The sequence below is a fragment of the Roseovarius aestuariivivens genome (genome assembly GCF_004761875.1).
In the GTDB taxonomy this organism is placed as follows: domain Bacteria; phylum Pseudomonadota; class Alphaproteobacteria; order Rhodobacterales; family Rhodobacteraceae; genus Roseovarius; species Roseovarius aestuariivivens.
On sequence record NZ_SJEY01000016.1, the window covers coordinates 1 to 41,161 of the forward strand.

At 60.7% G+C, this 41,161-nt stretch carries 30 protein-coding genes and 1 pseudogene; 12 read left to right on the plus strand and 19 right to left on the minus strand.

Features of this window, described 5'->3' with window-relative positions:
* Positions 1 to 14: 14 nt before the first annotated feature.
* The gene (locus EZV60_RS18240; RefSeq protein ID WP_135507378.1) at positions 15 to 1,364 is read right to left on the minus strand and encodes a DEAD/DEAH box helicase family protein; all 1,350 of its coding nucleotides are present in this window, start codon (positions 1,362 to 1,364) and stop codon (positions 15 to 17) included.
* A gap of 601 nt (positions 1,365 to 1,965) precedes the next feature.
* Here EZV60_RS18240 and EZV60_RS18245 point away from each other — a divergent pair.
* Entirely contained in the window at positions 1,966 to 2,610 is a 645-nt protein-coding gene (locus EZV60_RS18245; RefSeq protein WP_135507380.1) for a hypothetical protein, read from the plus strand.
* Between the two features lie 100 nt (positions 2,611 to 2,710).
* On the opposite strand, the gene EZV60_RS18250 is transcribed toward EZV60_RS18245, so the two are convergent.
* Complete coding sequence (locus EZV60_RS18250) at positions 2,711 to 3,517, minus strand: tyrosine-type recombinase/integrase (protein WP_135507382.1); 807 nt, start codon at positions 3,515 to 3,517, stop codon at positions 2,711 to 2,713.
* A 512-nt stretch (positions 3,518 to 4,029) separates the two neighbouring features.
* Here EZV60_RS18250 and EZV60_RS18255 point away from each other — a divergent pair.
* Positions 4,030 to 6,429, plus strand: a complete 2,400-nt coding sequence (locus tag EZV60_RS18255; RefSeq protein ID WP_135507384.1) for an Ig-like domain-containing protein — start codon at positions 4,030 to 4,032, stop codon at positions 6,427 to 6,429.
* Positions 6,430 to 6,462: 33 nt separating this feature from the next.
* On the opposite strand, the gene EZV60_RS19385 is transcribed toward EZV60_RS18255, so the two are convergent.
* Entirely contained in the window at positions 6,463 to 6,699 is a 237-nt protein-coding gene (locus EZV60_RS19385; RefSeq protein ID WP_245306361.1) for a hypothetical protein, read from the minus strand.
* Here EZV60_RS19385 and EZV60_RS18260 point away from each other — a divergent pair.
* On the plus strand, positions 6,622 to 7,263 hold the full coding sequence (locus EZV60_RS18260; protein ID WP_425353576.1) for an IS6 family transposase: 642 nt from the start codon (positions 6,622 to 6,624) through the stop codon (positions 7,261 to 7,263). The genes EZV60_RS19385 and EZV60_RS18260 overlap by 78 nt on opposite strands.
* Positions 7,264 to 8,121: 858 nt before the next feature.
* Positions 8,122 to 8,721: a DUF2306 domain-containing protein gene (locus EZV60_RS18265; RefSeq protein ID WP_245306359.1), complete on the plus strand. Its 600-nt coding sequence runs from the start codon at positions 8,122 to 8,124 to the stop codon at positions 8,719 to 8,721.
* Between the two features lie 10 nt (positions 8,722 to 8,731).
* Here the strand turns inward: EZV60_RS18265 and EZV60_RS18270 are convergent, their stop codons facing one another.
* Positions 8,732 to 9,700 (minus strand): pirin family protein, encoded by a 969-nt coding sequence (locus EZV60_RS18270; protein ID WP_135507388.1) that lies wholly within the window; start codon positions 9,698 to 9,700, stop codon positions 8,732 to 8,734.
* 64 nt (positions 9,701 to 9,764) lie between these two features.
* Positions 9,765 to 10,697, minus strand: a complete 933-nt coding sequence (locus EZV60_RS18275; RefSeq protein ID WP_135507390.1) for a VOC family protein — start codon at positions 10,695 to 10,697, stop codon at positions 9,765 to 9,767.
* Positions 10,698 to 10,814: 117 nt separating this feature from the next.
* Here EZV60_RS18275 and EZV60_RS18280 point away from each other — a divergent pair, with 117 nt between their 5' ends.
* Complete coding sequence (locus EZV60_RS18280; protein ID WP_135507392.1) at positions 10,815 to 11,741, plus strand: LysR family transcriptional regulator; 927 nt, start codon at positions 10,815 to 10,817, stop codon at positions 11,739 to 11,741.
* Between the two features lie 68 nt (positions 11,742 to 11,809).
* Here the strand turns inward: EZV60_RS18280 and EZV60_RS18285 are convergent, their stop codons facing one another.
* The 10 genes from EZV60_RS18285 to EZV60_RS18330 form a co-directional block, all read right to left on the minus strand.
* Positions 11,810 to 12,181: a hypothetical protein gene (locus tag EZV60_RS18285; protein ID WP_135507394.1), complete on the minus strand. Its 372-nt coding sequence runs from the start codon at positions 12,179 to 12,181 to the stop codon at positions 11,810 to 11,812.
* A 415-nt stretch (positions 12,182 to 12,596) separates the two neighbouring features.
* Positions 12,597 to 14,141, minus strand: coding sequence for an alanine/glycine:cation symporter family protein (locus EZV60_RS18290; protein ID WP_135507396.1), 1,545 nt, complete (start codon positions 14,139 to 14,141; stop codon positions 12,597 to 12,599).
* Between the two features lie 25 nt (positions 14,142 to 14,166).
* On the minus strand, positions 14,167 to 14,601 hold the full coding sequence (locus EZV60_RS18295) for a universal stress protein (protein ID WP_135507398.1): 435 nt from the start codon (positions 14,599 to 14,601) through the stop codon (positions 14,167 to 14,169).
* A 163-nt stretch (positions 14,602 to 14,764) separates the two neighbouring features.
* The gene (locus EZV60_RS18300; protein WP_135507400.1) at positions 14,765 to 16,162 is read right to left on the minus strand and encodes a TRAP transporter large permease; all 1,398 of its coding nucleotides are present in this window, start codon (positions 16,160 to 16,162) and stop codon (positions 14,765 to 14,767) included.
* Entirely contained in the window at positions 16,162 to 16,791 is a 630-nt protein-coding gene (locus EZV60_RS18305; protein WP_135507402.1) for a TRAP transporter small permease subunit, read from the minus strand. The genes EZV60_RS18300 and EZV60_RS18305 overlap by 1 nt, the downstream gene beginning before the upstream one ends.
* 63 nt (positions 16,792 to 16,854) lie before the next feature.
* Positions 16,855 to 17,871: a C4-dicarboxylate TRAP transporter substrate-binding protein gene (locus tag EZV60_RS18310; protein WP_135507403.1), complete on the minus strand. Its 1,017-nt coding sequence runs from the start codon at positions 17,869 to 17,871 to the stop codon at positions 16,855 to 16,857.
* A gap of 217 nt (positions 17,872 to 18,088) precedes the next feature.
* Positions 18,089 to 18,595 (minus strand): peptide-methionine (S)-S-oxide reductase MsrA, encoded by a 507-nt coding sequence (gene msrA / locus EZV60_RS18315; protein WP_135507405.1) that lies wholly within the window; start codon positions 18,593 to 18,595, stop codon positions 18,089 to 18,091.
* The gene (gene msrB / locus EZV60_RS18320; RefSeq protein WP_135507407.1) at positions 18,592 to 19,035 is read right to left on the minus strand and encodes a peptide-methionine (R)-S-oxide reductase MsrB; all 444 of its coding nucleotides are present in this window, start codon (positions 19,033 to 19,035) and stop codon (positions 18,592 to 18,594) included. Before msrB ends, msrA begins: the two co-directional genes overlap by 4 nt.
* A gap of 112 nt (positions 19,036 to 19,147) precedes the next feature.
* Positions 19,148 to 19,852, minus strand: a complete 705-nt coding sequence (locus tag EZV60_RS18325) for a winged helix-turn-helix domain-containing protein (RefSeq protein ID WP_135507409.1) — start codon at positions 19,850 to 19,852, stop codon at positions 19,148 to 19,150.
* Positions 19,853 to 19,868: 16 nt separating this feature from the next.
* Positions 19,869 to 20,111, minus strand: a complete 243-nt coding sequence (locus EZV60_RS18330) for a hypothetical protein (protein WP_135507410.1) — start codon at positions 20,109 to 20,111, stop codon at positions 19,869 to 19,871.
* 94 nt (positions 20,112 to 20,205) lie between these two features.
* Here EZV60_RS18330 and EZV60_RS18335 point away from each other — a divergent pair, with 94 nt between their 5' ends.
* From EZV60_RS18335 to EZV60_RS18345, 3 genes are all read left to right on the plus strand, one after another.
* Positions 20,206 to 20,856, plus strand: a complete 651-nt coding sequence (locus EZV60_RS18335; RefSeq protein WP_135507412.1) for a hypothetical protein — start codon at positions 20,206 to 20,208, stop codon at positions 20,854 to 20,856.
* A gap of 126 nt (positions 20,857 to 20,982) precedes the next feature.
* Positions 20,983 to 21,615, plus strand: coding sequence for a ribonuclease HII (locus tag EZV60_RS18340; protein WP_135507432.1), 633 nt, complete (start codon positions 20,983 to 20,985; stop codon positions 21,613 to 21,615).
* Positions 21,616 to 21,706: 91 nt separating this feature from the next.
* A complete protein-coding gene (locus EZV60_RS18345; RefSeq protein ID WP_135507414.1) occupies positions 21,707 to 22,822 on the plus strand; it encodes a site-specific DNA-methyltransferase in 1,116 nt (371 codons plus the stop codon).
* 123 nt (positions 22,823 to 22,945) lie between these two features.
* On the opposite strand, the gene EZV60_RS18350 is transcribed toward EZV60_RS18345, so the two are convergent.
* Together EZV60_RS18350 and EZV60_RS18355 are read right to left on the minus strand one after the other, a co-directional pair.
* Positions 22,946 to 26,863: a glycosyltransferase family protein gene (locus EZV60_RS18350; RefSeq protein WP_135507416.1), complete on the minus strand. Its 3,918-nt coding sequence runs from the start codon at positions 26,861 to 26,863 to the stop codon at positions 22,946 to 22,948.
* 243 nt (positions 26,864 to 27,106) lie between these two features.
* Complete coding sequence (locus EZV60_RS18355) at positions 27,107 to 29,617, minus strand: glycosyltransferase (protein ID WP_135507418.1); 2,511 nt, start codon at positions 29,615 to 29,617, stop codon at positions 27,107 to 27,109.
* Between the two features lie 318 nt (positions 29,618 to 29,935).
* Here EZV60_RS18355 and EZV60_RS18360 point away from each other — a divergent pair, with 318 nt between their 5' ends.
* The 4 genes and pseudogenes from EZV60_RS18360 to EZV60_RS18375 all read left to right on the plus strand — a co-directional run bounded on the left by EZV60_RS18360 (position 29,936) and on the right by EZV60_RS18375 (position 35,138).
* Positions 29,936 to 31,087 (plus strand): KpsE/RkpR family capsule polysaccharide export protein, encoded by a 1,152-nt coding sequence (locus EZV60_RS18360; protein ID WP_135507420.1) that lies wholly within the window; start codon positions 29,936 to 29,938, stop codon positions 31,085 to 31,087.
* Positions 31,088 to 31,099: 12 nt separating this feature from the next.
* Positions 31,100 to 31,735 (plus strand): annotated as a pseudogene (locus EZV60_RS19390) (ABC transporter ATP-binding protein); the annotation flags it as partial.
* Positions 31,736 to 32,815: 1,080 nt separating this feature from the next.
* Positions 32,816 to 33,610 (plus strand): ABC transporter permease, encoded by a 795-nt coding sequence (locus EZV60_RS18370; protein WP_135507424.1) that lies wholly within the window; start codon positions 32,816 to 32,818, stop codon positions 33,608 to 33,610.
* A gap of 82 nt (positions 33,611 to 33,692) precedes the next feature.
* On the plus strand, positions 33,693 to 35,138 hold the full coding sequence (locus EZV60_RS18375; protein ID WP_135507434.1) for a mannose-1-phosphate guanylyltransferase/mannose-6-phosphate isomerase: 1,446 nt from the start codon (positions 33,693 to 33,695) through the stop codon (positions 35,136 to 35,138).
* A gap of 37 nt (positions 35,139 to 35,175) precedes the next feature.
* On the opposite strand, the gene EZV60_RS18380 is transcribed toward EZV60_RS18375, so the two are convergent.
* Together EZV60_RS18380 and EZV60_RS18385 are read right to left on the minus strand one after the other, a co-directional pair.
* Positions 35,176 to 38,631 (minus strand): calcium-binding protein, encoded by a 3,456-nt coding sequence (locus EZV60_RS18380; protein WP_135507426.1) that lies wholly within the window; start codon positions 38,629 to 38,631, stop codon positions 35,176 to 35,178.
* 147 nt (positions 38,632 to 38,778) lie between these two features.
* On the minus strand, positions 38,779 to 40,626 hold the full coding sequence (locus EZV60_RS18385) for a CAP domain-containing protein (RefSeq protein ID WP_135507428.1): 1,848 nt from the start codon (positions 40,624 to 40,626) through the stop codon (positions 38,779 to 38,781).
* Positions 40,627 to 41,161: the final 535 nt, after the last annotated feature.

The window sequence follows — 41,161 nt, forward strand, 5'->3', positions numbered from 1 at the left end:
CTCGTTCGCGCACTTCAGGGGAATACTTGTTCGTTGTCTTGCTCATGATGCTCCATCCTACTCAGGAGTTGGAGCCTCCGGCAAACCCGGCGCGGTTCATACACCTCTACCAACCTGCCGGATTCTGAGGCGAGATATTCTTTGAGCTTGGCAACCGTCTGCGTTGTCTTGCCCAAGCCCATCGTGAGACGTAGTGCTAGCCTCGGATTCTCACCGTCTCGCAGTCGTTGGAAATAACCTGAAAGCGCGTCTTCTAATTGGTTCTTGGCTTCCTCAGGGGTGACAGTTTCTCTCGCAAAATCCGGCTTCGGGGCAGGTCGCAGGCTCGTTTTCTCATTTCTGGATCGGAAAGAATATTGACCAGTTTCCGCCTCTTGGTGCCTTGCTCGGGCTTTGTCTTCAGCATCTGATCTCGTCCACGGTCTGCTGTTCACATGGCTAATGTCAGCCTCTTCCTGAAACCGTCGCCACAGTTCATCTGTTATCTCTTCGACGCTTGGCCTTGTTTCAGCACCTCGACACAGCTCAAACATCACCTCGTTGCTCAAGTCGAACATCAGCTGTTCTCGTCCGTCAATGGCCAGCCCGGTGTCTTGGTCTCTTACGATCTCTTGAGGCTCAACAGCACCAGTATCGCGGCGATGTCGTGGCTGTGCGGAATTAAATATAATTCGATCAGCTAGATCACTGGGAACCTCAACCGTGTCTGAAGCTCCCATTGGCGCATACAGTCCGAAACGCTCAGGGTAGGGATCGTCGCCACCAATGAACTCTGGTGTTGACGTCAAATGCAACTGCGTGGGATTGAACAAAGATCGATCTACTGGGCAATCATCCAACCAAACCTTCTTTTCCCTGTCTGAGACGAACTGATCCAGCCAGTACCATAGGTGGACACGGATACCCGGCTTGATGCCCATTGAAGACGACAGGTGATACCAGCATTTCGCGCTCTGAAATTCTTCTGGGAGATGCGTGACAGCCTCGGCCACCAATTCTTCGTTCGAAGGCTCTGATGGATTGCCACCAGATTCAGGTCCGACACCGTCAATATCCAGCATGATCCAACGGTGTGGCTGGGAGTCAAAGTTTTCCTTGGTGCGCCTGACCGAACTCGGATCGATGCCCGGTGTAAGCTTTCCTGAAACAACCGCTTTCCTTGGAATGTCAGCCAGAGGTTTGATCACCTCTCCCAGTTGCTCGAAGCTTTCCACCTCGATCTCTTCAACGCTGAAGAGGTTCGGGAATTGCTGCGACTGTTTGTTCCATTCTCGATCTTCAAACTTGAAGCTCTTTCGCAGCAGCAGGCTTAAGCTGGTGAGGATCGTGATAGTATCGCTGACCATAATATCTGAGCGAAACATGCGGACCGCAATCGATCAAGGCTTTCCTATTTGGCTGCCTTCCATCGTCACTGACGCTATAGGAATCTATCGCAATGACCCGCTTGGCCCGAATTACAAACAACCCAGCCTGACGTGACCAAAGCGTTTGAATTGTGGTGTCTTGAGAACGGACGAAAGGATGGGCGATTGATAGAAACTGAATGTAAAGCGTTGGTGTGGAGGCGGTGCAGCTTCATCGATCGCATGCATAGACGCAAGCCCCTCAGCCTGAAAAACCCGTTGCCCCGATAACAAACGGACCCCCACGAGGATTTGTTACCAAAGTCGCTGTTGTTGATTGATAGCCTAAATGGAAACAGTCCGTCGGTTCTTGGAAACAATCCAGTCCTGAACGAATTACCCCCGCCAGACGTGAATCCAGCGAGGGCTGGAAAATCTACATGGTATTAGTTTTCAAGCGATTATTGCAGCACAATAGCGAAGGCCTCACTAAGACTTCCGGCCACAATCACGTCACGCATTCATGGTAGTCGATGGGTTTGACCCGAGAAGGCAATGCTTTAAAGTCAACGTACTGGTATCTGAAAACATACCTATACTGCCGGGGGGGGGCAAGATTATGAAAAATCGTGTATTGGGCATCGTGACTTGTGCAGTACTTGGGGTGTCAGTTTTAGGAGCCCACGCGGCAACGATTCAAATTGCCGGGCTAGATAATTTCCGGATTTCTGATCCAGATGGGGCAAGAGCGGGCATTTCAGTAGATGGCGTGAACCAAACGCTTGAATTGGCACCCGGCGAAAGTCTCACCTCTAACGTCAGTACACACTTTTTGAGTGGCGAAATTACTGACCCTTTCGGCTACCCTGAAAGCTACGTACCGGTGAATAGAAGTATTGACTTGAACTTCTCCATCAATGGATTTGTCAAAACGGTGGCCCACACGCTCCGCCTAGTGTATCAATCGAATTGCGGATCTGCTTTCTGCTTTGACACCTCTACCGCCAACCCTACATACAGCCTTTTTCTGACGCCGGATACGCCAACCTTTTCCGTACCAACACCGCAGGGTGCGTTAGAAATTTCTTTAGTTGGCCCTCGCATTCGTTTGACACGTGTCGATGGACAGACTTGGGGGTACAATGAATCTTACCGGATTGGTGTGGCGGCTGCACCGATCCCTATTCCAGCAGGACTGCCGCTGCTTGTGGGGAGCCTAGGTTTGTTGGGCTGGATAGCACGAAGGAAGCGTCAGAAGGCGTAAGCATCATGGAAATTAAATCGGATTGGCCCTACGCCTTAGGCCGGTGGGGGAGTTCCGAGCGCTCCATCAGAGTTGGATCAAGGTGTAGAATGAATCGTCATTAACTGCTTTTCTGGCGGCTCTCGCAGTCCGTCTCCTGATCCTTCACTGGCAGGGCTTTATCCAGCTTCTTTTTCATCTTTTTGGCTCGTTTTTTCACCCTCTTTCTGCCTGAAGCCGTCTTCACTTCCTCCGCCTCAGCCTGATCTACCAGCTCTTGATGCTCCCAATCTGGATCGTAATACCTATGATAACCATCTGCCACTGCATCGAAGACAGGTCGCAGGGTATCGATCTGCGTGATGATGTAGCCCTCTGTCACACTGCGTGACTTGTGGTTCAGTGCTCTGCGTATGAGATCGAAGGCAACGCCATTGGCTTCAGCGTGTGTGGCAAAGGTACGCCTCAGGTCATGGAAACCAAACTGGATGCCAGTGAACTCGGTTATCTTTTTTAGCTGTGACTTCGGCTCTGTCATGTGGCCTTCCCCTCTGGCAGCAGGGAACACCCAAGGCGAGTCCTCTTTACCGATCCTCTCCAGATAGTCTTTCTGCCTCTTGAGCGTGCCCGTAATCAGCCTTGAGAGCGGTATGTAGTGGTCTGTCTTATTCTTAGTGTCGTGGACAACAAGGTGCTCTCGCGTCCAGTCAATGTGGTCCCAACGCAGGCGCAAACCTTCAGCTCTTCTCAGTCCAGAGTAGAGAAGCAACATGACGAAATTCATGCCTTGATCTGTCACGCCATGCTCAGGCGTCTCCGGCCAGTCCTTTACGGTGAGATCGAAGTGAATCAGCTTGGCAATCTCTTCATCACTTAAGAACCGGGACCGTGGCTTGACCGTACGCTTATATCCCTTCTGCTTGATCACATCGGTTGTTCACCCGGGCCCTGTCAACACCTGGCGGTCACGCGACAGTTCGTAACAATATGTGGTGTTTGATGGTCGCTCTCACGGCTTTAGCCTCTTTTATGAACTGTACCAATCTTTCAAGCCTCCACAAGCGAGGCAACCGCTTTAATGATGCCGATGCAAAAGCGACTTCCCGAAAGCGGACCTTCAAGCTCAGTGCAGCGAACGCCGGGTAAGAGCCCGAAGCTGCCGGATCCAGATCGCCTCCTCACGAAGTGCAGCGATCTGGAGTTCCCCGAGGTCGATCTGACGCCCGCCATTTTCCGTTCGCGTAACCCGGCTCTCTCCCTCGCGCAAATATTCTCGATAAAAAAGCTAACTTTTGGGTTTGTATTACGCTATAAGAGACGGATTGTGTGTGCCAAGCTTCCCTTTTTCGGGCCATAAACAAGGGCACGTTTGTATCAGCCTTAAGCTTTTGAGCAGAAGCATATTCAGTAAGGCGTCATAAGCGCCGCATGGAGGATATTATGATCTGCGAAAGAAGCATTACATTTATAATTCCCGGTATCGAGGGAGCGCCGGATGTCGAAGTTAAAGTAGTTGAAAACGAAGGAGCGCTCGAATTTACCGTAACGGTGCTTGAAACCGACGGGGTCGTCGCAGACTTGCGCGGCCTCTTTTTCAACGTCAATGACGATTTGAAGCTAGCCGGACTTCTCGCCACCGGCGACGACGTGACAGATCAGGATACCGGCGATGTAATCGATCTTGGCAAGGGTGCAAATATGCGTGGGGTGGCCGCACCCTTTGCGTCCGGCATAGAATTTGGTGGGCCTGGAATCGGCAAGAACAAGGGTGATATTCAGCAGACGTCTTTCACGCTTACGAATGATGCAGGTGACTTGACCCTGGACGACATCGCCAATGTCGAATTTGGCGCGCGGTTGACGAGTGTCGGCGAACTGGATGGACCCCGTAATGGCTCTGCCAAACTGACGATTATCGCTCCCGCCGCACCGGACGCGGTGGACGACAGCTATAATATATTTGAAGACAGCGCGGCGGGTCTCGACGATCCACGTGATACGAGCTCGGGCACGGTCTTTCAGGTGCTCGCGAACGACACCGATGCCGATGGCGACACGCTTACTATCACCCATGTGTTCGGGGCCGAACACGGCACGGTGGAGATCGTCGACGGCGACGATGCCGATCTGCTGCCGGGCGACGCAATTCTCTACACGCCGACGACCGACTATGCCGGCACGGACGCGTTCACCTACTGCATCTCCGACAACAATGGCGGCACTGACTTCGCCATGGTTGCGGTCGCGATCGAAGCAGTTGCGGACATTCCCGATGTTTCAATTGAAGCGGCTGCCACTGGGAACGTCAATGAGATCCTGCTGACCGTGACAGCCACGCAGACCGATGACGACAATTCGGAGTTCATAGACAGGATCCTGTCGAGCGCCCTGCCCGCCGGGGTGACGCTGACCCCGTCCGGCCCGGTCGACCCGGCGCCCCAACCTGCAGGGATCGTCCAGCAATACCTGCTGACCCTTCCGCTCGACACCGACCAGGATTTTGAACTGACCTTCACGGCGGTGTCCAAGGAAGTATCTAACGGCGACACCGAAACCGGCTCGGCCAGCATCGACATTGTCTATGAATACAACGAGATCGCCAGTGCGATGCAGTTCGAGGCCAATGATCAAAGCATCTGGTCGCAGGGCGACGAGTTCGTGTTCGACAACACGACCTTCCTTGGGCTGGACACCGGCCCGTTCAACGAAACCCTTAACGCCGGTCCCTTCGAAGCCGGCATTTCCGGTGACATCCGGATCGGCCTGGAATCCACGCTGCATTTCGAGGGCGGTGATATCGACGCGACAGCCGAATACGATGTAACCGTTGAAACGAACTACAACAAAACCGTCGATGAGTTGCTGATCCAGACGTCCTCGATCCTGACCGATACCTTCTTCACGACGATGGGTCCGTCGGGCTTCTACCAACTCGACTTCGTCTGGGACATCCTGATCGACGCCTTCGCGGGCGTGGATATCGATCTCGGTGGCATCGACCTGGACCCGGCGGGAATCATACCCGGCGATCAAACCATCGACTTCGGTAGTATCGACGAGACGATCAATTTCCCGTCGATCGATATCGGCCCGGGCTCGTTCAACATCCTAGACCTCCAGAGTAGCGACGCGGGCGGTACGATCCCCTTCCCGGCGCCGGCCGACTTCCTGTCGGTCGATTGGGCTTGGCCGAATATCTCGACGACCAGCAATCCCGCCCCGCTCAACCCGGCCGTGTCCGAAGGGGCCAGCAACAACTTCCTGCAACTCAACGTCGATCTCGACGAGCTGGTCACAACTGTGGCCGGGTTGCCGATTAACCCGTTCAACCCGAGGCTGGAGGCGGGACCGTTCTTCGCCGAGCTCGACGTCCTCAACGTTTTTGTCAATGCCGGACTGAACTTCCTGCAGGAATTCGAGATGGCCATGGGCGATCTGGTGGGCCTGCTATCCTTCGAAGACGGCACCTTCACCAGCTTCACGATCGGGGAGAGCCTGCAGATCAGCGACGCATCATTTATCGACCTGGGCGGGGACGGAGACGGTCTGGTCGAGTTCGATTTCAACGTGATCCCGGAATCCGAGCTAAGCAACCTGACCTCGCTTGGCTTCAATGTAGGAGGCGGGGTCGACCTGCTGTCGGCCGAGGCCGGCTACGATCTGACCATCAACAACCCGTTCTCAGCGGTGGTCGGACCCGACGAGTTCGGCTTCTCCGACAGTGTAGGCTTCGGGCCGCTGGCAGGGTTCGAACTCAGCTTCCCAGTGGCCGATATAGAGGTGTTCAAAGATACCTTCGACTTGGCATTTGAACAGGAGCAGTTCACGGCCTTCGCCTGATCCAAAACTCCTGCTGCGACCGGCCCCGATCGTTCACGGGCCGGTCAACTGAACCAGCCAATTGAGCCCAACGGTCTTGTCAGAGCAACTTGGCTTGAGCCGGGATACAGCCCGCCTTACCCTGCCGGCATGACAAAACGTGATCCGTTCAAGTATTTCAAAACCAGCCGAGAGATCATCCGCCTGGCGGTTATGATGTATGTCCGGTTCCCGCTCTCGCTGCGGAATGTCGAGGATCTGCTGCATGAGCGCGGCATCGATGTCAGCCATGAAGCGGTGCGGTACTGGTGGCATCGGTTCGGTCCGCTCTTCGCATCTGAGATAAAGAAACGCCGCGTGGCGGGAATGAAATCCAGCCGCTGGCGCTGGCACCTGGACGAGATGTTCGTCAAGATTTATGGCGAGAGGCATTACCTCTGGCGGGCCGTGGATCATGAAGGCGAAGTCCTGGAAAGCTTCGTGACCAAAACACGCGACAAGAAGGCGGCCTTGAAATTCCTCAAGAAAGCAATGCGAAAGCACGGTCGACCCGAGGTTATTGTGACGGACCAGCTTCGGTCATATGGCGCGGCGCTGAAACAAATCGGCGCAAGCGACCGCCAGGAAACTGGCCTCTGGTTGAACAACCGAGCGGAAAATTCACACCTGCCCTTCCGACGACGAGAGAGGGCAATGCTGCGGTTCCGGCGGACGCGAAGTTTGCAGAAATTCGCTGCCATTCACGCCTCGATTTACAACCTGTTCAACTCGGAAAGAAGCCTCAGCTCGCGACACATATTCAAACGAAACCGTACCGTTGCTCTTGCCGAGTGGCGCGGTCTCGGCGAGGCGTAAGGGACAGCGTCTCTGTCCAAGTGGAGACCGGTTCGAATTGGTCTGACACCACCCGACAAAGGCATGCTTTTGCTCTGATGGCGTAGATTTCAGCTTGTCGAGGATCCTCACCAACTCGTGACGGTCGATTTCCTCAAGCGGACCGGTCAAAGGAAAGTGCTTGTGCAAAAGACGGGTGTATTCCTCGACTGTGCGCGGTTTGTTACGTTTCTCACTATCTGCCAGGAACATGCTTCGGGCGTCTTCGAACTTCAGGGGCGGCCGTGCAACCTTATGCGGGCTCTCGAGTGCGAATTCAGCCTGGATACCCTTCGCACGGGCGCGGGCTTCGGCCAGTGACATATTTGGTTACCGCCCGATCGAATGGCGTTTCCGTTTCGGACCGCATAGGGCGATGAATGTCTTGGTTCCACCCTGCGAAATCCGCACGCCGAACCCTGGCAGAGCATCGTCAAAATACGTCTTCTGCCCCTTCTCCGGGGCCTTCAGACGTTTTATCTGTGCGTCCGTTAGGCTCATCTTAGGCTCATAATTCTCGCGCGATTAAGGGGTTTTCAATGGTTAGCTATGTTCAGGTTTCACGCCTTAAATTGCTGAAAAATAACATTAGATTTTCAACTTTGACAAGCTATGGCAACTATTTTCCTACAACTTTTAATCAGTGGGTCGCAGGTTCGAATCCGGCACGGCTCACCACTGCTTCCGACGTATGAGAAATCAATCGGGCCTGTTTCAGGATACCGATTGAGCGGATTTACAAGCCTTTTTCGCCAGCCATTCTGCGTTAGATACTGCGTCATGCGGCGATACTTTTCCTCGATACTTCTGATTCTTGTCGCGCTCAACACGGGCTGGTTCGTGATCTATTCCGGAAGCGTTGGCCTGCGCGGGCTTGTTTCGGAGGCGCCACGCGACGTATCGCGAGTGTTCGTCAACGGCTACCCCGCGATCAATGCGGGCATCGCGCTGCACATGATCGCCGGCGCGCTGTTAACCGTTGGCGCGCCGCTGCAAGCGCTGCCGATCGTGCGACGCCGGTGGCCCGGGCTGCACCGCCGCTTTGGGTACACCCTATTCGGGGCGGCGATGGTGACCGGATTGGGCGGATTGCTTTATATCGGTCTCAACGGAACGGTTGGCGGCTGGTGGATGAGCCTATGGTTTGCTATCTACGGTCTCGCCATCATCTGCTGCGCCGCGAACGTCGTTTATTTCGCGATGGACAAGGATATGGTCAGGCACTTCAGATGGGCTGTCCGGTTGATCGTGCTTGCCGTCGGCTCCTGGATCTACCGGATGCATTACGCGATCTGGTATGCCGCGACGGGCGGCATTGCTTCGAACCGGGACTTTACCGGACTGTTCGATCAGGTGCAGGTGGTCGCCTTTTTCGTGCCCTACCTCCTTGTGGCTGAGCTACTTCTCCGGTGGCGCACGATGAAGGCGCGGCCGGCGTGACCGAATTCCCCTAATCACCCGGTCCTCTTGGCCGCGTCCGGTCAAGCTCCGGAGAGATCGGAATGAATTCGGACGTGTCCCCCGGCGGCAGGCGGAACGGACCGCTTTCCCAATCCGCCGCCTTCCACGCTTCCTTGGCTTCTTCGATCCGATCCTTAGAAGAAGATACGAAATTCCACCAGATATAGCGCGGCTCGGTTAACGTCGCGCCGCCCAGCACCATGAGCCGCGCCCCCTGCGGCCCGGCCGTCAGGGAAATCGAAACGCCGGGTCGAAAGACCATCATTCGTCCTGCCTCAAAGCTCTCCCCGGCGATCTCGATACTGCCTTGGGTTACGTAAATGCCCCGGTCTTCATGGTTTTCCGGCAACGGAAACGCAGTACCGGGCTCCAACATAACATCGAGATAGAAGGTCTCGGAATGCATGGTGACCGGGCTTTGTTCGCCATAGGCTGCCCCCAGGATAAGCCGCGCTTTGACACCGGTATCCTGCAAGAGCGGTAACGTGGCTTCCTTGTGGTGCTCGAAATCGGGAGCCATATCCTCGCGGTCTTCGGGCAATGCAATCCAGGTCTGGATTCCGAAAAGGCTGTGCCGCCCGGCACGTGTTTCCGGACTTGTGCGCTCGGAGTGGGTGACGCCGCGGCCTGCCACCATCCAGTTTACCTCGCCGGGATAGATCATCTGATGCGTTCCAAGACTGTCGCGATGCTCGAACTCGCCCTGATAAAGATAGGTCACGGTGCCTAGTCCGATATGCGGATGCGGCCGTACGTCTATCCCGCCATCGGTTATGAATTCCGCCGGTCCCATCTGGTCGAAAAAGATGAACGGTCCGATCATCTGCCTTTTGGGAGACGGCAGGGCGCGGCGCACCTCAAAACCGCCCAGATCGCGCGCACGTGGGATAATCAGCGTTTCGACAGCGTCCAGAGAGGAATGGGGGCAATCGGGTTTGTGGATCGGGTTCCAACTCATTTGACGTGTCCTTTTCGAATTGGCCGTTCAACGGCGTTGGCGGTTTGGCTTCAAGGCCGAGCGCTCAGGACTGGATCGGCGGCAGTATCGCCTCGATCTTGTCACGAAAGGGCTCGTAGCGCTCGGGCAGTTTGAGTGTCTCGCCCAGTTGGGCGACATCCTCGTCGCGATCGAATCCCGGCTCGTTCGTTGCGATTTCGAACAGGATACCGCCGGGAGCGCGAAAATAAATCGCCCAGAAGTAATCCCGATCAATCACCGGCGTCACCTGGTAACCTGTATCGAGTAAGGCCTCGCGGGCACTCTGCTGCGCTGCGCGACCTTCCACCGCGAAGGCGATGTGATGGACCGAGCCTGCCCCTTGCCCTGCGGACGGTGCGTCCCCCACGACCTGAAGGTCGATGCGGTCGGCGGCGTTGCCATTCTCGATCGCGTAACGGGTGATATCTCCGTCAGTTCCGATCTTCCCATATCCCATGAACCGTAACAGCTCTGCCGTCGCGGCCCCGTCGCGCAGGACAAAGCGGGCGCCATTGAACCCAAGAATGCCTGCATCCTGGGGTATCCCCTGACCGGTCCATGGCGCACGGCCGCGCGGCGGGCTTTCGACAAGCGCGAATGCGTCGCCGTCCGGACCATCGAATTTCAAACGCCTCTCGCCGAAAGCCGATTCAACGCCCAAGCCCGTCACGCCACTTTGGTCAAGACGGTCTTGCCAGAATGACAGACTGCCCTCGGGCACCGCGAACTCGGTCACACCGACCTCACCTGCGCCGCGTGTACCACGGGGCATACGGCCGAACGGAAAGTACGTCATGACGGACCCCGGCGTACCAACCTCGTCTCCGTAGTAGAGGTGGTAGACCTCCGGCGCGTCGAAATTGACGGTCTTCTTCACCCGGCGCAGACCAAGTGTGCCGGTGAAGAACGCGTTGTTCTCGACGGCATCGGTGGCCATCGACGTCACGTGATGCAAACCCTTAATGTCCGTGATCATGCGTCGGCTCTTCCTCCTTGACTATCGGTCTTGCGCTTAAGGTAGGCGGTCATTTTATGATATTTAATTGAAATTATAATCTATAATCTATTTTGATTTTTAGAATAATACTTGGTCATGGAAGATCTCAAACCGATCCGCGTGTTCCTCGAGGTGGCCGCAAATCTCAGCTTTGCCAAGGCCGCGCAAAGCTTGCGCCTGACCCCTGCGTCCGTCACCCGTATCATTGCGCAGCTTGAAGTTGATCTTGGCCAACAACTGCTGGTGCGCACAACACGCCGGGTATCTCTGACCAGCGCAGGAGCGGTGGTGCAAGCGCGCTTCCGGCCTATTGTCGCGGCGTTCGACGAAGCCGCGCAAGACATTTTGCGCGACAGTCGCCCGGACGCGGGCCGGCTTCGGATCAATGCTGCGCTTTCACTCGGTGTGCGTCTGATGCCCCGAATGATCGAAGGCTTCCGGCTTGCCTATCCGAGGATCGAACTGGACGTCCACCTGACGGATGCCTTTGTCGATATCATGGAGGAAACCTGCGATCTGGCGATACGCATTTCGGGCCCACCATCCGATACATCCACAATTTGGCGAAAGATTTGCCGGGTGCCACGGCGCGTCGTCGCAGCGCCGGTGCTATTCAAAAAAACCGCCCAACCGCGCGAACCTTCCGATCTCGACCCGGACATACTCCTGTCCTACACACCGGACGGCGACCGGGAGGTTTGGGACTTCCAACGCGGTAGTCAAAAGCGGAGCGTGCGGGCCGGGCGGCGGGTCACCTCGAACAACGGTGATCTACTTTACGGTATCGCGCGTTCCGGGGGCGGGGTCTGCGCGTTGCCCGACTTCATTGTCCGGGACGGTTTGGATCGCGGAGATGTCGTTGAACTTCTGCCCGACTGGCAGATCCGTCCGCTTTGGCTGACGCTGTATTATCCACCGTACGAAAAGCTGCCGCCACTCGTCGCGACATTTACGGACTTTTTCGTAACCTACATGGAGGAGCGCGAAGGGCTTGTCTTCGAAGACGAAGCCATCCGACCTTAGGCCATTGGGCCCGGCAGACTAAACGGCGCCCCAGATGGGACGCCGTTTCCAAAAACATGTGCTCGCCTTTAGCTAACGGCCCACGGATGCGGGTTGTTCACGCCAGCTGCATCACCGGGATCGATTTCTGCTGTAAGCCACGGACGCTGGTTGTCGACGCCGGGGACTTGGCCAGGGTCACGCTCGGCGGTCAGCCACGGCTGCTGATTGTCGACGCCAGGCACTTGGCCGGGGTCACGCTCGGCGGTCAGCCAGGGCTGCTGATTGTCGACACCGGGCACTTGGCCAGGGTCACGCTCGGCGGTCAGCCAGGGCTGCTGGTTGTCAACGCCGGGCACTTGGCCGGGGTCACGTTCGGCCAGAAGCTGGGCACTGCCGAAAGACATGAGCGCCGCAAGCGAGGTGGCGGCAGTGAGGGTCAGAATTCCAAAAGTACGCATCGTGTTGTCTCCTTCTCTGTGTTCGTTCGCTTCATTCTGTGGCGGGCTGTGCCCGCTTCGGTGAAACAAAGATGGGACAATGGGCGGCTCTCGGGAACCGGCATCCGACCGATGTGAGAAAGGCTTCACACGAATGCACAGCGCCGTGATGGAACCTTTGAAAACACCTCACGCACCCGGCACATAAGCCGGGTGATTAATGTTTTTATTGATTTAACTCAGGTGCTTATATTGAAATCTATTTTCGTGCGTTTTCGCACCAAAACTGTTCCGAAATGCCGCGGAACTCTGTAATCGTAACAATTGACGGATTGTTTCAGACCCGGCTCTGCCTCCGCTGGTCCGGCCGGATCGCCGGACCACGAAAAAGGCCGGCGCAAATGGCGCCGGCCCTCGTGTTTTCCGGACGACTCGATCAGTGGAACTTGCGGATCTCGCCCGATTTCAGACGCGCGCTGTAGCTTTGCAGCTCTCGCTTGACGATGGGCATCAGGAAGTAAAGGCCAAAGACGTTGACCACAGCCATCGCAAAGATCGCCGCATCCGAGAAATCGATCACCGGGCCGAGATTGGCGGCGGCGCCGATGATCACAAAGATGCAGAAGATGACCTTGAAGACGATCTCCTTGTTCTTGCCTTCACCGAAAAGGTAGGTCCACGCCTTGAGCCCGTAGTAGGACCAGCTGATCATCGTGGAGAAGGCAAAGAGCACAACCGCCAGCGCTAGGACATAGGGGAACCAGCTAAAGGCCGAGGCGAAGGCTGCTGAAGTCAGGCTGACACCCGATGAGCCATCGGCGGTCTGGATCATGCCACTTTCGCCTACGATGTAGAGCCCAGTTTCGGGATCGGTGACAAGCTGACCGGAAATGATGATCACAAGCGCCGTCATGGTGCAGATCACCACCGTATCAATGAACGGCTCCAACAAAGAGACGAAGCCTTCGGTGATCGGCTCTTTGGTCCGAACCGCCGAGTGGGCAATGGCGGCCGAGCCGACGCCGGCCTCGTTGGAAAACGCCGCCCGCTTGAAGCCCTGGATTAGGGCACCCACCATACCGCCGGCGACACCAAGACCGGTAAAGGCCCCTTCGAAGATCTGACCGAAGGCCCAGCCGATCTGATCGGCATTCATGATAATGATCACCAGTGCCGCGAGCACATAGGTAACACCCATGAAGGGCACGACCTTTTCGGTGACGCGTGCAATGGACTTAAGACCACCTACGATCACGGCAAAGACCACGGCAGCGAAGATCACGCCGGTGATCCAGCCCGGGTATTCGCCGACGATACCCGAAATCTGCTGATGCGCCTGGTTGGCCTGGAACATGTTGCCGCCGCCGAGCGCACCAAGGATACAGAAGATCGAGAAGAGCACCGCGAGGATCTTACCGCCCGGCAAGCCGCGCTCGGCAAAGCCCTTGGTCAGGTAATACATCGGGCCACCCGAAACGGTGCCGTCAGGGTATTCGTTTCGGTATTTCACACCCAGCGTACATTCTGTGAACTTCGACGCCATGCCCATAAGGCCGGCCAAGATCATCCAGAACGTCGCCCCCGGCCCACCGATGCCCACGGCCACGGCAACGCCCGCGATATTCCCGAGACCGACGGTGCCAGAGAGCGCAGTGGCGAGCGCTTGAAAGTGGCTGACCTCACCTGCATCGTTGGGATCGGAATAGTCGCCTTTGACCAGCGAGATGGCGTGGCCAAAATTACGGAACTGCACGAACGCGAAGTAGAGCGTGAAGACCGACGCCGCGACGACGAGCCACGCTACGATCCACGGAAAACTGGTGCCGGGAAAGGGGCTGAAGATGAAGCTGACGAACCAGCCGGTTGAGTCAGCGAAAAGCTGATTGACCTTTTCATCGATGGATTGCGCCATCACGGGCGCCGTACCAGCGAACGTGAGGGATGCGGCACCTAAGGCCGCACGGGAAAATATCTGCTGCATATGTCTATCCTTGATCAAAGCGTCGTCATGGCACGATCGTGCACGGCACGGGCGCGATCTGAACAAGTGCGCTTGCGACCGATCCGAAGACTCGGGCGCTCAGCGCGGAATGCCCGTCCCGGCCGATGATAATCTGAGTTGCTTTCTGGTCAGTCGCGATTTCGCAGATCACGTCGGCGGTTTTGCCGTAGCGAAGTTCGCTTGTGACCTCGACACCCTGGTCGGAAATCTCGGTGATCACAGGCTCGAGGATGTGGTGCTTGGCCCGATCCATCTCTTCTCGGCGGCGTTTGTGACGCTCTTCAAGTTCCTGCGGTGTCAGGAAGGAATAAGGCGACCATTCCAGAACATGCACCAGCAAGATGGTGCCGCCCTGAGCCTTGGCGCGCGACAGCGCAAAGTCGAGCGCGCGGCGCGCGGTAACGCTGCCGTCGTAGCCGACGACGAATTTTTCGGACATTGTGAACTCCCTCGTTGTATCACCCGCTTTCATTTCACTTTGAAGCGGAATACCCGAGCGTAGCACGCGCACGGCCTATTGGTCGCCTTTTTCCGGCATCCGCACGTAAAAAGCGGCCTGAAAGCGCGCAGGAACAACTCACCAGGGATGACGGCATAGGGCGTCAGGCGAGCCCCGGCAGCCACAGAACGATGATCGGAAACGAGACCAGAAGGGCGATTGTCACCGCATCGGCGATAAAGAAAGGCATCACACCTTTGAATACATCTTGCACCGAGAGGTCCGGACGCACCCCCGCCACCACAAAGCAGTTCAGTCCGATGGGTGGCGTGATCAGACAAAACTCGGCCATCTTGACCACCAGAATGCCGAACCAGATTGCACACATTTCTCCAGACATGCCAAAGGCGCTATCCTCAGCAGAAACAAACTCGCCCCCGTTGAGCGCCATTACAGCGGGATAAACGACCGGCAGTGTCAAAAGCAGCATGCCGATCGCGTCCATGAACATCCCCAGCACCGCGTAGGCTAGCAGGATGCAGACGAGGATCAGCATGGGCGAGACTGTCAGAGAGGTGATCCAGTCGGCAAAGGCACCGGGCAGATCGGCAAAGCCGAGAAAGCGCACGTAGATAAGCACCCCCCAGATGATGGTGAAGATCATCACCGTGAGCTTGGCCGTCTCAAGAAGCGCAGATTTCAGTTCAGTCAGGCGCATGCCCCGGTAAAGCGCCATCAGGAAGACGATAAACGCGCCTACCGCGCCGCCCTCTGTCGGGGTGCCCCACGCATCCCCGAACGGGTTGTAGACAAAGAAGATGATGATCACGACCACCGCCACGATGGGCAGCGCCGGCAAGAGTGAGACCATCCGCTCGGCCCAGGTAAAGCCGCGCACCGGTGGGCCGATATTCTTGAACACCACGGCGAGTCCGATGATGAGCAACGCATAGACAAAGGCCGAAAAGGCCCCCGGAATGAATCCCGCCAGCAAAAGCTTTCCCACATCCTGTTCCACGATGATCGCGTAGATCACCAGGATCGCCGAGGGCGGAATGAGAGAGGCCAGCGTGCCGCCTGCCGCCACGACCCCTGCGGCGAACTTCTTGTTGTAGCCGATCTTGAGCATTTCCGGGATGGCAATTCGGGCAAAGACCGCCGCCGTGGCCACCGAGGCGCCCGAGACGGCAGCAAACCCCGCGGTCGCAAACACGGTCGATACCGCCAGCCCGCCGGGAACCCACGCGATCCAGCGCTTGGCCGCCTCGAAAAGCGCGCGGGTGAGACCGGCGTAATAGGCCAGATAGCCGATCAGGATGAATGTCGGAATGAGCGATAGCGCATTGGCTGAAACCTTGGAATGAGGCACCTGCCCCGCGATCTTGACGCTGATCTCGATAGATTTCCAAAGACGCGCAGGATCATAGTCAAATCCGTTCCAGCGAAGCCAGACAAGCCCGAGAAACCCGGCCAGACCGGCGGCGAAGGCCACGCGCATGCCGATGAACACCATGGCCAGCATGAAGCCGGTGGTCCAAAGCCCGATGGTAATGGGATCCATCAGTCGCGCCCTTCCAGTTGTTCGGCCTCTAGGGCCGCCTGTTCGGCCACCGACAAGGTCAGCGGCACTGCGACGGGTCGATCAAGCCCCAGCACGAAGGCCCGGGCGTATCCCACGGCCTGCAAAACGAGGCGAAGGGTCAGCACCGCGAATGCCATAGGCACTATGAGTTTGGACGGCCAGACCGGCAGGCCGATATCGATCGTGCTGTCGCGCGAACACAAGGGTCGCGCGCAGTCAAAGGATCGGTCGAAATGCGCCCAGCTTCCCCAGACAAGCGCGAACATCAGGACCAGAACCAGCAGGATCGTGATCAATTCAAGCAACCACAAAACCCTGCCGCTGAGATTGCCGATGAGAATGTCCATGCGGATATGCCCGCCTTCGCGCTGCACATAGGACACACCCATGATTGCGATCAGCGGCATCAGCAATTCGATGTAATCAACATAGCCCGCCATGGGCGAGCCGAAGAACTTGCGGCCCGAAACGGAATAGGCCGCCAAGAACATGAGGGAAAACGCGCCAAGCCCGCTCAGAAGCGCGAAAAACCGCTCGAGCGGTAAAAGCGCCCGGTCTAGACGGCTCAGCAGACTGCTGTCGCTGAGTACGGTCGATGCACCGGCCATCCGTGTCCCCTCCCCAAGAAACGGACCGCCCGGCACAAGGCCGGGCGGCGTCTGTGTCGCGGCTTAGTTCGACGCGCGGAACTCTTCGAGCGTGGTCACCACGAGATCGTAAAGTTCCTGACCGGGAAGGCCCTGAGCCTCCATATCGGAGATCCAGGCTTCGCGGGCGGGCTCGGCGGCCTTGGCGCGGAATTCTTCTTTCACGCTGTCGTCAATCATGACCTTCTGTACGCCCTTCTCCTCAAGGACGCTGTCCCAACGCTGCAGCAGTTCCGCGTAATTGGCCAAGTAGTGATCGAGCGCCTCGGGTACCGAGCTGTCAAGCGCCGCGCGGTGTTCGTCAGAGAGCGACTCGTAGGCGTCGATATTCACCACAACCGGGCAATTCACCGTGCCGGGGTTAAGGTTCGCGGTCCACCAATCCGCCTGGTTGATCGTACCAAAGCTCAGATGCGCATGCTGCGCGAAGGCTACGGTATCGACCACGCCGGATTCCATCGCCTGGTAGGCTTCAGTCGCCGTCACGGACGTGGGTACAGCGCCTACGGCCTCGAACGCGGCGCCAAGCCCTCCCGTGGCGCGCACGCGCATTCCTTCGAATTCGGCGAGATCATCACGCGGCTCGCCGGTCCCGACGAGGTTGTATTGCGGCATAGGCGACGTCATCAAAAGCTTAGCATTCCACTGCGCCATCTCCTCGGCCGCGGCCGGGTGGTTGTAGACGGCGGTCGAGACCGCAAGCTCTTCTTCGAGGTTACTCACGCCGAGGAAAGGCAGTTCCAACACGGTGACGACACGGTTCTTGTCCGGGTGATATCCCGCGCAGAACTGCGCCATCTCAAACGCGCCGATGGAAATCCCGTCGAGGTTCTCGCGGTTTTTCGACAGGCCGCCATAGCTGATATTCATGGTGAATTCGCCGTTGGTCTTTTCGGACACAAGCTCGGCGAGTTTCTCGACATGTTCGGTGAAGGCGCGGCGTTTGCCCCAGAGGGACACGTTCCATTCGGTCGCAAGGGCCTCACCGGCGAAGGCAAAAGACAGCGCGGCGGTGACGCCGGCTCCGATCAGTTTCTGCATTGTTCTCTCTCCCTGAATTATCCGGGTGATATTAGGCAGGCAGGCGCGAGGTGCAACCGTGGATTTGCCGCGACGGTGAGGTCCGCGTCTGACGAGGACGTGCGGCATTTCCTTCATCTGGCCAGAAATACCTTAGCCGGTTCAGAGTATGGCACCCCCAGCCAAGCGACAGGCATGGCGCCGCCACGCCTGTGGATCACGCTTTATTATTAAAGGCTTACTCTGCCGCCTCCCGGCGCGGAAGCACCCAGTCCGGGCGCGGGAAATGACAGGTATAGCCGTTCGGAAACTTCTCCAGGTAATCCTGGTGTTCGGGTTCGGCCTCCCAGAAATCGCCCACCGGCTCGACCTCGGTCACGACCTTTCCGGGCCAAATACCCGAGGCATTCACGTCGGCGATGGTGTCCTCGGCCACGGTCTTTTGCTCGTCATTCACGTAGTAAATGGCGGAACGGTAGGACATACCCACGTCGTTGCCTTGACGGTTCTTCGTGGTGGGATCGTGGATCTGAAAAAAGAATTCCAGCAGTTTGCGATAGCTGATCTTCTCAGGATCATAAATGATTTCAATGCCTTCAGCGTGGGTGCCGTGATTGCGGTAGGTGGCGTTGGGGACATCTCCGCCGGTATAGCCCACCCGCGTTTTTTCGACGCCGGGCATTTTGCGGATCAGGTCCTGCATGCCCCAGAAGCAGCCTCCGGCCAGAACAGCGCGTTCGCTCATTGGATTTCCTCCACTTGATTCAAGTACTTACCGTAACCCTCGGCTTCCATGTCGTCGCGATGGATGAACCGTAAGGATGCGGAGTTGATGCAATAGCGCAGCCCGCCGCGGTCTCGGGGGCCGTCGGGAAAGACGTGGCCCAGATGGCTGTCGCCATGCGAACTGCGCACCTCGGTGCGGACCATGCCAAGAGAATCGTCGCGTAATTCCGAAACGTTAGCGGGCTCTATCGGCTTGGTGAAGCTGGGCCAGCCGCAGCCGGATTCGAACTTGTCGGAGGACGCGAAGAGCGGTTCACCCGATACGATGTCGACGTAAATCCCCGGTTCCTTGTGGTCGTTGTACTGGCCGGCGAAGGGCCGCTCGGTGCCGTTTTCCTGGGTGACCCGATATTCCTCGGGGCTGAGCTTTGCGATGGCCTCGTCGCTCTTTTTGTACATTTCGTACATCCTCCAAACAGGCATTTATCCAATTTGTACAAAATGTGGAGGCCCCGATCCATGTTGCAAGGGGCGGATCACCAACATGTCACCGCCCGGCAGGGACAGCCGGTCAGATGACCTTGATCACGTCCTTGTCGATGGCGAGCATATAGCCGCGCCGGGCGATGTTCTTGACGAGTAGTTCCGAGATCATCTGGTTGCCGAGCGTGTCGCGCAGACGCTTGATGCGGGTCGCGCCCGCGGCCTCTTCGCAATCTTCCGTACTGCGGCCCGAGATGACCGCCTCGATCTGCGCGCCGGTCAGCACGTCATCGTCCATCCGTGCCTCGGCCAGAACGGCGAGGGTTTCCATCGCGGCGTCAGTCAGCTTGAAGCCCATGTTGTTGAGATAGACGGTGCGTTCCTCGCGGCTGATGAGCAGCGAGCTGACCTGAATGCCCGAGCGCTCTATCTGCGCCATGCGGCGGTTGAGCGCGATCAGCATCACGAGAAAGACCAGCGCGGCGATCAGGAGAGCGGTGGCGAAGACCAGAAGCACGAAGATCACCATGCGGTAGCTGGCCAGCGTTTCGGAGAAGGCGGTGCCAGACAAGGCCAGAATCTCCAGGAGCTTGATTTCGGCATCCGAGGTCAGCAGGTCGTTCTCAACGAAGATCCGCTCGACCTTGGCGTTGAAGGCGTTGGCATCGGGCAGGGTGAGGAACAGGAACACCGCCGCGAGAGCGAGAATGGTCACGATGGCGATGACGCCGAAGAGAACGACCCGGTTGCCCGACTTGCGGGCATCGGCGGCGGAACTGAGGATCTCCTGCACGCGCGGTCCTTTCGCGTTACTTCTTTCTGACCGACAGCACCTTGAGCAGGGTCAGCCCGTCGCGCTGCAGCCGCTTTTGCAGCCGTGCCGTGGCATCGGCCACGGTACAGTCGCCGCCGACCTGCGCCACCTCGTAGAACAGCTCCAGCGGATTGTCGCGCTTGGCCTTGTATTCGACAACACAGGCCGCCTGCGCCGCGACGGCGGAGGCGAAGATCAGCCCGAGGGCCAGCGAGGAGAGGCGTGTCATGCGTTTCATGGCTCAACCATGCGCCAAGCGCCCCCGCTATACAATAACCGTGCGATGCCGAGGACTTGGCGGAGCCTTGCTATCCGATAACAGGGCGGCGTTATTGCCTGTCTTCCGCGATCTGGACGAGGCTGAGGACATCGCCTTTCGCAGTCGCCCGACGACCGCCGCAGAGGCAGACGCGAAACGCCTGAAAGGACATGACATGACGCATCGCACCTTTATCTCGATCATCCTCGCCGCCGCGCTGGCCGTGACGGGCATGAGTGCCGCGCCGGCCCGCGCCGACAACAAAGACGTGGCCAAGTGGATCGCGGGGGCCGTTGCGCTTGGGGTCATTGGCGCGGCCATCGCCGAGGACCGCAAACGCGACCGCCGCCGCAACGAGGCTGTCGCCCGGCAGCGCACGCAATGGCCCTATTACAATCAGTACGGCACCCCGACACGGCGCTATGACGACGACCGGCGCCACCACGGGCACCACAAGAACAAGGGCCGCCACGGACACGACCGGCATGACGGATACCGGCGCGACGCGCGCCTTTTCCTGCCGGATGCCTGCCGGGTTCAGATCCCGACGCGCAATGGCACCGTGCGCGGCTATGGGCGGCGCTGCCTGATCAACTCTTACCCCCATTTCAATGCGCTGCCGCATCAATGCGCCCGGCGTGTGCATGGCGACCGTGGCCGCGTGGTTTATGGCGGGCGATGCCTGCGGCAGAACGGCTATCGCACGGCTTTCGACCACAAGTGATCCCGGCGGGGATCGAGCAGGCGGAAGGGAGGGGTTTCGGCCCCTCCCTTTTGTCTTTGGCGAGCAGCGGTGGGCCCGGTCTGCCGCGGCTTTTGCATTTCCGGGCAGGCCGTGCTTTTTGGGGGCATGGAGGCACCGCATTTCCAGTTTGAAACGGACGCGCAGGCCCGGGGGTACGGGCGGATCGCGGGGGTCGACGAGGTCGGGCGTGGCCCGCTAGCCGGGCCGGTCACGGCGGCGGCGGTGATCCTTGACCCCGCGCGCATCCCCGCGGGCCTGAACGATTCCAAGAAGCTGACGGCGCGGCGGCGTGCGGCGCTGCACGACGAGATATGCGCGGTGGCGGAGGTAAGCGTGGCGCATGCCAGCGTCGAGGAGATCGACGCCATCAACATCCTGCGCGCCGCCCATCTGGCGATGGAGCGCGCGGTGGCCGGACTGTCGCGGCCCGCCGATTTGGCGCTGATCGACGGCAACATGATCCCCCGCGCGCTGAGCTGTCCCGGACAGGCGATCGTGAAGGGAGACGCGGTCAGCCTGTCGATTTCGGCGGCCTCAATTGTGGCCAAAACAAGGCGTGATCGCATCATGTGGGATTTGGCGCAACACTACCCCGGCTATGGCTGGGAGACGAATGCGGGATATGGCTCCAAAAGCCACATGGCGGCGCTTCAAAATCTCGGTGTGACCCCACACCATAGACGTAGTTTCAAACCGGTCCACAATATCTTGTATCAAGAAAAATCTATAAACACCTGATTCAAAAAAGAAATTGACGGCGAATCAGCTTTGACTCATCTTCGAGACCAACAACCAGAGCGCACAAAGAGGCGCCGGGACAGAGGCAGACATGACGAAGATGACCAAGCTGAAGAGCGCGGATGCGCTCCCTTTGAACACGATTCTGGACGGCGATTGCATCGAGGTGATGAATGGATTGCCGGCGGCCTCTGTCGATCTGATTTTCGCGGATCCGCCCTATAACCTGCAGCTGCGCGGCGATCTGCATCGCCCGGACAACAGCCAGGTGGACGCGGTCGATGATGCGTGGGACCAGTTCGCCAGTTTCGAGGCCTATGACCGGTTCACGCGCGAGTGGCTTGCGGCCGCGCGGCGGCTTTTGAAGCCCAACGGCGCGATCTGGGTGATCGGGTCTTATCACAACATCTTTCGCGTCGGTGCCGCACTTCAGGATGCGGGGTTCTGGGTTCTCAATGATGTGGTGTGGCGCAAGTCGAACCCGATGCCGAATTTCCGGGGCAAGCGGCTGACCAACGCGCATGAGACGCTGATCTGGGCCAGCCGGGACGAGGGCGCGAAATACACGTTTAACTACGAGGCGCTGAAGGCGTTGAACGAGGGCATCCAGATGCGCAGCGACTGGGTGCTGCCGATCTGCACCGGGCATGAGCGGCTGAAGGATGAGAACGGCGACAAGGCCCATCCGACGCAGAAGCCCGAGAGCCTGCTGCACCGGGTTCTGCTGGGCACGACCAATCCGGGCGACGTGGTGCTGGACCCGTTCTTTGGCACGGGCACGACGGGGGCCGTAGCCAAGATGCTGGGCCGCGATTTCATCGGGATCGAGCGGGAAGAATCGTATCGCCTCGTGGCCGAAAAGCGGCTGCGGAATGTGCGGCGCTTTGACAAGGCGGCGCTGGAGGTTTCGGCCAGCAAGCGCGCCGAGCCGCGCATCCCCTTCGGGCAGCTGATCGAGCGGGGCATGCTGCGCCCGGGTGAGGAACTGCACAGCCTGAACGGCCGGCACAAGGCCAAGCTACGCGCGGATGGCACGCTGGTGGGCGACGACGTGAAAGGGTCGATCCATCAGGTCGGCGCGGCGCTGGAAGGCGCGCCCAGCTGCAACGGCTGGACCTATTGGTGCATCCGCCGCGAGGGCAAGCAGGTGCCCATCGATGTGTTCCGCCAGCAGATCCGCGCGGAAATGGCGAAGCGGCCCAACTGAGACAACAACCAAGAACACCGCCGGTGCCTGTGGCCTGACGCATGGCACTTACCTCGACTGCCCCCGTCCTTCGTGGCGGGGGTTTTTTTCATGCTGTCCTGTTGGTGCGTGCCCTGCGGAAAATTATTCCGCGGCGGTCGCGAGCGGGTGCATCGCGCGGTCCATGGCCTTGGTCACATAGGCGCCCAGAACCTCGGCGCGGGCGTCGAAGGAATGATTTTCGCGCACCCAAGCCACGCGTTTCATCCGCTCGCGGCGCGAGGGCACCTTGAGCGACTTGAGGATCTTGCCCAGTTCATCGCGGGTGCGGAACACCTTGTAGCCGCCCGGCAGGATATCCTCGATCCCGGTCACGTCGTCCACGATCAGCTGCCCGCCGCAGGCCAGCACGTCGAAGGCGCGGTTCGAAAGAAACCCTTCGCGCTTCATGTCGTCCCAGTGATCGCACAGGACGGCGGTGCTGCGCTCGTAATAGCTGGACAGCACCTCGTTGGGGATGTGCGTGCCGCGCAGGCGCTGGTCGGTCAGGAACTGTTCCCACCCGCCGCCGTAGACGTCGATATCCGCTTCGAGCTCCACGCTCCATTTGACCACGGTGCGGAAGATGCCGCGCGAGTTGCCGACGAAGAGCGGCTTGCCGGCCTCTCCGGCCACCTCGGTGTCATCGGTCGGCTGGAACCGGTCGATATCGGTGCATTGCAGCAGCACCTCGACCGGGACGTCGAGGCTTTCGCGCAGGCGCTCGGCATAGGGAATCGAGGCGACATAGATCTGGTCGTAGGGTTCGAGTTCGGACAGCGGGATATCGCGCGGATGGCTGATGAGCCAGAGGATGTTGATCTGGTTCGGTTGCGGTTTGTAGCCCGAAAGGCCGCGCAGGACGATCACCACATCATCGGCCTCGGCAGTGCCGCGGTTCCAGCCTTCGAGACAGTCGACGGTGACGATGAATCCCTGCTTGCGCAGGCTCTTGGCCAGCGATTCCGCGAAATGGTAATCGCCCCAGTTCATCCGTTCGTTGAAGCGGGCCGAAATCTTGATGGCGATCCGGATCGGCAGATCCTGTGTGGTCAGCGCCGCGTGCACGGTTTCGGCGCGGTTGTCATAGGTGTGCTTTGTGCGCACGATCTCGCGCAGTTCGGCGACGCGGGCCTCGCGTTCTTCTTCGTGCGACAGCCAGTATTGCAGTGTCCGGGTGAGAGAGGGCGCATCGGAAAAGGTTGGCACAAGGTCACCGAAGAGTTCCTGCACGCCGAGATCGCCATTGGTCACCAGAAGGCAGCCCGCCGCCATGGCATCGAACACGCGGCTGTTGCAGCTGCCCCAGTCGCGGGTGGCGACATTGGCGTCGTCGATGGCGATCTTGGTCGAGGCGTAGACATTGACGATGTCGCTATAGGCGACGGGGCCGCGCGAAATGCTGGCCAGCGACGTGTCTTCCCAGTTGGCGCCGTAGATCGCGCCGGTACCGTCGATGGCCTCGGGCACGAGGAATTGCTCGATCGCGCGGGGCGTTCCGACCCAGTTGCCGGTCAGGCAGTAATCGCAGGCCAGTGCCTCTGTCCATTCGCCCTTGGTCGCGAACTCGTCGTAATTGGTGGCGATGGGAAGAACGGCCACGTCGCGCCCGGTCTTGCCGGCAAGGTAATCCGCCGCCCGCTGCGAGGACGCGAAGAGCAGATCGTAGGACATCAGGCTGGGGTCTTCGCCCCAGCGGTCGAACCATTGCCGCATCCAGTTGATGGTGACGAGGAACGGGCTTGCCTTGCGCACCTTGGAGAGGTGGAAGCCGTAGACCATGACGACGAGGATATCGACGCCCGACAGATCGTACCAATCGTCCTTGGTCAGAAAGCGCAGATGCACCGGCACGATTTTTTGCAGGGCGCGGCCCAGTTCGAGCGCGGTGAAATACTCGCCCGCGGTCGTCGTGTCGCCGGCATCGGCCACGATGAAGGCCACGACCGGGCGCGCGCCGGTCCAGTAGCTGCGCCGCGTGACCGCGTCCCGGCGGACCTGCCGGCGCAGGAGCGGGCCCCATGTTTTGTTGAACTGGCGGTTGTTGTTGCGCTGGCGAACCGCGACGTTCTTTTCCTTGCCGCGGCTGAAGCCGCGGTGGTGCACGATATCGAGACCGTTGTCACAGATCACCGACCGGCCCAGGCCATGCCAGACCTTGCAGCACAGGTCGATATCTTCGAGCCCGTAGATATAGCTTTCATCGAAGCCGCCCAGCGCGTCGAAATCGGCCTTACGCATGGCCATGAACGCACCGGTGACGGCCGGCAGGTCCACCAGCGTCCCGGGCTGGTCCGCCGTTTCATCGCAAAGCCGCGCCTCATAGGGGCGAAACCAGCGCTGCGGCGGGGTGGTGGGGTTGAAATAGACACCAAGATGCTGCAGCGGCGCGGCGTTCGCGTCGGCCAGGTCGGGGTCGAAATAGTCATAAAGGCTTGACCCGACGAGACCGTTCTGGGGATTGGCCAGGTGCTGTTGCAGGCGGCGGCGGAACGGGGCGCGAAAGATCAGGTCGTTATTGGCGAAGATCAGGGTGTCGTGGCTGGCCTCGCGCGCGCCGTAATTGTTGGAGTCGCTGAAGCTGAAATTGCCGTTGCGCCACAGGAAGCGGATCCGGTGGCCCTGTTCTGCCATGTACTCGCAGACCGCGCGCGAGTCGTCCGTCGAGTTGTGGTCGACGATCAGCCACTCGATGAGCGACAGGTCCTCGACCGTCGCGGCAGAGGTGAACATGTCTTCGAGCAGCGACGCGCAGTTCCTATTGAGCACGATCACCGACACCGGCGCGTCGGTCTTGGGCTCGGGGCCTGTATCGGCCGGACGGGGCACGATGGTCTGGCTGGGCACCACCACCTTGCCGATGGGCGCGATCTGCTGGGATGACAGGCGGATGCGGTTCTTGCCCACAAGCGGGGCCACGGACACCGTCACCCCGTCGCTGACCGCAAGGTTAGCGGGCAACTCAAAACGGAAGCCGGCGAAACCCGCACCGCCGTGCAGCTCTGCCACGTCTTGGCGCGGCAGGCTGGTGACGGTATGGCAAAGCGGTTCGCCATCAACCGAGAGCACCAGGTTGACCGGGGCGTCGGGTTCTTCGGCGCAGATCGCCCAGCCCACCGCCTCGGTCGGCATGACGCGTTCAAGCTTGCCCAGAACGGTGGAGTCGGGCAGCACGGACGGCAGAGGCGACGCGGCGCCGGTCTCTTCCTCCTCCGCCGGGTCCTGATCCATGGGCACGGCAAGGGCGGTGCCGGTTTCGACAAGGACAAGGCGCAAGTCGGGCGGCGACACCGTCAAAGGGACGAAGCAGCTTAGTTCGAACTTGTATGCGCCCTCGGGAACCGCCTCTTGGAGGTCTTCGGGAATGGGGCGGCGGGCCAGCACCGAATCCATCACCTTGCCGTCCATCTCGAGCGCGACCCGCGTGGGCAGGCTTCGGGTGGCTTCGTCGAGGGCCCAACCCTGCACCTGCAGGCTGCGGTTCTCGAACCGGATGTCGAGCAGGCCGAGGAATTCGGGACGCTGCCAGGAGAGTGTCGGGCAGACGATCTCTACCGGCGCATCGGGACAGTGCATTTGGATGCCGAGGAAAAGCTCGGCCTCCATCGGCATTTTCTTGACGTCGATGGTGACAGAGATCGTCTCGCCGGGCTTGTAGCCGGCGAGCGCCTCTTCGTTGAGGATGGTCTGGAACAGACGATACCGCGCGCCCTTGCGCGAGAGCAGGGAGATCCATTCCACCCGCGCGCCATTGGGCGCGAACATCGGCATCTCGAAGGTGACCGCCTGACGTGACTTGAAGTCGAGATAGCGCAGATCGCCCGCCAGTACGGCGCAATCCCACAGCACCCGGCAATAGCCGTCATGCTCGTACGGCTCGACCGTCACGGTCGGGGTATCGGACCCGGTCGTGGCAGTGGCTTCGATCTCGCGCCCGCGGAAGGCGAGAAAGGCGGTATCCAACAGCACCGGCGTTACAGGGATCATGGACTCGCCGGACTCGGAAAAAGAGGTGTCATCCATGCGTTCAAACCAATCGCAATATCGATTTTAGCTTTTGATCGCGCTTATTCCATATGCCCGGTATCAAAGCAAGCAACGGTGTTTTTGGAGATATCCAGTTGTTTTAAATTAATATTATTCGTTGTCTGCAAAGAATTTGGTCAAAGAAAAAACGCGGCGCCGCGCCTTTGGCGGCTTCGCGCGGGGCGCAAAAGGTCGCAGGTGCCGACAGGGCGGAAACAGATCTTTCGTTGTTCTGGCCGTTTAGCCCCTAGGTTGCACCGCCTTCACGGCGAACGCCGATAGAATGTGCGCGGCGAGGGCGGGTTCATCGGCGTCGGGCGTGTAGGGCAGGCATACTCCGTTCTTCGCGGCCCGCACCGCGTCGCCCTGCGCACCGAGCCCGAACGCCATCACCGGCAACCCGGTTTGCAGCGCCTCATGGGTGGTGAAGGAAAAAGTTTCGGGCCAGAGCGAGGGGATCAGCCAATGCGTGATCCCGTAGTGCCGTATCAGCGCGGGGATGTCCGCAGGTTCATAGCGCCCGTGCACGCGGCAGCTCTTTGGCAGGGCGAAGGCCGGGTCGATATCACCGATGAGGACCATGGCGCCGCCCCGTTCGGCCTCGGTCATCTCTGCGAGGACCTGAACCAGCCGCGCGCCTTTGTGGGGTGCGATATTGCCAAGGATTGCCAGAACAGGCGGGCGCGTGTCCGCTGGCGGGGCCACCGCGCCGTAGGACACGGCGGGCCGGTGCGGTGTCACCTCGATCCGGTCGGCGAGGTCGGGCCAGACCTTGGCCACGATGCCGGCGCTGGAGGCGCTGAAGACCCGGATCGCGGCGGCGTCGCGCAAGAGCGCGCCCCAGCGATCCTGCCACGTCGCCAGATCGATCCTTTGCCCGTCGGGCCGCAGCGTCGCGAAGGCGTCGGCGGTTCCGGGCGGCAGGGCGGCCAGCCTGTCGGGGGTGATCGGCCCGTGATAGCGCCCTTGTCCGTCGAGCAGCGTCATTGAAGGCGCCAGCGGCAGGAAATCGTGGAAAAGCACCTCGATCCGGTCTTCCGGGCCGCGTGCGAGGCCGCGCAGGACGTCCGGCAGGGTGACCGGATCGGAGTCGCCCACCCCGCAGGAATAGACAATTCGGCGCTGCCCGATCGGGTCAAGCAGCGCCTCGACAAGGTCAAGATCGTCGGTCCATCCGGCGGTGACGCCGCCCGCACTCCAGACTTCGAGCTGCCACCGCGCGGGGCCGCCGACCCGCAGCACGACGGAGGGCCGGTCGCCAGCCGCCAGATCCTCGGCGATACGCGCGCGAAGCCAGTGTTCGGCCCCACCCCCGAGAGCATGGGCGAGATAGATGGGCACCTGCGCGCCGGGCCGCACGCTGCCCGCCCAGGCCAGCGCCAGCGCAACGCGTGGCCCGCGCATCGGGTCGACGGTCAGGAAATCCTGCACCTCGGCATCGTAGCCCGGATAGCGCCGCGACACGATCTCGCCGTTGCGCGCCAGCAGTGCCGCCTTCTTGTCCGTGCCGAAGCTTGCGCCGCCGCGATGTTCGACGAAAAGCGCCGCCGAGCCGAGATGCCGCCCGCCCATCGCGCGTACCTTCTGGCACCAGTCGACCTCTTCGCCGTAGCCCTGTCCGAACGCCGTGTCGAACCAGGGCACCCGCGCGAGAAACGCCGCCGAGAGCGCCATGCAGAACCCCACCCCGGTCGGGGCCGGCACGAGAGCGGTCGCCGGGTCGAGCCGTGCGGCGGTCCGGTCGATCGCATCGGCCTGCTTCGGGCGCAAATCCTGCCGTGCGCAGATTGACGGCACCGTGAAGATCTCGGCGTCATTCGACATGGGCGTGACGCTGGCCACGTCCGGATCGGCAAGCAGCGGCGCGACCAGCCGGCTGGCCCAACCCGGCGGCACCAGCGCATCGGTATTGAGCAGGATGACCGGGCGGTCGCGGAGCGCGGGATCGGCGCGCAAGGTGTCGAAGGCGGCGTTCACGCTGACAATGAAGCCTTGATTGGTGTCGTGTTCGATCACCGTGACCTGCCCCGCCGGGCGCGTGGCGGCCCAGTTGCGCAGCATCGGTCTGACACCCGGGTCGGTCGAGCCGTCCTCGACGGCGATGAGACGCCAGTCGAGATCGGTATGCCGGGCGATCCGGTCGAGACACTCGCGCGTCAACTCTGCTGCGTTGTAGACCGGCAGCACCAGCACGACCGGCGACGGCGCGGCGGCCTGTTTCGTCGGCGTCGGGGGTGCGGCGAACAACGTGGCCGGGATCGGCCCGGCAGGCACCTCTCCGGCGGTGAGCCGAAGCCGGGTCTTGATCCGCGCCTTGCTGTCGGGATCCCGCCGGATCAGCCAGCGGCAGAGAAGCGGCAGGAGCAGAACCACACGCCAGCAGAACTCGGCGGTGTAGTAGGCGCGCTGCCAGCGCAGCCCGGACAGGCGAAGCGGAACCTCCGGGCCGTCCTCGTAGCGCAGGACCGGGGCCGGCCCCGCCGCGAGGTCGGAAGCGGGCCAGGGTGTTTCGAAGTGAAAGGCGGTTTCGGCGGCGGGCAAATGCCGCTTCAGCGCGATGCGCCCGGCCTGCAGATGCAGCCGGCCCGGCCCGGCATGGCCCGACACCGTCAGCCTTTGCCCGGCCCAGGCGATCGCGTCGATCCGCCCGACAGTCCGGCCTTCGGCATCCCGGATCAGACCCGGCTGCCCGGTCAGGTGCAGAGCCTGATTGAGATACCTTTGACGCAGGCCCAGAAACCGGCGCAGCATCAGGTCCGATCCTGTCGCGGGTCAGCGGCGGTGACTGTCATGAATATTCTTTCGGCAGTGGTCTTCGTCTGACCCGGTGTACAGCCGACCGGCCCGCGCCGCCAGACGCCGCAAGGCATGGTATGCCGCGTAATGCCCAAAAGGCACCGCCGGCGCGCCGGGCCGTTGAGCGTGCCCTTCAGAATTGCTACATGCGGGTGCAAAGGCCTGTATATCCTTGTTTTCGGGCCACGATTAGACCAGCTTATCGGCAGCAGGGCCATCACCTGCCGTATTTTGGACGCCACATCCCTCGACCTGAAAGGTGCACAACGCCCCATGACCGAAATCAATGCAGGTCTCGCGACCGTTTCGAGCGCGCGCTTCAAGCTGCGGCATTGGCTTGTGGTGATCAGCTTTGTCGCGCTTGTGGTGGTCCCGTCGCTGACGGGCTGGTGGTACCTGTGGGCGCGGGCGTCGGACCGGTATGAATCGACCGTGGGCTTTTCGGTGCGCACCGAGGAGCTGGGATCGGCGCTTGAGATGCTGGGCGGGATCGCCGAGATGTCGGGATCGTCGAGTTCGGATACCGAGATCCTGTACAATTTCATCCAGAGCCAGGAACTGGTGCGCGAGATCGACGAGCGGATTGACCTGCGCGGGATCTGGGCCAAGGGCGATCCGGAGAAAGACCCGATCTTCGCCTATGATCCGCCCGGCACGATCGAGGACCTGGTGGCCTATTGGCGGCGGATGGTGAATGTCTATGACGCCGACGCAGGTCTACTGGAGCTATACGTTCAGGCCTTCACGCCGGAGGACGCGCAATTGATCGCGCAGGAGATCTATGGCGAGAGCACGGAGATGATCAACCGGCTTTCGGCCATCGCGCGCCAGGACGCCACCAGCTATGCCCGCGAGGAACTGGATCAGGCCGAGGAACGGCTGAGCCGCGCCCGGCGCGAGCTGACGCAGTTCCGCAACCAGTCGCAGATCGTCGATCCCTCGGCCTCGGTCCAGAGCCAGATGGGTCTTTTGTCGTCTCTGCAGCTGCAGCTGGCCGAAACGCTGATCGATCTGGACATCATCAAGGCGACCGCGAGTTCCAACGACCCGCGGCTGGCGCAGCTGGAGCGGCGCGTGGCGGTGATCGAAAGCCGGATCGAAGCGGAACGCAACAAGCTGGGCATCAGCAGCGTGGACAATGCCGCCAACGACGCCTTTGCCGACCTTGTCGGCGAGTTCGAACGGTTGTCGGCGGAACGCGACTTTGCCCAGGAATCCTATACCGCCGCGCGCGCCGCCTATGAGGCGGCGATCGCAGAGGCGCGGCGGCAGAGCCGCTATCTGGCCGCGCATGTGCGCCCGACGCTAGCCGAGGCGCCGACCCATCCGCAGCGCTACACGCTTCTGGCGTTGACCATGCTTTTCGCGTTTCTCAGCTGGGCCATCCTGGTGCTGGCCGGATATGCCTTGCGCGACCGCAGCTAACGGGGACGGGCGATGATCGTTCTGCGCAACCTGACCAAGGTCTTTCGCCTTTACGGGCGCAGGAAAGTGGTGGCCGACAACATCAATGCGACCTTCCCCTCGGGGCTTTCCGTGGGGCTTCTGGGACGCAACGGCGCGGGCAAGTCGACCCTGCTCAAGCTGATCGCGGGCACCACCCATCCGACATCGGGTCAGGTGCTGTCCAGCGGCACGATCTCTTTCCCGGTGGGGCTGGCCAGCGCACTGCACCCGGACCTCACCGGCGCGCAGAACACGCGGTTCGTGGCGCGGATCTATGGGGCCGATACCGACGCGCTGATGGCCTATGTCGAAGAATTCGCCGAGCTGAACGAGCATTTCCACCTGCCGGTGCGGTCCTATTCGTCGGGGATGCGCGGGCGGTTGTCCTTCGGGATCAACATGGGTCTGAAATTCGACACCTACCTTGTCGATGAGATCACCGCCGTGGGCGATGCCTCTTTCCGCAAGAAAAGCCGCGACGTGTTTCTGGACCGGATGAAGGATTCCGGCGCGATCTTCGTGAGCCATTCGATGGGCCAGATCCGCGAGATGTGCACGGCCGGGGTCTATCTCGATCGCGGCAAGCTTGAATATTTCGACGATGTCGAAGACGCGATCGAACGCTACATGGCCAGTCTCGACGACAGCGGCACTCACCTGATGCCCGGGCAGACCGAAAGCGTGGAGCGCATCAAGTTTCCCTACGATTGCCAAATGCTTTTCGGTCTAGGGCTTTCGCAGACCCGGTTCGACTGGCTGAGCGATTGCCTTCGCCGCCATCGGGCCTGTCATTTCGCCAAGACGCGCGAGGTGCATTATTTCGACACGCGCGCCGGGCTTTTGCCGGTGATCGCCGAGCGGCGGCTGAAGACCGCGCAGCAACTGGCGACGCGCATGCAGGACGAAGAAGGCGAAACGCGCCGCAACACCCTGCGTCTGCTGGGCGAGGTGAGCGAACTGGCGGCGATCCACACCGCACCGATGGAGGGCCAAGACCGTCACAAGGCGTATCTCGATTACATCCTGGCCGGGCGAAAGACGCAGCCGGTGGTCTGCGATTTCACACCGAGCTACAGCCTTCTGGATGCTGACACGCTGCGCGAGATGTCGATGGTCGGGCGGGCGCGGTTCACCTGCGTACTGCGCGACCCGGCGCGACGGATCTGGGCGCAAATCTGGGATCGCCTGCCGGGAAGAAACCGCACTGAGGCGGCGGCCCTGAAAGCCGCCGAGGCCCTCATTGCCGAGCCGGAGCAGCACGCGGAGGAATTCCGCGAGGCAGATTACGCCCGACTTTTCGATGCCATCGACGAGGCTGTCGCACCCGAGCGGATCGTGTGGCTTTTCCACGAAGAGCTGACCGATCGCGAGTCGCTGCGCGACCTCTGCGATTTCCTCGATATTCCCAACGTGCCCACCATCAACCTGCCGCCCCTGCCCGATGCGCACGAGCCGGAGATCCCGCCGCAGATCGAGGCAACGTTCCGGGATCTTCTGGCCCCGCAATACGAGGCCGCCTACGCGAAGTTCGGCGCCCGCCTGCCAGACGCCTGGGCCCCTCCCGAACGGCGGGCGGCATGAGCATCCGGCGCGGAACCGCCCCGGCCAGACAGGCCTGTCGCGCCCGACCCGGCTGTGCGATGATCAAAGGCAGGCGGATCATCCAAAGAGGCGGACGGGGGCCCTGACGTGAGCCAAAGGAGCCGCATGGCCAATCTTCAAGTCAAGTCGCCCCGCCCGCGCTTTGTGAGCCTGCGCACGGTCATGGCGCTGATCCTGCGCGAGATGACCGCCACCTATGGCCGGTCTCCGGGCGGATATGTCTGGGCCATTCTTGAACCGGCGCTTGGCATCGCGCTTTTGTCCGCCGTCTTCGCCGTGGGCTTTCGCACACCGCCTCTCGGTTGGAATTTCGCCATTTTCTTCGCCTCGGGTATGATGCCGTTCCTGGCTTTCAACACGATCTCGTCGAAGGTGGCGCAGGCGATGCTTTATTCGCGCCCGCTGCTCTCCTATCCGCGCGTGACCTATGTCGACGCGATCCTGGCACGCACGATCCTGGCAACGCTGACGCAGCTACTGGTGGGGTTCCTGATCCTTTACGGAATCACCGCGATCTGGGACACGCGCACTGTTTTCCAGATCGACCGGGCGCTTCTGTCCTACACGATGACGGTCTGCCTGGGTTTGTCGGTGGGGCTGGTGAATTGCTTCATGATGACAATGTTCCCGATTTACCAGCAGATCTGGTCCATCGCCACGCGGCCGCTGTTTCTCGTGTCCGGCATCATCATCCTGCTGGAGCCGATCCCGGAACCCTATTACTCGATCCTGTGGTACAATCCGCTGATGCATGTGACCGGCGAGATGCGCGGTGCCTTCTACCTGCAATACGAGGCGAAATACGTCTCGCCCGCCTATGTCTTCGGGTTTTGCCTTGTGACCGGTCTTCTGGGCATGCTGTTGCTGCACAGATACCATCGCGATATGCTTGAGCGCTGACGGCCTGGCCCGCCGGTAAAGCGGCTTGCCGGAAGGCAAAAGCGCCTGTAGCCAGAAAGAAAACGCTGTGGAAAGGGTCGAGATGGTTCAGGTGACGCCCGTATTGCTGTGCGGAGGGTCGGGCACCCGGTTGTGGCCGCTGTCGCGCAAGAGCTTTCCCAAGCAGTTCACCGCGATCCAGCAGGACGAAACCCTGTTCCAGGCCTCGGCCCTGCGGCTGCACGGTCAGACGGGCGATGCGGTCTTTGCGCCGCCTCTGATCGTCACGGCCAGCGATTTCCGCTTTATCGTCACCGAACAGCTAACCGCCGTGGGGATCGATCCGGGCGCTATCCTGATCGAACCGGAAGGGCGCAATACGGCGCCGGCGGTTCTGGCCGCCGCGCTGCACGCGCAGGCCGAAGACCCAGACGCGATCCTGCTGGTGGCGCCCAGCGATCATGTCATTCCCGAAACGACCGCGTTTCGTGCCGCGGTGGACCGCGGGCTGGAAGCAGTGGCGGCGGGACGCATCGTGACCTTCGGGATCACGCCGGACCGGGCCGAGACCGGCTATGGCTATCTGGAACTGGCCGAGGCCCCCGACGGGAGCGGCCGCCCTGCCGCGCTGTCGCGCTTTGTCGAGAAGCCGGACGTCGCGACGGCGCAACGCATGATCGAGGCCGGCAATTTCCTTTGGAACGCGGGGATCTTCATGTTCGCCGCGAAGGACATCCTGACCGCCTACGACACACATGCCCCGACGCTTGTGCCGCCGGTGCGTGCCGCGGTGCAAGAGGCGCGCAGCGATCTGGGTTTCCTGCGGCTTGACCCGGAGGCCTGGTCACGGGTGGAGGATATCTCGGTCGATTACGCGGTGATGGAAAAGGCGCCCAACCTCTCCGCCGTCCCCTTTGGCGGAGCCTGGTCGGATCTGGGCAGCTGGACGGCGGTGCATCGAGAAAGCCCGCGCGACGACGCCGGCGTGGCGGTCTCTGAACATGCGCATGCCATCGACTGCACCGAGACGCTGTTGCGCTGTGAAAGCGCGGAGATGGAACTGGTCGGTATCGGGCTGAAGAGTATCGTGGCGGTGGTCACGTCCGACGCGGTGCTGGTGGCCGACGCGGACCGCACGCAGGACGTCAAGGCCGCCGTCAGCCTGCTGAAAGAGCGCGGCCTGCGCCAGGCCGAGGCCTTTGCGATGGATCACCGTCCCTGGGGCCATTTCGAGACGCTGGCGCTGGCCGACCGGTTCCAGGTCAAGCGCATCGTCGTCAAACCCGGGGCGGCGCTGTCGCTGCAAAGCCATGTGCACCGGGCGGAACACTGGGTCGTCGTGTCGGGTACGGCGCGCGTAACGGTGGGCGAGACCGTGACGCTCTTGTCCGAGAACCAGTCGGTTTACGTGCCGCTGGGCGAGAAGCACCGGCTGGAAAACCCCGGCAAGGTGCCGATGATCCTGATCGAAGTGCAGACCGGCAGCTACCTAGGCGAAGACGACATCATTCGATACGAGGACGTCTACGCCAGAGAGGCCCAGCCCTGAGCGACCGCCCGGACCATCAGGCCCGGGCGCCGCATCCTCAGAAGATTTCGATATCCGCCGCGGTCACCGTGGCGTTCTGCTCGAAGGTGGCGATGAGTTCCTGCGCGCCGGCACCGGAGCCGTCGGCATCGAACCAGAGCTGCCCCGAGGCCTGATCGAAGATGAACCGGTCGGACGCATCCGCCGCCGCGGTGCCCGCCACGAAATCCGCGGCCGAGAGCACGCCCGCCGCCATCCCGCCGAAGACCGTGCCTTTCATGAGCAGGCGGTCGCCTTCATTCGCCTCGTTGGTGTTGAAATCGATGATCCGGTCGACGTTATCTGGGCCAATCGCACGGTCGAAGACGAAGGTGTCGGCACCGCGCTGACCCTTCAGCGTGTCGCGCCCTTCCCGGCCCACGATGGTATTCGAGAACGGCGTGCCGACGATCGTGTTGTCGAGCCCGTTGCCGATTCCGTTGAAGATCGCAGGGCTGCCATCCTTGGTGCGCACGGTCTGCATGAAGAGCTGTTCGACATGCGCGGCCAGTGCGTAGGACTGGTAGGCCAGCACCACGTCGTTGCCCTCGCCGAACTCCTCGACGATCACATCGCCGGGGGTGCGCAGGATGTAGCGGTCGTCGCCAAGCCCGCCGACCATCGTGTCATTGTTCTTGCCACCGTCGATGACGTTGTCGGCGTCGTTGCCGGTGATCCGGTTCTGCAACCCGTTGCCCGCGCCAAGCCGCGCCGTGCCGGTCAGTTCCAGGTCCTCGATATGCTTGCGTCCCATGCGGAAATCGACCTCGGACACGACGGTGTCGTGACCCGCCCACTTGCGGCTTTCCGCCACCCGGTCGCCGGCGTCGTCCACATAGATCCGGTCCGACCCCGGCCCGCCAATCAGGAGGTCCGCGCCCGCCCCGCCGTCGATCGTGTCATCGCCCAGGAAACCGTTGATCGTGTCGATGCCGTTGCGTCCTTCCAGACGCTCATCCGTGGCAGCCCCGAGAATGTTGTCGTTGCCGTTCGCCCCGCGCAGCCATTCGAAATTTGAGAACATGTCGGTGAAGGTGCCGCCCGCCGACAGTACCCCGTTCGCAACGCCGGACTGGGCATTGAGCACGACCGACTCGACCGTCGGGCGGTCATAGCGCAGGCGGTCGAAGCCAAGGCCGCCCTCGAGCATGTTGTCACCGCCAAAGTAGCGGTAGGATTCATCGGCCGCGGACCCGGTGAACATGTCGTTGAAACTCGAACCCTGGACCTCCCACAGGGTGCCGGCGCCGCCGATGGTTTCGGGATTCCCGAAGCCATCATTGGCGATCTGACCGGTGGCGAGATTGATATTCACGCCTTGCGTGGCATCCCGATAATCCATCCGTACAAGGCCCGTGCCGTTGATCGTGAAGCTGTCGACCCCGTCGCCGGGCCGGATGCTCAGCCACTGTTCGCCGTGGGGCGCGACGTTGAAGCTGTCATTGCCGGGAGAGCCGGTGATGCCAAGGCCGCCCAAAACCCAGCCCGAGAGAAGCGGGTTGATGACATCTAGCAGCGTGTCGGTGCCGTCGGCCCCGCCCGGACCCTTCTGGATCGAGCCCGTGTTGGCGCTGCCGTTCACGGAGACGGAGACGCCGTCGAAGGCGGAGTAGTTGAGGGTGACGAAACCGCTATCGCCGATCCCGCCCATGTCGATCGTATCGTTTCCAGTCGTACCATTGACGAAGTCGCCATTCGGGGTGGCGTCGCCGGTCACGATCAAGTCGTCCCCCGGGCTGCCGTTGAGAAAATCATCGCCATCGGTGCCCGGAACCACATTGGCCGGGGTGCCGGTGGCGAGCGCGGCCACGTCGGTTGCGGTCAGCCCGGCGAAGAAGACGGTGTTGCCCGATCCGAAATTGACTTGCGCACCACCGGCGACGTTGGACGCGTTGTTGAGAGCGGTATTCACGGCGGTCTCACCGAGACCGGCGATCTGCACCTCAATCTGGTCGAGGCCCGTGGTGAAGCCGTTGATCTGTGTCGCTCCGGTCTGAATGATGTGCAGGTCGCTGCCGCCGCCGCCGTCAAGCGTGTCGTTGCCGCCGCCGCCGGCCAGCGTATCGTTGCCGTTGCGGCCCTGAAGCAGGTTGTTCGCACTATCGCCGGCGATTGAATCGTTCCCGTTAGAGCCGCGCAACCATTCAAAGCCAGAGATGCCGTCGGTGAAGGTCCCGCCGGCGGAAAGCACACCGTTTACTACACCGGTCTGGGCGTTGATCACAACCGACTCGACAGTGCCGCGGTCATAGCGCAGGCGGTCGAACCCAGGGCCGCCGTTCAATGTGTTGTTGCCGCCCCAGTAGCGATAGGATTCATCGGCCGCAGAACCGGTAAAGGTGTCGTTGAAGCCGGATCCCTGCACTTCCCACAGAGAGCCGGTGCCGCCGATGGTCTCGGCGTTGCCGAAGCCGTCATTGGCGATCTGACCGGTGGCGAGATTGATGCCGATACCCTGCGTGGCGTCCCGGAAATCCATCCGGACCTGACCCGTGCCGTTGATCGTGAAGCTGTCGATGCCGGCGCCGCCGCGCACGTCCATCCACTGCTGTCCCTGCGGCGCAAGGTTGAAAACATCATTGCCACTGGTGCCGCGCACGCTCAGCCCGCCAGTGGTCCAGCCCGCGAAAAGCGGGTTATCGACCTGGATGAGCGTATCAGTGCCCGCTGCGCCCTTAATTACCGAGCCGGTATTCGCACCGCCGTCGATATTGACGGTGATGCTGTTGCCGGTGCCATTGAGGAAGCTGTAGTCAAGACTGACAAATCCGGTGACCACATCGCCAAAATCGACTTGGTCGTTGCCGGTTCCAGTCTGTAAGAAATCACCAACGCTGCCATCATTATCGCCGGGATTGAGCAGGTCGTCGCCGGGGCCGCCATTGAGCAGGTCGTTGCCTTCCTCGCCCCGAAGCGTGTCGTTGCCGATGCCGCCGGCCAGGCTGTCATCGCCAGGCGTGCCTACCATCAGATCGTTTTCGGTCGTTTGCACGTTGAGGAAAGACGAGAACGGGATGTCCTGGCCGGGCGCAAACGGGCCGAACGAGATCCCGCCGACATCAGTGATGGAGTTGTCGATCGCCTCGACCTCTGCGGCCGAGGTGGGAAGCGTCAACGGATCGCCACCGATCTGGAAAATCAGTTCCACATTTCCGAAGATCGGATCGTTTTCCGTCTCGAACACGAGGAGGATATGCGTGCCCTGTGGCGTGGTGATAAAACCGAGGCTGCTGATCGCCGCGTCAGGAAGCGCCAGGCCGTTCGAGCCGTTGAACCCGTCCACGGTCACACTGACTGCGCCAGGTGCCTCGATATCAACTTCGGGCAGCGAGTCGGTCAGAGTATTCACGATCGAATAATTGATGTTCCCAAACCCGTCCTCAAACGCAACATTGAACGTCACTTGCTGAAAATTCGTTACATTGTCTGCCGCATCGCGGGAGAAGGAAAAGCCGGTAAGGGAATAGGTCGTCATACAGTACTCCGTCGTGTTGGGTCTTCGGTTATTCTTTGGCGTTTTCTAGGAAAAATCGCCGAGGGCGGTCACCCGAAAAATTTCGGGAAACCGGAATTTCATGCCCCCACGGCCATAAAGTCACACTTTGCGCGCGCGGCGCAGTGCTCAGAAGATCTCGATATCCGCGGCTGTCACGTTGGCGTTGAGCTCAAACGTGGCGATCAACTCTTGCGCTCCGGCGCCCGAGCCGTCGGCGTCGAACCAGAGCTGCCCCGAGGCCTGGTCGAAGATGAACCGGTCATTGGCGTCTGCTGCGGCGGTGCCTTGCGCAAACTGTCCCGCTGCCAGAACACCCGCCGCCATGTTTCCGAATTCCGAGCCTTTCATCAAAAGCTTGTCGCCCTCATTCGCCTCGTTGGTGTTGAAATCGATGATCCGGTCGACGTTATCCGGGCCGATCGCGCGATCAAAGACGAAGGTATCCGCGCCCGCTTGACCCTTGAGCGTATCCTTTCCTTCCCGGCCCACGATGGTGTTAGCGAAAGGCGTGCCGACGATGGTGTTGTCGAGCGCATTGCCGATCCCGTTGAAAATGGCTGGATCACCACCCTTGGTATAGACGGTCTGAATGAACAGGTTTTCCACGTTTGCCTCGAGCGCATAGCTGCGATAGGCGAGCACCACATCGACGCCTTCGCCGGCTTGTTCGACCACCGTGTCGCCCGGCGCGCGCACCAGATACCGGTCATCGCCAAGACCGCCCACAAGCGTGTCGTTGTTCTTGCCGCCGTCGAGGATGTTGTCGCCGTCATTGCCGGTGATGCGGTTCGTCAGGCCGTTGCCCGCGCCCACCCGGGCCGTGCCGGTCAGTTCCAGATCCTCGATATGGCTGCGGCCCATGCGGAAATCGACCGAGGAGATGACCGTGTCGTGACCCGCCCAACGGTTGCTTTCGGCCACGCGGTCGCCCGCGTCGTCGACGAAAAACAGGTCAGAGCCCGGTCCGCCGTTCATGGTGTCGGCACCGATGCCGCCGTCGATCGTGTCGTCCCCGCCAAGCCCCGCGAGCGTATCGTTCCCGGCGGTACCGCGGAGAAAATCGGGGCCGAGAGTCGGACTAGCTGCGACCTCTATAGCCCAGTCGGCGAGCGCGTCGAGCTTGACATTCTGGTCGCCCAGAACCGTTTCGAACGTGATCTCGCCGGTCAGGCCGTCGCCAGAGAAGGTTACAGTATAGGCGCCGCTGGGCACCTCGATCTGGTAGCCGCCCGTCGACCAGCTTGTGGTCTGGAACTGGCCGGCATCGCCCGTCAGCGTCACGCTGACATTACCCAGACCTTCACCGCCATCATAGGCGTTATCGCCGTCGCGATCGTCATAGACGACGCCCAGAACCTGGGGCGCGTAGCCGTACCGAGCGCCCAAGTGCTGCGTGACCACCAGGGGGCCGACATCGGTAAGAGGGTCGGTTTCCTCGAGCATCGAGATGCCGACCTCTTGATAGATACTGTTCATGATCGTGTTTCTGTGACCCGGGGGGGTCTGGATGCCCGTGCTCGAAAATCCCCAGTCGATCACAAAGCCGGCATGGCCATGCAAAGGATCCTCCGTGAACGCAAAGATATTTTCGGCGACGCGCTGGATCCGTTCGTAGCCGGCATCGATGAACCGTTGCAGCAAGTCAGCCTCGTTCGGCAGATTATGCGACTGCATGTCATGAAAAATCATGAGCTGGCTGTGTGTGTCGCTCGATTGCGCAAGGCTGTCGTTCCAGGCGACCGGCGCAGCCGGGGTCAGCGCGTCGAATTGGGATTTCAGCAGGGCCATATCGACATTGAAAAAGCGCAGCGCTGCGGAGATTTCCGGAGTCACAGCGGTCTTGGTTTCCGCATCAGTGATCAGGCGATCGAATTCGCGTTCTGGCTCAAGCCGAATCCGATTAATCAACTCCAGCATGACCTGCTCGTCGACAGTCGGAAAATGTGTGATGCTCGCACTTGCCGTTTGTGGCATTTTTTTGTCCTTACCTTCGTCCTTTGAAGTCCGAAAAGACCGGTTCTGTCTTCACGGAGCAGGGATCTTCCGACGCTACACACGCTTCTTGGCAACAAGAAGGCCCGAATTCCAAACTTTGAAGGCTGTGGTTGCGCATGTCCGGAAGATAACCTTACCGGCGTAGATGACGTCCCCACCCGTGCGCCGTCAACGGCGCGCCAGATGCACAACCGGTACAAGCAAAGGATTGCCGGGACCCCGGCGGTCTTTCGCAACGCCTAGCCGGGCTGCCAGATGCATCCGGAGAGGGTGGACGATCGGCCCTAGGTATCTGCCTTAGCTGCCGCAGGGCGGCACGGCGCGAAGCGCCGCCTCCAGCGTCACCGATGAAATATTGACCCGGGCCCACGAGATGCCATGACGCACATCAGGCCCGGGCGCCGCATCCTCAGAAGATCTCGATATCCGCCGCGGTGACGTTCGCGTTCAGCTCGAAGGTGGCCACGAGTTCCTGCGCGCCGGCGCCGGCGCCGTCGGCGTCGAACCAGAGCCG

Coding starts and splice junctions, on each gene's coding strand:
- EZV60_RS18240 (WP_135507378.1), bottom strand. CDS start 1,364: ATGTTTCGCTCAGATATTATGGTCAGCGATACTATCACGATCCTCACC.
- EZV60_RS18245 (WP_135507380.1), top strand. CDS start 1,966: ATGAAAAATCGTGTATTGGGCATCGTGACTTGTGCAGTACTTGGGGTG.
- EZV60_RS18255 (WP_135507384.1), top strand. CDS start 4,030: ATGATCTGCGAAAGAAGCATTACATTTATAATTCCCGGTATCGAGGGA.
- EZV60_RS18260 (WP_425353576.1), top strand. CDS start 6,622: ATGATGTATGTCCGGTTCCCGCTCTCGCTGCGGAATGTCGAGGATCTG.
- EZV60_RS19385 (WP_245306361.1), bottom strand. CDS start 6,699: ATGGCTGACATCGATGCCGCGCTCATGCAGCAGATCCTCGACATTCCG.
- EZV60_RS18270 (WP_135507388.1), bottom strand. CDS start 9,700: ATGAGTTGGAACCCGATCCACAAACCCGATTGCCCCCATTCCTCTCTG.
- EZV60_RS18275 (WP_135507390.1), bottom strand. CDS start 10,697: ATGATCACGGACATTAAGGGTTTGCATCACGTGACGTCGATGGCCACC.
- EZV60_RS18280 (WP_135507392.1), top strand. CDS start 10,815: ATGGAAGATCTCAAACCGATCCGCGTGTTCCTCGAGGTGGCCGCAAAT.
- EZV60_RS18285 (WP_135507394.1), bottom strand. CDS start 12,181: ATGCGTACTTTTGGAATTCTGACCCTCACTGCCGCCACCTCGCTTGCG.
- EZV60_RS18290 (WP_135507396.1), bottom strand. CDS start 14,141: ATGCAGCAGATATTTTCCCGTGCGGCCTTAGGTGCCGCATCCCTCACG.
- EZV60_RS18295 (WP_135507398.1), bottom strand. CDS start 14,601: ATGTCCGAAAAATTCGTCGTCGGCTACGACGGCAGCGTTACCGCGCGC.
- EZV60_RS18300 (WP_135507400.1), bottom strand. CDS start 16,162: ATGGATCCCATTACCATCGGGCTTTGGACCACCGGCTTCATGCTGGCC.
- EZV60_RS18305 (WP_135507402.1), bottom strand. CDS start 16,791: ATGGCCGGTGCATCGACCGTACTCAGCGACAGCAGTCTGCTGAGCCGT.
- EZV60_RS18310 (WP_135507403.1), bottom strand. CDS start 17,871: ATGCAGAAACTGATCGGAGCCGGCGTCACCGCCGCGCTGTCTTTTGCC.
- msrA (WP_135507405.1), bottom strand. CDS start 18,595: ATGAGCGAACGCGCTGTTCTGGCCGGAGGCTGCTTCTGGGGCATGCAG.
- msrB (WP_135507407.1), bottom strand. CDS start 19,035: ATGTACAAAAAGAGCGACGAGGCCATCGCAAAGCTCAGCCCCGAGGAA.
- EZV60_RS18330 (WP_135507410.1), bottom strand. CDS start 20,111: ATGAAACGCATGACACGCCTCTCCTCGCTGGCCCTCGGGCTGATCTTC.
- EZV60_RS18340 (WP_135507432.1), top strand. CDS start 20,983: ATGGAGGCACCGCATTTCCAGTTTGAAACGGACGCGCAGGCCCGGGGG.
- EZV60_RS18345 (WP_135507414.1), top strand. CDS start 21,707: ATGACGAAGATGACCAAGCTGAAGAGCGCGGATGCGCTCCCTTTGAAC.
- EZV60_RS18350 (WP_135507416.1), bottom strand. CDS start 26,863: ATGGATGACACCTCTTTTTCCGAGTCCGGCGAGTCCATGATCCCTGTA.
- EZV60_RS18355 (WP_135507418.1), bottom strand. CDS start 29,617: ATGCTGCGCCGGTTTCTGGGCCTGCGTCAAAGGTATCTCAATCAGGCT.
- EZV60_RS18360 (WP_135507420.1), top strand. CDS start 29,936: ATGACCGAAATCAATGCAGGTCTCGCGACCGTTTCGAGCGCGCGCTTC.
- EZV60_RS18370 (WP_135507424.1), top strand. CDS start 32,816: ATGGCCAATCTTCAAGTCAAGTCGCCCCGCCCGCGCTTTGTGAGCCTG.
- EZV60_RS18375 (WP_135507434.1), top strand. CDS start 33,693: ATGGTTCAGGTGACGCCCGTATTGCTGTGCGGAGGGTCGGGCACCCGG.
- EZV60_RS18380 (WP_135507426.1), bottom strand. CDS start 38,631: ATGACGACCTATTCCCTTACCGGCTTTTCCTTCTCCCGCGATGCGGCA.
- EZV60_RS18385 (WP_135507428.1), bottom strand. CDS start 40,626: ATGCCACAAACGGCAAGTGCGAGCATCACACATTTTCCGACTGTCGAC.